The 47886-nt window shown below is 71.8% G+C and carries 44 protein-coding genes and 2 pseudogenes; 32 read left to right on the top strand and 14 right to left on the bottom strand.

Features of this window, described 5'->3' with window-relative positions; genetic code table 11:
* The first annotated feature begins 166 nt into the window (after positions 1 to 166).
* Positions 167 to 1201 carry an AraC-like ligand-binding domain-containing protein gene (locus ACYVM4_RS15110; RefSeq protein WP_460669058.1) on the top strand — a complete coding sequence of 345 codons (1035 nt, stop codon included), beginning with the start codon at positions 167 to 169 and terminating at the stop codon, positions 1199 to 1201.
* Positions 1202 to 1272: 71 nt separating this feature from the next.
* On the opposite strand, the pseudogene ACYVM4_RS15105 reads toward ACYVM4_RS15110, so the two are convergent.
* Positions 1273 to 1404, bottom strand: a pseudogene (locus ACYVM4_RS15105) (aldehyde dehydrogenase family protein); the annotation flags it as partial.
* A gap of 476 nt (positions 1405 to 1880) precedes the next feature.
* Here ACYVM4_RS15105 and ACYVM4_RS15100 point away from each other — a divergent pair.
* The 12 genes from ACYVM4_RS15100 to ACYVM4_RS15045 all read left to right on the top strand — a co-directional run bounded on the left by ACYVM4_RS15100 (position 1881) and on the right by ACYVM4_RS15045 (position 16445).
* A complete protein-coding gene (locus ACYVM4_RS15100) occupies positions 1881 to 3944 on the top strand; it encodes a primary-amine oxidase (protein ID WP_460669057.1) in 2064 nt (687 codons plus the stop codon).
* A 3-nt stretch (positions 3945 to 3947) separates the two neighbouring features.
* A complete protein-coding gene (locus ACYVM4_RS15095) occupies positions 3948 to 5516 on the top strand; it encodes an APC family permease (protein WP_460669056.1) in 1569 nt (522 codons plus the stop codon).
* Between the two features lie 52 nt (positions 5517 to 5568).
* Positions 5569 to 6009, top strand: a complete 441-nt coding sequence (locus tag ACYVM4_RS15090; RefSeq protein ID WP_460669055.1) for a hypothetical protein — start codon at positions 5569 to 5571, stop codon at positions 6007 to 6009.
* Positions 6010 to 6040: 31 nt separating this feature from the next.
* A complete protein-coding gene (locus tag ACYVM4_RS15085) occupies positions 6041 to 6202 on the top strand; it encodes a hypothetical protein (protein WP_460669054.1) in 162 nt (53 codons plus the stop codon).
* A 212-nt stretch (positions 6203 to 6414) separates the two neighbouring features.
* The gene (locus ACYVM4_RS15080) at positions 6415 to 7983 is read left to right on the top strand and encodes a fumarylacetoacetate hydrolase family protein (RefSeq protein ID WP_460669053.1); all 1569 of its coding nucleotides are present in this window, start codon (positions 6415 to 6417) and stop codon (positions 7981 to 7983) included.
* A complete protein-coding gene (locus tag ACYVM4_RS15075) occupies positions 7980 to 8669 on the top strand; it encodes a GntR family transcriptional regulator (RefSeq protein WP_368822135.1) in 690 nt (229 codons plus the stop codon). Before ACYVM4_RS15080 ends, ACYVM4_RS15075 begins: the two co-directional genes overlap by 4 nt.
* Positions 8666 to 10225, top strand: a complete 1560-nt coding sequence (gene hpaE / locus ACYVM4_RS15070; protein WP_460669052.1) for a 5-carboxymethyl-2-hydroxymuconate semialdehyde dehydrogenase — start codon at positions 8666 to 8668, stop codon at positions 10223 to 10225. The genes ACYVM4_RS15075 and hpaE overlap by 4 nt, the downstream gene beginning before the upstream one ends.
* Positions 10226 to 10290: 65 nt before the next feature.
* Complete coding sequence (gene hpaD, locus ACYVM4_RS15065; RefSeq protein ID WP_460669051.1) at positions 10291 to 11457, top strand: 3,4-dihydroxyphenylacetate 2,3-dioxygenase; 1167 nt, start codon at positions 10291 to 10293, stop codon at positions 11455 to 11457.
* 16 nt (positions 11458 to 11473) lie between these two features.
* Positions 11474 to 12259, top strand: coding sequence for a 2-keto-4-pentenoate hydratase (locus ACYVM4_RS15060; RefSeq protein WP_368822131.1), 786 nt, complete (start codon positions 11474 to 11476; stop codon positions 12257 to 12259).
* Positions 12244 to 13059 (top strand): HpcH/HpaI aldolase family protein, encoded by an 816-nt coding sequence (locus ACYVM4_RS15055; RefSeq protein WP_460669050.1) that lies wholly within the window; start codon positions 12244 to 12246, stop codon positions 13057 to 13059. Before ACYVM4_RS15060 ends, ACYVM4_RS15055 begins: the two co-directional genes overlap by 16 nt.
* A 43-nt stretch (positions 13060 to 13102) precedes the next feature.
* Positions 13103 to 14998, top strand: a complete 1896-nt coding sequence (locus tag ACYVM4_RS15050; protein WP_460669049.1) for an FAD-binding monooxygenase — start codon at positions 13103 to 13105, stop codon at positions 14996 to 14998.
* Positions 14999 to 15053: 55 nt separating this feature from the next.
* Entirely contained in the window at positions 15054 to 16445 is a 1392-nt protein-coding gene (locus ACYVM4_RS15045) for an MFS transporter (RefSeq protein WP_460669048.1), read from the top strand.
* Between the two features lie 271 nt (positions 16446 to 16716).
* Here ACYVM4_RS15045 and mdlC read toward each other — a convergent pair whose 3' ends face one another.
* On the bottom strand, positions 16717 to 18309 hold the full coding sequence (gene mdlC / locus ACYVM4_RS15040) for a benzoylformate decarboxylase (protein ID WP_368822126.1): 1593 nt from the start codon (positions 18307 to 18309) through the stop codon (positions 16717 to 16719).
* A gap of 335 nt (positions 18310 to 18644) precedes the next feature.
* Here mdlC and ACYVM4_RS15035 point away from each other — a divergent pair, with 335 nt between their 5' ends.
* Entirely contained in the window at positions 18645 to 19175 is a 531-nt protein-coding gene (locus ACYVM4_RS15035) for a flavodoxin domain-containing protein (RefSeq protein ID WP_460669047.1), read from the top strand.
* A gap of 413 nt (positions 19176 to 19588) precedes the next feature.
* On the opposite strand, the gene ACYVM4_RS15030 is transcribed toward ACYVM4_RS15035, so the two are convergent.
* The gene (locus ACYVM4_RS15030) at positions 19589 to 19789 is read right to left on the bottom strand and encodes a hypothetical protein (RefSeq protein WP_460669046.1); all 201 of its coding nucleotides are present in this window, start codon (positions 19787 to 19789) and stop codon (positions 19589 to 19591) included.
* Positions 19790 to 19968: 179 nt separating this feature from the next.
* Positions 19969 to 20718 (bottom strand): alpha/beta hydrolase, encoded by a 750-nt coding sequence (locus ACYVM4_RS15025; RefSeq protein WP_460669045.1) that lies wholly within the window; start codon positions 20716 to 20718, stop codon positions 19969 to 19971.
* Positions 20719 to 20970: 252 nt separating this feature from the next.
* Between ACYVM4_RS15025 and ACYVM4_RS15020 the strand changes: the two are divergent.
* From ACYVM4_RS15020 to ACYVM4_RS15010, 3 genes and pseudogenes are all read left to right on the top strand, one after another.
* Positions 20971 to 21150, top strand: a pseudogene (locus ACYVM4_RS15020) (sugar phosphate isomerase/epimerase); the annotation flags it as partial.
* Positions 21151 to 21212: 62 nt separating this feature from the next.
* Entirely contained in the window at positions 21213 to 21986 is a 774-nt protein-coding gene (locus ACYVM4_RS15015) for an SDR family NAD(P)-dependent oxidoreductase (RefSeq protein WP_460669044.1), read from the top strand.
* Between the two features lie 74 nt (positions 21987 to 22060).
* Entirely contained in the window at positions 22061 to 22330 is a 270-nt protein-coding gene (locus ACYVM4_RS15010; protein WP_460669043.1) for a hypothetical protein, read from the top strand.
* Between the two features lie 117 nt (positions 22331 to 22447).
* On the opposite strand, the gene ACYVM4_RS15005 is transcribed toward ACYVM4_RS15010, so the two are convergent.
* Together ACYVM4_RS15005 and ACYVM4_RS15000 are read right to left on the bottom strand one after the other, a co-directional pair.
* Positions 22448 to 23494, bottom strand: coding sequence for a transketolase family protein (locus ACYVM4_RS15005; protein ID WP_460669042.1), 1047 nt, complete (start codon positions 23492 to 23494; stop codon positions 22448 to 22450).
* The gene (locus tag ACYVM4_RS15000) at positions 23491 to 24354 is read right to left on the bottom strand and encodes a transketolase (protein WP_368822118.1); all 864 of its coding nucleotides are present in this window, start codon (positions 24352 to 24354) and stop codon (positions 23491 to 23493) included. The genes ACYVM4_RS15005 and ACYVM4_RS15000 overlap by 4 nt, the downstream gene beginning before the upstream one ends.
* Before the next feature lie 492 nt (positions 24355 to 24846).
* Here ACYVM4_RS15000 and ACYVM4_RS14995 point away from each other — a divergent pair, with 492 nt between their 5' ends.
* The 4 genes from ACYVM4_RS14995 (at position 24847) to ACYVM4_RS14980 (ending at position 29270) form a co-directional block, all read left to right on the top strand.
* The gene (locus ACYVM4_RS14995; RefSeq protein WP_368822117.1) at positions 24847 to 25506 is read left to right on the top strand and encodes a GntR family transcriptional regulator; all 660 of its coding nucleotides are present in this window, start codon (positions 24847 to 24849) and stop codon (positions 25504 to 25506) included.
* A gap of 606 nt (positions 25507 to 26112) precedes the next feature.
* Positions 26113 to 27540, top strand: a complete 1428-nt coding sequence (locus ACYVM4_RS14990) for a GntP family permease (protein WP_460669041.1) — start codon at positions 26113 to 26115, stop codon at positions 27538 to 27540.
* A 34-nt stretch (positions 27541 to 27574) separates the two neighbouring features.
* On the top strand, positions 27575 to 28450 hold the full coding sequence (locus ACYVM4_RS14985) for an NAD(P)-dependent oxidoreductase (RefSeq protein WP_460669040.1): 876 nt from the start codon (positions 27575 to 27577) through the stop codon (positions 28448 to 28450).
* Between the two features lie 259 nt (positions 28451 to 28709).
* Complete coding sequence (locus ACYVM4_RS14980) at positions 28710 to 29270, top strand: hypothetical protein (protein ID WP_368822113.1); 561 nt, start codon at positions 28710 to 28712, stop codon at positions 29268 to 29270.
* 57 nt (positions 29271 to 29327) lie between these two features.
* Here the strand turns inward: ACYVM4_RS14980 and ACYVM4_RS14975 are convergent, their stop codons facing one another.
* A complete protein-coding gene (locus ACYVM4_RS14975; RefSeq protein ID WP_460669039.1) occupies positions 29328 to 31742 on the bottom strand; it encodes a glycoside hydrolase family 31 protein in 2415 nt (804 codons plus the stop codon).
* A 126-nt stretch (positions 31743 to 31868) separates the two neighbouring features.
* On the opposite strand from ACYVM4_RS14975, the gene ACYVM4_RS14970 reads away from it, so the two are divergent.
* From ACYVM4_RS14970 to ACYVM4_RS14960, 3 genes are read left to right on the top strand one after another with little or no spacing between them, the layout of a single operon-like run.
* Positions 31869 to 33032: an LLM class flavin-dependent oxidoreductase gene (locus ACYVM4_RS14970; protein WP_460669038.1), complete on the top strand. Its 1164-nt coding sequence runs from the start codon at positions 31869 to 31871 to the stop codon at positions 33030 to 33032.
* Positions 33029 to 33736 (top strand): CE1759 family FMN reductase, encoded by a 708-nt coding sequence (locus ACYVM4_RS14965; protein WP_460669037.1) that lies wholly within the window; start codon positions 33029 to 33031, stop codon positions 33734 to 33736. The genes ACYVM4_RS14970 and ACYVM4_RS14965 overlap by 4 nt, the downstream gene beginning before the upstream one ends.
* Positions 33733 to 34194 (top strand): MarR family winged helix-turn-helix transcriptional regulator, encoded by a 462-nt coding sequence (locus ACYVM4_RS14960; protein ID WP_460669036.1) that lies wholly within the window; start codon positions 33733 to 33735, stop codon positions 34192 to 34194. The genes ACYVM4_RS14965 and ACYVM4_RS14960 overlap by 4 nt, the downstream gene beginning before the upstream one ends.
* 40 nt (positions 34195 to 34234) lie before the next feature.
* On the opposite strand, the gene ACYVM4_RS14955 is transcribed toward ACYVM4_RS14960, so the two are convergent.
* The 4 genes from ACYVM4_RS14955 to ACYVM4_RS14940 all read right to left on the bottom strand — a co-directional run bounded on the left by ACYVM4_RS14955 (position 34235) and on the right by ACYVM4_RS14940 (position 38637).
* A complete protein-coding gene (locus tag ACYVM4_RS14955) occupies positions 34235 to 34741 on the bottom strand; it encodes a hypothetical protein (RefSeq protein WP_460669035.1) in 507 nt (168 codons plus the stop codon).
* 160 nt (positions 34742 to 34901) lie between these two features.
* Positions 34902 to 36059 carry an acetate/propionate family kinase gene (locus tag ACYVM4_RS14950; RefSeq protein WP_460669034.1) on the bottom strand — a complete coding sequence of 386 codons (1158 nt, stop codon included), beginning with the start codon at positions 36057 to 36059 and terminating at the stop codon, positions 34902 to 34904.
* Between the two features lie 55 nt (positions 36060 to 36114).
* A complete protein-coding gene (pta, locus tag ACYVM4_RS14945; protein WP_460669033.1) occupies positions 36115 to 38208 on the bottom strand; it encodes a phosphate acetyltransferase in 2094 nt (697 codons plus the stop codon).
* Positions 38209 to 38379: 171 nt separating this feature from the next.
* A complete protein-coding gene (locus ACYVM4_RS14940) occupies positions 38380 to 38637 on the bottom strand; it encodes a metal-sensitive transcriptional regulator (RefSeq protein ID WP_460669032.1) in 258 nt (85 codons plus the stop codon).
* 124 nt (positions 38638 to 38761) lie between these two features.
* Between ACYVM4_RS14940 and ACYVM4_RS14935 the strand changes: the two genes are divergently transcribed.
* From ACYVM4_RS14935 to ACYVM4_RS14915, 5 genes are all read left to right on the top strand, one after another.
* Complete coding sequence (locus ACYVM4_RS14935) at positions 38762 to 39331, top strand: rhodanese-like domain-containing protein (protein ID WP_460669031.1); 570 nt, start codon at positions 38762 to 38764, stop codon at positions 39329 to 39331.
* 156 nt (positions 39332 to 39487) lie between these two features.
* Positions 39488 to 39805: a thiamine-binding protein gene (locus ACYVM4_RS14930; RefSeq protein ID WP_298584774.1), complete on the top strand. Its 318-nt coding sequence runs from the start codon at positions 39488 to 39490 to the stop codon at positions 39803 to 39805.
* Between the two features lie 65 nt (positions 39806 to 39870).
* Positions 39871 to 40344 (top strand): GNAT family N-acetyltransferase, encoded by a 474-nt coding sequence (locus ACYVM4_RS14925; RefSeq protein WP_460669030.1) that lies wholly within the window; start codon positions 39871 to 39873, stop codon positions 40342 to 40344.
* Positions 40341 to 41240, top strand: a complete 900-nt coding sequence (locus ACYVM4_RS14920) for a spermidine synthase (RefSeq protein WP_460669029.1) — start codon at positions 40341 to 40343, stop codon at positions 41238 to 41240. The genes ACYVM4_RS14925 and ACYVM4_RS14920 overlap by 4 nt, the downstream gene beginning before the upstream one ends.
* Positions 41230 to 42129: a macrolide 2'-phosphotransferase gene (locus ACYVM4_RS14915; RefSeq protein WP_460669028.1), complete on the top strand. Its 900-nt coding sequence runs from the start codon at positions 41230 to 41232 to the stop codon at positions 42127 to 42129. The genes ACYVM4_RS14920 and ACYVM4_RS14915 overlap by 11 nt, the downstream gene beginning before the upstream one ends.
* A gap of 183 nt (positions 42130 to 42312) precedes the next feature.
* Here the strand turns inward: ACYVM4_RS14915 and ACYVM4_RS14910 are convergent, their stop codons facing one another.
* Together ACYVM4_RS14910 and ACYVM4_RS14905 are read right to left on the bottom strand one after the other, a co-directional pair.
* Positions 42313 to 43272, bottom strand: a complete 960-nt coding sequence (locus tag ACYVM4_RS14910) for an alpha/beta fold hydrolase (RefSeq protein ID WP_460669027.1) — start codon at positions 43270 to 43272, stop codon at positions 42313 to 42315.
* Positions 43269 to 44912: a flavin-containing monooxygenase gene (locus ACYVM4_RS14905; RefSeq protein WP_460669026.1), complete on the bottom strand. Its 1644-nt coding sequence runs from the start codon at positions 44910 to 44912 to the stop codon at positions 43269 to 43271. The genes ACYVM4_RS14910 and ACYVM4_RS14905 overlap by 4 nt, the downstream gene beginning before the upstream one ends.
* 69 nt (positions 44913 to 44981) lie before the next feature.
* Here ACYVM4_RS14905 and ACYVM4_RS14900 point away from each other — a divergent pair, with 69 nt between their 5' ends.
* The 3 genes from ACYVM4_RS14900 to ACYVM4_RS14890 all read left to right on the top strand — a co-directional run bounded on the left by ACYVM4_RS14900 (position 44982) and on the right by ACYVM4_RS14890 (position 47365).
* The gene (locus tag ACYVM4_RS14900; protein WP_460669025.1) at positions 44982 to 46007 is read left to right on the top strand and encodes an AraC family transcriptional regulator; all 1026 of its coding nucleotides are present in this window, start codon (positions 44982 to 44984) and stop codon (positions 46005 to 46007) included.
* 119 nt (positions 46008 to 46126) lie between these two features.
* Complete coding sequence (locus tag ACYVM4_RS14895) at positions 46127 to 46990, top strand: SDR family NAD(P)-dependent oxidoreductase (RefSeq protein ID WP_460669024.1); 864 nt, start codon at positions 46127 to 46129, stop codon at positions 46988 to 46990.
* A gap of 9 nt (positions 46991 to 46999) precedes the next feature.
* On the top strand, positions 47000 to 47365 hold the full coding sequence (locus tag ACYVM4_RS14890) for a VOC family protein (RefSeq protein ID WP_368822095.1): 366 nt from the start codon (positions 47000 to 47002) through the stop codon (positions 47363 to 47365).
* Positions 47366 to 47429: 64 nt separating this feature from the next.
* On the opposite strand, the gene ACYVM4_RS14885 is transcribed toward ACYVM4_RS14890, so the two are convergent.
* Positions 47430 to 47819: a YchJ family protein gene (locus ACYVM4_RS14885; protein WP_460669023.1), complete on the bottom strand. Its 390-nt coding sequence runs from the start codon at positions 47817 to 47819 to the stop codon at positions 47430 to 47432.
* Positions 47820 to 47886: the final 67 nt, after the last annotated feature.

The raw sequence follows: 47886 nt of genomic DNA, 5'->3' as shown, positions 1-47886 counted from the left end.
GGTCAGGTGTCGGGGGGCCGTCAGTTCCCGAGCAGCGGGTCGGAAGACCGCCTGCGGCGGAACTCCGGCGAAGGCACTTCCACCGTCAACGTCATCCGGTCCTGCCGGGCCGTGAGGCGTCCTCCGTTGCAGGGGGAGCCACGTGTCTCCGGTGGAGTGAACTAGAATGCACTTCCAGTGTGACGGTCGACACGTCATGCGCATTGACGAAGGATGGGAAGGGTGTCACATGGTGTCGACATCGCGTACTCCCGCCAGTGCTCCCACGGCTCCGGCCCTGGTCACGTCGATCCACGACTGGACGCGGCTTTCCTCCCGATCCTTCGTGCCCCTGACCTGCACGACGACATCCCCCCGCACCTTCCGGGGTGACATGACGGCACGCGAGGCCGGGAAGGTGCACGTCACCCACTTGCGCTTCAGCCCTCACGTCGTCGAACGGACTCCCGCGGCGCCTGGTGACCTCGGAGCGGGCCGATTCAAGGTCGGGGTGCAGCTGGAGGGGCGTGGAATCGTGGAACAGGGGGACGGCACCGCGGTGCTGGGAGTCGGGGACATGGCCCTCTACGACACCTCTGCGCCCTACCGTCTGGAGTTCCCCGACGACGCGCGGGTGCTGGTGCTGATGTTCGACCACGCTTCTCTGGATCTGCCCCCCAACGCGGTGACCCATATACGGGCCTGCCGGCTCGGACCGGAGGATCCCGTCCACCGCATGGTGGGGTCTTTCCTCTCGTCCTTGGCCGACCACATGGGCGAACTGACGGGCATGACCGGCCAGCGCATGGGCAATTCTGCTCTGGACCTGCTCACCACGTCCTTCAACCGAGAGCTGGACGGCCAGGTCTCCGTCTCCTTGGACGAAGAGGATCGGCTGCGCGCCACCGTGCACGACTACATCGAGGCGCACCTGGCGGACCCTGAACTGGACCCGTCGATGATCGCCCGGGCCCACTACATCTCCGTGCGACGCCTGCACCAGGTGTTCCATGAAGAGGGCACCACCGTCTCGGCCTGGATCCGCACGCGTCGCCTGGAACGGTGCCGCCGGGCGCTGGAGGACCCCCTCAGCGCCGGTGTGCCGGTCGCTCGAGTCGCGGCCCGGTGGGGCTTCACCGACGGCGCACACTTCTCCCGGGTGTTCAGGGCCGCCTACGGCATGACGCCCTCGCAGGCCCGGACGCGCGCACTGGCGGCTTGACCCGTCCGCCCGCGGGCAGGGCGTCGCTCAGCCGTGGAGGACCTGGGGGTGCCGAGGTGCTTGAGGCCCTCGATGCCGATCATCATCGGCCAGTTCCACGGCCCGATCGTTCCGACCACGCCGAGGGGGCGGTGGTGCAGCTCGGCCAGGGCCTCCGCGCTGGCCTCGACCGCGTCGGCGGCGGTGTTGAGCAGGTCGCGGCGGGGGCCATGGTCGGGCGCCCGCCTTCGGCCGACTCGACCGCCGCCAGGAGGTCCGCCGCGCTCGAGCAGGTGGGCTGGGCAGGGGAGTCAGCGGTCACGGTGCGTCTCCTCGTTGTCAGGCCGGTGCGTGGGTGACTGCGGAGTCCGGGTGCTGTCGGAGTCGGACTTCTCCGCGTCCTTCCCTCACTGTGCTGGTCGTCGCACCCCTCCGGGCAGGACGCGAGTGCCGAGGCTCTTGACGTTGCGTGCACGACCGTGATCGACATCGGAGGGTGGCGGACACCGCGGCAGGGAGGGGCAGCCGCGGTGGCCACGGTGTCGGAGACCGCCGTTCTTGACTCTCCGTGCACGCCGACCGCCATCCCGGGAACGAACCCCTCCGGCCCAAGGACAAGCGATGTAATGCACGTCACCATGGGTGGAAATACCGTTTCCGCCGGAACCCCGGTCCGCTCCGTCACACCTGGAGAACTGCCATGAGCGACACCACCCACACCCTCCGCCCGTCAGCACTGGGCGTCACGCACCCCTTGGACCTGCTGACACCTGCCGAGATCTCGGCCGCCCGCGCCGTGCTGGAGAAGGCCGGCCTGCTGCTCCCGAGCACCCGGTTCCCCCGGGTGCTGCCGGTGGAGCCGTCGAAGTCCGTGGTCCTGCGCCACGTCGAGGGCGACGACGCGTTCGACCGCTCGCTCGACATCACTCTGCTGGACACCGACACCGGCCGCACGCGCCGGGCCGTGGTGTCCGTGACCGCGGGAGAGGTCCGCTCGCTCGAGACCCTGCCCACCGGGGAGCACCCCTACGGCCAGGCCCAGTACTTGTTCGAGGAGTACGACCGGGCCGCGGCGATCGTCAAGGCGGACCCGCGCTGGCAGGCGGCCATGGCCCGGCGCGGCATCGAGGACACCACCCACACGTTCGTCTCGCCGCTGGCCCCGGGATTCTTCCCGCGAGAGGACGAGACCGGCAAGCGGGTGATCCGCTCCCTGACCTTCCACCGCCGCTTCGAGGGTGACAACCCGTGGGGCCACCCGGTCGAGGGGCTCATCGCCCACGTCGACCTCACAGCCGGCGAGGTCCTCCGCCTGGAGGACGAGGGCGACGTGCCGGTGCCCATGGCCGACGCCAACTACACCCCCGAGCACGTCGGCCCCGCGCGCACGACGCTGAAGCCCTTGGACATCGTCCAGCCGGAGGGCCCGTCCTTCCAGGTGGAGGGCACCCATGTCACCTGGGAGAACTGGAAGCTGCGCATCGGGTTCAACGCCCAGGAGGGCCTGGTGCTCAACCAGGTCACCTTCCGCGACGACACCGGGGAGCAGGCCGAGGACCGCTCCGTGCTCTACCGCGGCTCCGTGCCGGAGATGGTGGTGCCCTACGGGGACACCACGAGCACCCGCTTCTGGATCAGCTACTTCGACGCCGGGGAGTACCTGCTCGGCAAGAACGCCAACTCCCTGAAGCTCGGCTGTGACTGCCTGGGTGTGATCCAGTACTTCGACGCGTTCGTGGCCGACGACGAGGGCCACCCCATGGAGATCCCGCACGCGGTGTGCATGCACGAGGAGGACTACGGGATCCTCTGGAAGCACACCGAGCCCGGGGAGGCCCCGCAGGTGCGCCGCTCCCGCCGGCTGGTGATCAGCTACTTCGCCACGATCGGCAACTACGAGTACGGCTTCTTCTGGTACTTCTACCTCGACGGCTCCATCCAGGTGGAGGCCAAGGCCACCGGCATCGTGTTCGCCGGCGCCTGCCTGCCCGGGCAGCCCAACCGCCACTCGGCCGAGATCGCCCCCGGCATCCAGGCCCCGGTGCACCAGCACATCTTCTGCGCCCGGCTCGACGTCGCCGTCGACGGCACGGAGAACTCGGTGCAGGAGGAGAACCTCGTGCCCCTGCCCATGGGCGACGACAACCCGTACGGCAACGCCTTCACGTGGTCGCGCACCGACGTGACCCGCGAGTCCGAGGGCGTCCGGGACGCGAACACGGAGACCGGGCGGAAGTGGTTCGTCACCAATCCCCACCGGCGCAACCACGTCGGCGAGCCCACCGCCTACCACCTGATCCCCATGCCGGGCCCGCGGCTGCTGGCCGCGGAAGGCTCCTCGGCCCGGAAGCGGGCCGAGTTCGCCACCCACCACCTGTGGGTCACCGCCTTCGACGCCGAGGAGCGGTTCCCGGCCGGGGACTTCCCCAACCAGCACGCCGGCGGGGGCCTCGGGGACTGGGTGAAGCAGGACCGGGACCTGGTCGACACGGACGTGGTGCTGTGGCACACCTTCGGGCCCACCCACATCCCGCGCACCGAGGACTGGCCGATCATGCCGGTGGACTACTACGGCTTCTGGTTCAAGCCCTACGGCTTCCTGGACCGCAACCCGGCGCTGGACCTGCCGGACTGGTCCACCGCCGGCGGACGCTGCTGCGGCACCGAGGTCGGCCACGCCGACGCGGTCCCGGCGGTCGAGAGCGCCCACGCGATCACCGGCACCGGCGACCACCCCACCCACGACTGCCGCTGCGAGGGCTGAACCATGAGCACCAGCACCACACCGTCCGACAACCGGCCCACCCCCGGTGGTCCCCCGTCCCACGGCCACCTCGATGCCGGCGGGGGACTGGACCGCCGGACGCTGACCGTTCCCTCCCTGGTCTTCCTCATCATCGCGGCCTCAGCACCCCTGACCGTCCTGGCCGGCGGGGTGACCTCCACCTACGCCGTCGCCGGGCTGCTGGGGGTGCCCCTGGGCTACGTCCTGCTCGGGGTGCTGCTGGCACTGTTCGCCGTGGGCTACGGGGCGATGTCCGCCCGGATCACCAACGCCGGCGCCTTCTACGCCTACATCGCCGACGGACTGGGCCGGCGCCAGGGCATCGGCGCCTCCTGGCTGGCGCTGATCAGCTACAACGCCATGCAGATCGGCATCTACGGGCTCTTCGGGTTCGCCCTGTCCTCCTTCCTCGAAGCGCGCCTGGGCATCGGGGTGCCGTGGTGGACCTCCGCCCTGGCAGGACTCGTGGTGGTGGGCCTGCTCGGCATCAGCCGAGTGGACCTCTCGGCCAAGGTGATCGCCGTGCTGGTCGCCCTGGAATTCCTGGTGGTGATCGTGGTCGACGTGCTCTGCCTGGCCGTGGCCCCGGAGGGCATCAGCGCCCAGCCGCTGATGCCCACCGAACTGTTCACCTACGGCATCGGCGCGGTCCTGGCCTTCGGGGTCGCCGCATTCATGGGCTTCGAGTCCGGCGCCATCTACAGCGAGGAGGTGAAGGACCCCGCACGCTCCGTGCCGAGGGCCACCTTCACTGCCGTGGCGATCATCTCCGTGTTCTACGCCGTTTCCGCCTGGGCCCTGGCTGTCGGCGTGGGCCCCGGCCAGATCGTCGCGGCCTCCCAGGAGCACGGGCCCGACCTCGTGTTCGTCCTCCTCGCCCAGCACGGGGGGGTGCTGCTGACCGACATCGCCCAGGTCCTGTTCATCACCAGCCTGCTGGCCGCGCTCATCGCCTTCCACAACGCCGTGGCCCGCTACTTCTTCTCCCTGGGCCGTGAGAGCGTGCTGCCGTCCTGGCTGGGCGCGGTGGGCGCTCGCAACCACGCTCCGGTGGCCGGCTCCCTGACCCAGAGCGCCTTCGCGGTGGTCCTGGTGGTCGTCTTCGCGATCGCCGGCCAGGGCTTGGAACTGGGCCCGTTGTTCCCGGTGCTCACGCTCTTCACCTGGCTCACCAATGCCGGGGCCTTCGGGCTGATCTTCCTCCTTGCCGTCACCTCCGCGGCCGTCATCGGCCACTTCCGCCGTGATCCCGGTGGGCACTCGGCCTGGGTGCGCTGGATCGCCCCGGTGCTCTCGGCCACCGGCCTCGGCACGGTCTTCGTTCTCGTCCTGGTGAACTTCGACGTCCTCATCGGCGCCGAAGGCCCCAGTCCGCTGGCGGTGGTGATGCCTGGAATCATCCTGGCCACCGGGGCGGCCGGCCTCGTGTGGGGTGAGTACCTCCGGCGCCGCCGGCCCGAGGTCTTCACCGGAGTCGGTTCCGGCCGGACCGTCGACGAGGCCGCCGCAGCGGTCCCGGCTCACCGGGCAGCCGGCGATGTCCGCCACTGAGGCGCGGCGACCTGCTCCTGCGGGTTCGCCAGGACGGGGCGCAACGCCACCTGTGCCCGTCGCGGTCGGGCTGCTGCACGGCTGTCTCGTGCTGTCCGTCGCCGGCTCGGCAGCGGCGCACGGATGGATGGCGGTGGGCGGGGGACACGGTGCCGGCTGGTCGCTGGTCATGGCCGCCATGGCCGTGCTGTGTGCGTTCTGCGTGGTGGGCCTGATGCGCCGGCCGCTGGCGGTGGCTCCTGTGCGCATGGCCATGGTCATGGCCGTCGCCATGGCACTGCTCCACGTCCTGATGATCCCGCTCATGGCAGGTGCCGCAGGTGGAGCTCATCAGCATGCGCATCGTGGAGGGGGAGGTCCCGGGGCGGATCCTGTGGCCGCGTCCGCGGGCGGAGCTGATCACAGCACCATGATGCTGGTCATCGTGCTCGAGCTGGTCGCGGGGGGCCTGGCGGCCACCCGACTGCGCCGTCGTCGCCCCAAGGGGTCCTGAACGGCACGGTCGGTCGGGTGCCGCCGGGGATGTGCACGCTGCTCGCCCACCGGCCGGCCGCACGGCTCGACACCCCCGGCTGGGCGTGATCGGGGTGGCCTCGGGGCTGATCGGCGCCACGCAGTACCTGCTGGGCGTGGCCACGACCGCCCTGCTCGCTGTCCCCGCCACGGCCGGTCCGGGGCCGTGGTGATGCGCGCTGCCGCCGTGACCTCCACCCCAGGCTGCATCGGCACTTCGCCTCCCACGTCCGCAGCGTCACACGCGCATGGACGCCACATGAGTCGTGGAAGGGGGTGGCGCAATTCACTTCGTATCATATACGATGTTCATCAAGAGACCTGGGCCACACCGTTGAGGGTGCTGGACCCGGGCCACCTCCGAAGACCACGAAGGCAGGACGGCATGGCAGAGACGACACCGGCTCCTCCCGGGAGCACCGGGCCCGTTGACTTCACCGATCGGGCGAACCGACCCGGGAAGGTCATCGCCCTGCACCTGAACTACCCCTCCCGCATCGCTCAGCGGGGCCGCTCCCCGCAGTTCCCCGGCTACTTCCTCAAGGCCGGAACCTCCCTCGCCCGGACCGGCGCCACGATCGAGCGCCCGGCCGGCACCGAGCTGCTGGCCTACGAGGGTGAGATCGCCCTGGTCATCGGTCAGACGTGCCGCCGGGTGCGCCCGGAGGAGGGCTGGTCCAAGGTCTCCGGCGTCACCGCCGCCAACGACTGGGGCCTGTACGACCTGCGCCACGCCGACAAGGGCTCCAACGTCAAGAACAAGTCCGGGGACGGCTACACCCCGCTGGGCCCCGAGGTCATCCCGGCCGCCGGGCTCGATCCGGCCGCGCTGCGCATCCGGACCTGGGTCAACGGGGACCTCGTCCAGGACGACACCACCGAGGCGCTGGTCTTCCCCTTCGGCCAGCTCGTGGCGGACCTGTCCCAGCTCATGACGCTGGAGGAGGGCGACGTCATCCTGACGGGCACCCCGGCCGGATCCTCTGTGGCCCAGCCGGGCGACGTCGTCGAGGTCGAGGTGGACGCGCCCGAGGCGCCCGGTGCTCCCTCCAGCGGACGGCTGGTCACCCGCGTGGTGGCCGGCGAGGCGCCGATGGCGCCCTACGGGCACGGCCCGCAGGTGGACGACACCCAGCGGGAGGAGGCCTGGGGTTCGCGCGAGGCCGCCGGACTGCCGCCGACCGCAGCGGAGGCCGACCCGTACCACTACGTGCCCGCCTCCCCGGCCCCCGACCGCAGCCTGCTCACCGACGAGCTCAGGGCGAAGATCAACGGGACGGCCGTGGCCACCATCACCGCGCAGCTGCGCAAGCGAGGGATCGACAACGCCACGATCGACGGCGTGCGGCCCACCCATCCCGGCCGACGCATCCTCGGCTACGCCGCGACCCTGCGCTACGTGCCCAACCGGGAGGACCTGTTCAAGGCCTTCGGCGGCGGGTTCAACGCCCAGAAGCGCGCCATGGACACGGTGCAGCCGGACGACGTGGTGGTCATGGAGGCCCGCGGTGAGAAGGGGACCGGCACCCTCGGCGACGTCCTCGCCCTGCGCGCCAAGGTGCGTGGTGCCAACGCGGTGATCACCGACGGCGGCGTGCGGGACAGTGCCGCTGTCGCGGAGGTCGGCATCCAGGTCTACTCCAACGGCGCCCACCCGGCCGTGCTCGGCCGCCGCCACATCCCCTGGGAGGTCGGCGGAACGGTGGCGTGCGGCGGGACCACCGTCCAGCCGGGCGACATCGTCATCGGCGACGACGACGGCGTCGTGGTCGTCCCCCCGCAGCTGTTGGCCGAGGTGATCGCCGACGCGTGGGAGCAGGAACAACAGGACGCCTGGGTGTACGACCGGGTGGCCGAAGGACACCCGGTGGACGGACTGTTCCCGCCCAACGCCGAATGGAAGCGCAAGTACCAGGAGTACCAGCAACTGCGCGCCGGCCAGGACGCTCCGTGAGCACCGAGGTCCTCCAGTCCAAGTCGGAGGAGGCCTACCAGGCCATCCTCGGGGGTGTCCAGCAGGGCCGCTTCGCCCCGGGCAGCCGCCTGGTGCTGGCTCAGTTGGCCGCCGAGCTCGGGATGTCCGTGGTGCCGGTGCGCGAGGCCGTGCGGAGGCTTCAACAGGACGGCCTCGTGGCCTATCAGCGCAATGTCGGTGCCACCGTGGTGGGCATCGACCCCGTGGAGTACCAGAACACCATGGAGACCCTGGCGCTGGTCGAGGGATTCTCCACCGCCCAGTGCGCGCCGCTGATCACCGAAGCCGAGCTGCAACGGGCCCGCGAGATCAACGACCAGATGCGCCGAGTGCTGGACGAGTTCGATCCGGTGCAGTTCACCTCGCTGAACAAACAGTTCCACTCCACGCTCTACGAGCACCACCAGAACGCACACATCCTCGACCTGGTGCACCGCGGCTGGAACCGGCTGGCCGCCCTGCGCTCGTCCACCTTCGCCTACGTCCCCGGCCGGGCCCGTGCCTCCGTGGACGAACACGACCACCTGCTGGACCTCATCGCAGCGGGCGCCCCCTTCGACGTCGTCGAGACCGCCGCGAGGCAGCACCGCCTCAACACGCTCGACGCCTACCTGGCCTCACGGACCACACCTCAAGACGCTGCACGCCGAAAGGACACACCATGAGCACCGAGACCACCCCCGACAACGCACGGCGCTGGGTTCCGGCCAACCTGCCGGAGAAGATCCAGCACTACATCAACGGCCGGCACGTCGACTCGATCGACGGCGACACCTTCGACGTGCTGGACCCGGTCACCAACCAGTCCTACATCAAGGCCGCCTCCGGCAAGGTCGCCGACATCGACGCCGCCGTCGCCGCCGCCAAGGACGCCTTCGAGAACGGACCGTGGCCCAGCATGCTCCCGCGCGAACGCTCCCGGGTGCTGCACAAGATCGCCGACATCGTGGAGACCCGCGGCCAGGACCTGGCCGAGATGGAGTGCTTCGACACCGGCCTGCCGATCAAGCAGGCGCTCGGCCAGGCTCAGCGCGCCGCCGAGAACTTCCGCTTCTTCGCCGACCTGATCGTCGCCCAGCACGACGACGCGTTCAAGGTCCCGGGCCGCCAGGCCAACTACGTGAACCGCAAGCCGATCGGCGTGGCGGGGCTCATCACCCCGTGGAACACCCCGTTCATGCTGGAGTCCTGGAAGCTGGGACCGGCGCTGGCCACCGGCAACACCGTGGTGCTCAAGCCGGCGGAGTTCACCCCGCTGTCCGCCTCCCTGTGGCCGGGCATCTTCGAGGAGGCCGGCCTGCCGGCCGGTGTGTTCAACATCGTCCACGGCTACGGCGAGGAGGGCTTCGCCGGCGACTCCCTGGTCAAGCACCCGGACGTCCCGCTGATCTCCTTCACCGGCGAGTCCCGCACCGGCCAGATCATCTTCGGCAACGCCGCGCCGTTCCTCAAGGGCCTGTCCATGGAGCTGGGCGGCAAGTCCCCCGCCGTCGTCTTCGACGACGCCGACCTGGACACCGCGATCGATGCGACGATCTTCGGGGTCTTCTCCCTCAACGGCGAACGCTGCACCGCGGGCTCGCGCATCCTGGTCCAGCGCGGCATCTACGACGAGTTCGTGGAGCGCTACTCCGCCCAGGCCGAGCGCGTGAAGGTCGGTCTGCCGCACGAGGAGGCCACCGAGGTCGGCGCCCTGGTGCACCCCGAGCACTTCGAGAAGGTCATGTCCTACGTGGAGATCGGCAAGCAGGAGGCCCGCCTCACCGCCGGCGGCGGCCGTCCGGAGGAGTTCCCCGAGGGCAACTTCATCCGGCCGACCGTCTTCGCCGACGTCGCCCCGGACGCCCGGATCTTCCAGGAGGAGATCTTCGGTCCCGTCGTGGCGATCACCCCCTTCGACACGGACGAGGAGGCCCTGGCGCTGGCCAACAACACCAAGTACGGCCTCGCCGCCTACATCTGGACGAACGACCTGAAGCGGTCCCACAACTTCGCCCAGAACGTCGAGGCCGGCATGGTGTGGCTGAACTCCAACAACGTCCGCGACCTGCGCACTCCGTTCGGCGGCGTGAAGGCCTCGGGGCTGGGTCACGAGGGCGGCTACCGGTCGATCGACTTCTACACCGACCAGCAGGCCGTGCACATCAACCTCGGCGAGGTGCACAACCCCGTCTTCGGCAAGGACGAGGTCGCCGCATCCGCCCGGACCGGCGACGCCTGAGCCACGGCGTCGCCCGCCCGACATCCCGACCGTCACCCCTCACCCTGACCAGAGCAAGGACAGCCATGACCCACCTCGACGACCGGACGATGACGTCCTCCGGCTTCTACGTCTCGCAGGAAGCCCCGATCCACTCCGACAACCCGGTCCCGACCCCGCAGGCCCCCGCGCCGGACATCCTGCGCTGCGCCTACATGGAGCTCGTCGTCACCGATCTGAAGCGTTCGCGGGAGTTCTACGTGGGCGTGCTGGGGCTGACCGTGACCGAGGAGGACGAGAACGCCGTCTACCTGCGGTCCCTGGAGGAGTTCATCCACCACAACCTCGTGCTCCGGAAGGGCCCGGTGGCCGCCGTCGCCGCCTTCTCCTACCGCGTGCGCAGCCCCGAGGACCTGGACAAGGCCGTGGCCTTCTACGAGGAACTCGGCTGCCGCGTGGAGCGCCGCACGGAGGGCTTCACCAAGGGCATCGGCGACTCGGTGCGCGTCGAGGACCCGCTGGGCTTCCCATACGAGTTCTTCCACGACGTCGAGCACGTCGAGCGGCTGGCCTGGCGCTACGACCTGTACACCCCGGGCGCGCTGGTCCGCCTGGACCACTTCAACCAGGTCACCCCGGACGTGCCGCGCGCCGTGGCGTACATGCAGGACCTGGGCTTCCGCGTCACCGAAGACATCCAGGACGACGAGGGCACCACCTACGCCGCCTGGATGCGCCGCAAGCCGACCGTGCACGACACCGCCATGACCGGTGGCGACGGCCCGCGCATGCACCACGTGGCCTTCGCCACCCACGAGAAGCACAACATCCTGGCGATCTGCGACAAGATGGGCGCCCTGCGCATCTCCGACCGCATCGAGCGCGGACCCGGCCGCCACGGCGTCTCGAACGCGTTCTACCTGTACATCCTCGACCCGGACGGCCACCGGATCGAGATCTACACCCAGGACTACTACACCGGCGACCCGGACAACCCGGTCGTCACCTGGGACGTGCACGACAACCAGCGCCGTGACTTCTGGGGCAACCCGGTGGTCCCGTCCTGGTACACCGAGGCCTCCCTGGTCCTGGACCTGGACGGCAACCCGCAGGAGGTCGTGAAGCGCACCGAGAGCTCCGAGATGGAGGTGACCATCGGCGCCGACGGGTTCTCCTACACCCGCGAGGGCGACGAGCACGGCACCTACAAGGGCGAGGCCGCCAAGGGCTTCAAGCTCGGAAACCAGCTCTGAGCGGGGGACCGGGACGATGCTGGACCACGAGACCCATGTGAAGATCGCCGATGAGCTGCACCGGGCGGGACTGGACCGCACGCCGGTGCCGCGGCTGACGCAGAGGTACCCGCAGATGGAGATCGAGGACTCCTACGCGGTGCAGAGGATCTGGGCGCAGCGGCAGGAGGAGGCCGGCCGCACCAAGGCCGGGCACAAGATCGGGCTGACCTCCAAGGCCATGCAGGACGCCACCGGCATCGACGAGCCGGACTACGGGGTGATCTTCGACGACCAGGTGGTCGAGTCCGGCCACGTCTACGAGTGGGCGAGGTACACCCACCCACGCATCGAGATGGAGCTGGCCTTCGTCCTGAAGGAGGACCTCGCCGGCCCCGGCGTGAACCTCTTCGACGTGCTGCGCGCCACCGAGTACGTGGTGCCGGCCCTGGAGGTGCTGGACTCGCGCATCGAGATGGAGGGCCGGACCATCACGGACACCATCTCGGACAACGCCGCGCTCGGCTCCATGGTGATCGGGGGCCGCCCGGTCGCCCCGGACGCCGTCGACCTGCGCTGGGTCGCCGGGGCGCTGTGGCGCAACCAGGAGATCATCGAGACCGGGGTGGCCTCCGGGGTGCTCAACCACCCGGCCAACGGGGTGCACTGGCTGGCGAACCGGATCGCCGGCCACGGGGACCGGCTGGAGGCCGGGGAGATCATCCTCGCCGGGTCCTTCACCCGCCCCATGTGGGTCTACGCCGGGGACACCGTGTACGCCGACTACGGAGAGTTAGGGACCATCACATGCCGATTCGCCTAGAGCCGCAGCCCAGCCTCAAGGACCTGTTCACGACGTCGGCGCGCGCCGGCCGGAACGGCCGTCCCGCCGCCGGGATGTTCATCAGCTCCGGTGACCCGTCCAGCACCGAGATCTGTGCGTCCGCAGGTCTGGACTACCTCCTGCTCGACGGCGAACACGCGCCGCTGGGGCTGGAGACCGTCCAGTCCCAGCTGCGGGCCATGGCCGGCTACCCGGTCGTCCCCGTGGTGCGCGTGCCCGCCCTCGACGCCGTGCTGGTCAAGCAGTACCTCGACCTGGGCGCCCAGTCCCTCGTCATCCCGATGGTGGACAGCGCCGCGGACGCCGAGGCGGCGGTGCGTGCCATGCACTACCCGCCGCACGGGGTCCGGGGCGTCGGCTCCGCACTGGCCCGCTCGGCGAGATGGAACCGGATCCCGGACTATCTGAACCGAGCCGCCGACCTGGTCACGCTGGTCGTCCAGGTCGAGTCGGCGGCCGCCGTCGAGAACGCCCGGCAGATCGCCGCGGTGGACGGCATCGACGGCATCTTCATCGGTCCCTCCGACCTGGCCGCCTCCATGGGCCTGCTCGGCCGCCAGGACCACCCGGACGTGGTCGCGGCCGTGAAGACCGTGATCGACCAGGTCAAGGCGGCCGGGAAGTTCGTCGGTGTCAACGCCTTCGCCGCCGACCGGGCCCGCGACTACGTGGCGGCCGGGGCCGACTTCGTGAACGTCGGGGCCGACGTCGCGCTCCTGGCACGGGCCACCGAGACCCTCGCCGACACCTGGTGCGGCACCGCCGCGCCGACCGAGTAGACCGATCAGACCGCAGAACCACCTCCCCGCATTAGGAGACCCCATGTTGTTCCACCACCACGGGTACGTATCCACGGACCCCCGTGTCCAGCCCGCCGCCGGTGTGGGCATCGACCGTTCCCCGGAGCTGCCCGAGACCATGGACGTGCTCGTGGTCGGCGCGGGCCCCGCCGGCATGACCGCCACCGCCCAGCTGGCGAGCTTCCCGGAGGTCATGACCTGCCTCGTCGACCGCCGCCCCTACCGGCTGGAGATCGGTCAGGCCGACGGCATCCAGGCCCGCAGCGTCGAGACGTTCCAGGCCTTCGGCTTCGCCCAGGAGATCACCGCCGAGGCTTTCCACCTGAGCGAGATGAACTTCTGGAAGCCGGACCCCGCGAACCCGGAGCACATCGTCCGGACCGCACGGGCCGTGGACGACCCCACGGGTGTCAGCGAGTTCCCGCACCTGATCGTCAACCAGGCGCGCGTGCTGGACTACTTCGCCCGCTTCGCGAAGAACGCCCCGTCCCGGACCGAACCGTACTTCGGCTGGGAGTTCGTCAAGCTCGAGGTCGGCGAGGGGGAGTACCCGGTCGCCGTCACCCTGAAGCGCACCGGCGACCAGCCTGAGGGCGGCGTGAGCCAGGGCGAGGAGCGCGTCGTGCGCACCAAGTACGTCCTGGGGGGCGACGGCGCGCACTCGAAGGTCCGCCGGGACATCGGTGCCCAGCACGTGGGTGCCGTGTCCTACCACGCGTGGGGTGTCATGGACGTCCTGGCCGAGACCGACTTCCCGGACATCCGCACCAAGTGCGCCATCCAGTCCAAGCACGGCTCGATCCTGCACATCCCGCGCGAGGGCGGCTTCCTGTTCCGCATGTACGTGGACCTGGGCGAGGTCGACCCGGACGACGCCGGCGCCGTCCGCAGGACCCCGATCGAGTCGATCGTCGCCCAGGCCAACCAGATCGTCACGCCCTACACCGTGGACGTGAAGGACGTGGCGTGGTGGAGCGTCTACGAGGTCGGCCACCGGGTGACGGACCGCTTCGACGACGTCCCCACCGAGGAGGAGGGACAGCGCAGCCCGCGGGTCTTCATCGCCGGCGATGCCTGCCACACCCACTCGGCCAAGGCCGGCCAGGGCATGAACGTCTCCATCCAGGACGCGTTCAACCTGGGCTGGAAGCTGGGCCACGTCCTGACCGGATTGAGCCCGGAGTCGCTGCTGTCCACCTACTCGGCCGAGCGCCAGCCGGTGGCCCAGAACCTCATCGACTTCGACCGGGAATGGTCCTCCATGATGGCCGCCAAGCCGGAGGAGCTGGAGAGCGCGTCCGCGCTGGAGGACTTCTACCAGAAGACCGCCGAATTCCCGGCGGGCTTCATGACGGAGTACCCGGCCGGGCTCCTCGTGGGCGAGGCGACCCACCAGGACCTCGCCACAGGTTTCCCCCTGGGCAAGCGCTTCAAGGCCCACCCGGTCAAGCGCGTCTCGGACACCAACCCGAAGTTCCTGGGCCACCAGCACACCGCCGACGGTCGGTGGCGGATCTACGCCTTCGCCGACGCCGCCGTGTCGTCCGCGGAGGACTCGAAGCTGCGGGCCTGGGCCGAGTGGATGGACTCCGCGGAGTCACCGGTGCGCCGGTTCACTCCGGGAGGCCAGGACCTCGACGCCCTGTTCGACCTCAACGTGGTCTACCAGCAGCCGCACGAGGGGGTGGAGCTGATGAAGGTTCCGTCCGTGTTCCGCCCGAAGGTCGGCAAGTTCCAGATCTCCAACCTGAACAAGGTGTGGGGCACGGACCCGGAGGACGACATCTACGAGGCCCGCGGCCTGAGCAGGGATGGCGTGGTCGTCGTGGTCCGCCCGGACCAGTACGTCGCCCACGTGCTGCCGCTGACCGCGACCTCCAAGCTGTCGGAGTTCCTGACGCCGATCTTCAGCCGCTGACCGGTCCCGGCCACCCGCAACCACGCTCCCCACCATCAACGCCTCCGAGGTAACCATGACCGAATCCCGACACTCGGCTCGGGCCAACCAGCGCCGCGTCGCCGCTGCCACGCTCATCGGCACCACCGTCGAGTGGTACGACTTCTTCATCTACGCCACCATGGCCGGCCTGGTGTTCTCCCAGCTGTTCTTCGAACCCGCCGGGGAATCCGCCGGACTGCTGCTGTCCTTCGCCTCGGTCGGCATCTCCTTCCTGTTCCGCCCGCTGGGTGCCTTCCTGGCAGGGCACTACGGCGACAAGCTGGGTCGCCGAGTCATCCTCATGACCACTCTGATCATGATGGGCGGGGCCACCACCCTGATCGGCCTGCTGCCCACCTATCAGTCCGCCGGGGTGATCGCCCCGGTGCTGCTGTTTCTCCTGCGCATCATCCAGGGCATCTCCGCCGGCGGCGAATGGGGCGGGGCGGCCCTGATGGCCGTGGAGCACGCGCCGGCCGAGCGCCGTGGTCTGGCCGGTTCCATGCCCCAGTTGGGCGTGCCCCTGGGCCTGTTGCTGGCCACCGCCGTCACCGCGTTGATGACCGGGGTGATCTCCCCGGGGGACCAGTTCCTCGAGTGGGGCTGGCGTGTCCCGTTCATCGCCTCTGTCGTCCTCATCGCGATCGGCTACTTCGTCCGCATCGCCGTGGACGAGTCCCCCGTCTTCCAGGAGATCGCCGAGAAGAAGGAGCAGGCGAGCGTCCCGATCGTGGAGCTGTTCCGCAAGTACTGGCACCTCGTGGCCCTCGCGGCCCTGATCTTCGTGGGCAACAACGCCGTGGGCTACATGTCCACCGGCGGGTTCATCCCCGCCTACGCCACGTCCGACGCCGTCGGGCTCTCCCGGACCGACGTGCTGGTGGCCATGACCTTCGCCGCCACCGTATGGCTGATCTCCACGCTGGCGGCCGGGATCATCTCCGACTACATCGGGCGCAAGCTCACCTACCAGATCGGCTACGCCTGGTTGATCCTCACCATCTGGCCGCTGTTCCTGCTCATCGACTCGGGCTCCCTCGTCAAGCTGTACGTCGGACTGGGCCTCATCTGCATCGGTACGGGCCTGACCTACGGCCCCCAGGCCTCCCTGTACTCCGAGCTGTTCCCGGCATCCATCCGGTTCTCCGGCGTGTCGATCTCCTACGCGATCGGCGCCATCCTCGGTGGCGCCTTCGCGCCGATGATCGCCCAGGCCCTGCTCGACGCCACCGGTGGCACGCCCGCCATCGCCGTCTACCTGATCGGGATGTGCGCGGTGGCACTGATCGCCGTCAGTCTGGTCCGGGACCGCTCCAGGATCGACCTGTCCATCAACAACCAGGCCGAGCAGGAGATCGGGAGCACGGTGTTCGACAAGCGCCCGGCGCCGACCCGGCCCCGTCAGATGAGTGGTTCCAGGAGGTAGGGACCCCGGCCTCGGGGCGGGCTTCGCGCCCGCCAGGGGCGAGGACCCACCAGCGCGCCCTGGGGGTGGAGCTCCTCGCCGGCAGACCGGGCCCGGGCTGACCCGAGTGGACCCGAGTGGACCGGACGGGTGCTGAACAGGGAGGAAGCCCCCTGCGTCAGGACCACAGAACCGACGCGGTGCCCGCAGCTCGGCGCCCGGACCCGTCCGGTGCGCCCGCCTGCGCCGCCCTGCTCCCTTCACTCGTGGTCTCGCCCCGAGCCGTCAGGTCTCACACCACCCGGGCGTCGATGAGTGCAGGGCCGTCCGCCTGCAGAGCGTCCTGGTAGGCGCGCTCGAACTCCTCCCGCGTGGTGGTGCGGGTGGCGCGCACCCCGTACCCCTGGGCGAGAGAGACGAAATCGATCTCTCCCAGGACCAGGCCCGGCACGTCAGGCACGCCCATGCGTTGGGCGAACCCGGCCAGTGCGCCGTATCCGGAGTTGTTGACGATCACGAACACGGTGCGGGTGCCCTGCTGCGCCGCCGTGTACAGCGCGGTGATGCCGTAGTTGGCGGACCCGTCGCCGACAGTGGCCACGACAGTCGCCTCCGGCACGGCAAGGGAGATCCCGACGGCGGCCGGCAGACCGAAGCCGAGACCGCCGGATGCCGGGAAGTGATACCCGCCCGGTCGGTCGATCGCGACCCGCTCGAGATATTCCAGGTCGAGGGTGGTGGTTTCATTGACGTAGACCACGCGGTCGTCGACGTGCTGGTTCAGAACCTCCAGGATCTCTGTTCCCGTCATCCCTTCCGGGGAGGTCCTCGCCGCGGGCAGCCGGCGCTCCGGACGCCGAGCACCGCGATCCCGCACGCCCTGGGCCAGCACGGTGATGGCGTCGGCAACGTCGGCGATGACCGCCCGGCCGAAGGGTGCGCGGGTGGCCTCGGCCGGGTCCTGTGTCACCTGCCACACCTGCGTGCCCGGTTCGAGGTAGTCTCCGGGCTCCCACCGGTGGTACCGGAACACCGGTGCGCCGAGCACGAGCACCGCGTCGTGCCCGGACAGCCGACGGCGCACCGACTCGATCCCCGGGACCATGACGCCGCCGAAGTTGGGGTGGGTGGTGGGAAACGGGGCACGCGACGGTGACGGGGCCACGTACACCGCCGCATCGGCGTGCTCGGCCAGCTGGACCACGGCATGGAAAACCGCGGGATCCGCGACGGCGGCTGCGTCGACCTGGGGTCCCAGCACCAGTGCGGGGCTCTGTGCGTCGTCGACGGCGGCGATCAGTTCACGGGCGATCTGGTCGGGCAGCGTCCCCGCTGTGGTCACCGAGCGTTCGACGAGCAGGGCGTCATCGGGAAGGGCCGGTTCGTTCCAGTCGTCCAGTGGGACCGAGACGTAGACAGGGCCTTGTGGATGGGTGGTGGCCTCGAGCACGGCCTGGGACAGCGTGCGTGGCACATCAGCGGCGGACAGGGGTTCGTGCGCGTACTTGGTCAGCGGGTAGGTCAGCATTCCCGCCTCCATGTTGGCGAGCATGGCTTCCTGCCCGACCGTGCGTCGGACCTGCTGCCCCGCCAGCAGCACCAGCGGCACGTGAGCATACCGGGCGTTGGTCAATGCGCCCATGGCGTTGCCGGTTCCGGACGCGGCGTGCAGGTTCACGAGGACCGGCTTGCCGGTGGCGCGAGAATAGCCCTCGGCCATGCCCACCACCACCTGCTCGTGCAGTCCCAGCACGAAGTCGAAGTCCTCGCCCAGCCCGGCCAGGAAGGGCAGCTCGTTGGATCCCGGGTTGCCAAAGATCGTGGTCATTCCGTGAGCACGGAACACATCCGTGGAGGCCTCCAGAACTGTCCTGTCGTCTCCCATTGTTCGACTCCCATCAATTGAGTGGTGCAACATGGCCGGGACTGCCCCGAGTGCGGCTGACTCTCGGGGGCGATCGTTCTCAGGCCGCTACGAGGCCGTGCTTGATGGTCTCAAACTCCACGGGTGCAGGACGACCGGAACCGACAGACCGTCTGGCGCGAGTCCCGTTGTCCGCAGAGTTCAGGGCCGATCTAGGGTGTGCGCCTCCACCGTCGTAGCCCCGCCACCCGCTGGCCTTGCCGGGGGTCAGGTTGTCACCTGGGCGCGGGGACCGTCACGTACTCCCTGCTGGGCTGCTCTCTTCCTGGGCTGAGACCGATCAGAGGAGATGTCGAATGCGAATTCTGGTCGGTCATGCGAGCTGGCAGGGATCCACCGCCGGGATCGCCCGCCGGGTCGCTGCCGTGCTGGAGCGGGCGGAGGCCACCGTGGAGGTGATCGCGGTGGGGGAGGTGGGCGACGTCGCCGGCTTCGACGCGGTGGTGCTGGGCAGCGCGGTCCACCATCAGTCCTGGAAGCCGGAGGCCGTTGACCTCGTCCGCCGCCACGCCGCGGCCTTGTCACAGCGGCCGGTGCGGTTGTTCAGCGTGGGGATGTCCGATGGGCTGCCCCGGCCGCTGCGCCGGATGGCGCGCACCGCCCAGGACCGGCGCATCGCGGCGGCCCTGCGCGAGGATGTGCAGCCGCGTGGTCATCGGGTGTTCTCGGGCGTGTGCCGGCCCGAGCAGCTGCCCCGCGGGGTGGGTGTCGCGTTCCGAGCCTTCGGCGGTCACTTCGGTGACTATCGTGACTGGTCGGCGATCGAGGCCTGGGCCCGGCAGATCGCCCAGGAGCTGGACGCGCAAGCGGTTGCCGACGGCATGTGACCCGATGCGCGCTGGGGGCGATCGCCTACAACGAGCTGATCCTGCTCTACGTGGTGCTCTTCTCTGCGGCTCTGTACGCCTTCGTGCTGGTCTTCGCGGCGTTCTTCCGACAGGACGCGGCCCGGTTGTTCCCGATCGGCACGCGCCGGCGGGGACCGGCGGCGCCGATGTTCGCCAGCACTGTGGTGCTGGTGGAGGTCTGGGGCCCCGCTGGTGGCGGTCGCGCTCTCCGGGGTGACCCCGGAGGGGCGGGGCCCGTACTCCACCGAGTTCACCGAGGCCCTGGATCTGGCGGTGATCACCCCGGCCACCGTCCGGGCCGGGGTGCTGATCCTGCGCCGTGACCCGCAGGCGCACCTGATCGCGGTGTCCCTGCTGGTTCCGGAGATCCTGCTGGCGCCGCTGATCATCGCTCAGACGGTCCTGCAGCTGCGGGCCGGGGCGACCTTCACGGGCCTGAGATCCTCGGACCGATCCTCGGTTTCGTGGCCCTCGCCCTCGCCCTGGCCCTGGCCGTGGCCGTGGCCGCGGTGCTGGGGTGATCCTCCGATCGGTTCCCGCAGCGGCGCCCCGGGTCGATCGGGCACCGCGGGCACGAGCAGGAGAAGCACCATGACGCTCCGGCCTCCCGTGGCGCGGAAGCACAGGGACGGCCTCCGGTCCCGCCGCTGCTCGTGCTGCCCGGACTCTGTCGATCAATGCCCCTGCGGCGATCAGGAGTCAGTGTTCCGCGGGCATCAACCAGCTGGGCCCCCTCGGGCTCTGGGACCGGAGCGGTCCGCCGGACAGGCGCTCAGGCGTCCATGGTGCGGCGCTTTCCCGGCTCTGTCAGCCAGCCCAGTGCGGACAGCCAGGAGGCGCACAGCGCCGTCCAGGCCTCCGGCTCGCCGGTGCCCTCGGCCAGCCCGAGGCCGTGCGCTCCTTCCGGGAAGACGTGCAGGGCGTGGGATACGCCCGCGCGTGCCAGCGCCTGGGCCAGGAGATACGAGTGCTGCACCGGCACCGATGGGTCGTCGGCGGTGTGCCAGACGAAGAACGGCGGGGCCGCCGCGGTCACCAGACGGTCCAGGGATGTGGTGGCCCGTGCCTCGGCGCTGGGGTCGGTGCCCAGGAGTTCCCGTTGGCTGCCCCTGTCGGTGTCGAGTTCCATGGACACCACCGGGTAGCAGAGGATCACCGCGTCGACCCGCTCGGGACCCGACGGCGAGGCGGTCAGGGCGGCCTGACCGGCCAGGTGTCCACCGGCAGAGGACCCCAGCAGGGCGATCCGCTCAGCGCCGCTCTTTCTGAGCCGGCTAATCTCGGCCCGCACCGCTTCCAGCGGAGCTGGGTGCCTGGTGTGCACCGGGTAGCGGAACACGCTCGCTGGGAGGCCGAGCTGCCCGAGCCACTCGGCGACCGGTTCTGCCTCGTTGTCGGCATGAGCGGCGTACCCGCCTCCGGGGAGGACGACGACGTGCATGACGGTGTCCGGGTCTGCTGAGCGCGTGACGCCGCAGCTCGACGAGAGGGCCGGGACCGCGGAGGGCTGTGGTGGGGTCATGGGTTCAGGATCCTAGGAGCTGCGGTCCCTGCAGGCGTGGGCCTCGCAGCGGGACGGGTTGGGCATTCGGCGCGGATGTGGTGGTCGCTGTCCGTGCTGTGCTCTCGGCTGCCTGGGCAGGTCCAGCATGCGCCTCCGGTTCGGGGTGCCGAAACACACCATGAAGTCTATGTGTTGACTGTCAACAATTAGTTGCAGTAACGTGATCTGCAGCACAACCGTCTGACGGCCTGCAGCAAGGATCCGCACTGCATGTTCTCCTCCCGACTGAGCTGCTCCTCCCTCAGCTTCCGGCACCAGCCGCTGCCCGAGGCTCTGCGCACCATCCGTGAGATCGGCTTCCAGGAGATCGATCTGAGTGCTCTGCCCGGGGCCTGTCATCACGTCCCCTACGTGCTGGACGGCACCGCGGTGGAGCAGGTGGCCGCCGAGTACATCTGATCCCTGCTGCAAGAACTGTCCACCCACCACCACCATGCGACCCAAGGAGCACCATGACCACCACCCAGCGCACCGCCCTCATCACCGGAGCCACCTCCGAGAAGGGCATCGGAGTCACCACCGCCCGCCGTTTCGCCCGTGAAGGATGGGGGGTGGTGATCCTGGACCTCGACGCCGAGAAGTCGGCCCGGGTCGCCCAGGACATCGGCCAGGAGCACGGGGTGCCCGCCTTCGGGCACGCGGTCGACGTCGCGGACGAAACCTCCGTGACCGCCGCCCGCGACGCCGTGGCCGCCGAGGTCGCCGCCGGCACCCTGCCGCCGGTCGGCGCCGTCGTCAACATCGCCGGCATCACCTCCCCGGTCCCGTTCCTGGAGACCACGCTCGAGCTGTGGCACAAGGTCATGGACGTCAACGCCACCGGAACCTACCTGGTGACCAAGGCGTTCCTGCCCGAGATGATCGAGCAGGGCTGGGGCCGGATCGTGAACATGTCCTCCGTGTCCGCCCAGCGTGGCGGCGGCGTCTTCGGCAAGGTGCCCTACTCCGCGGCCAAGGCCGCCATCCTCGGCTTCACCAAGGCGCTGGCCCGCGAGCTGGGCCCGACCGGTGTCACGGTCAACGCGGTGACTCCCGGTGCGGTCGACACCAACATCCGGGTGGGCAGCACCGACGAGCAGGAGGCCGCCATCGCGGCGGGCATCCCGGTCGGGCGCACCGCCACCACCGAGGAGATCGCCGCCTCGATCACTTTCCTCGCCTCCGAGGACTCCTCCTACCTGACCGGGGTGACCCTCGACATCAACGGCGGAAGCCACATGCACTGAGCAGTCGATCCGTTCGCAGCCGCCGCCTCCCCGCACCCGTGGGGAGGCGGCGGCATCCTCTTCCAGGAGATCCCATGCACAGTTCGGCTCGTTCTCTCCCCGCTGGGCGGCCCCGCATCCCGGGGCCGACGGGGGCACAGGTCCACGACCTGACCGACCTCCGCGCCGGCGACGTCGTGGAGATCCGGCGCTGGGACACGGTGCACTTCCACGGAGTGGTCGACGTGGTCTGCCCCCGGCTGGGCGTGCTGTGGGTCCTGGACGGTCCCTTGCGCGAGCGGACGCTGGTCCCTGTCTGCGAGTACAGCCTCTGGAGGACGGGGCGTCCTGTGCGCGCCCGATGAGTCGCCCAGGATCGGCCGGGCCGAACCGCGACGACGGTGTGGTGACGACAGCGGGGAGGGCCTGACGGAGAAGTTCTCCGTCAGGCCCTCCCCGCTGTCGTGCGCTCTCTGCCGCGCTCAGTCCACGCGTTCGGTGTGGCGGGGGTGGAGCAGGGTCCTGACCTTCTCGGCGATCTTGGCCGTGGAGACCCCGTAGCGGTCGTTGAGGGTGGGCAGGGCGCCGGCGTCGAGGAACTCGTCGGGCAGCCCGATCGGGGTGATCTGCCGGAGCACCCCGTCGCGGACCGCCGTGTGGGCCACGGCGTCGAAGAGCCCGCCGATGACGGTGTGGTTCTCGCAGGTGAGCACCAGCCGGTCCTTGCCGAGCTCGGCCAGGATGGTGGCCTCGTCGAGGGGCTTGAGGGTGGGCACGTGCAGCACCGCCACGTCGACCTTGTCGGCCTCCAGGGCCCGGGCGGCCTCCAGGGCCCGCTCGGTCATCAGTCCGGTGGAGATCAGCAGGACCTCGGCCCCGTCGCGGATCAGCTTGGCCTTGCCGAGCTCGAAGGTGTAGTCGTACTCGTCGAGCACCCGCGGGACCTTCCCGCGCAGGATGCGCATGTAGGTGGGCCCGTCGTGGGCCGCCAGCTGTGCGACGGCCTGCTCGATGTCCACCGCGTCGCAGGGATCCACGATCGTGAGGTTCGGCATTCCGCGCAGGATCGCGACGTCCTCGGTGGCCTGGTGGGAGGGTCCGTAGCCGGTGGTGAGCCCGGGCAGGGCGCAGACCATGTTCACGTTGAGGTTCGCCTCGGCGATGTCCAGGCACAGGAAGTCGTAGGCCCGGCGGGTGGCGAAGACCGAGTAGGTGGAGGCGAACGGGACGAAGCCCTCCATGGCCAGACCGGCGGCGGCCCCGAGCAGGGCCTGTTCGGCCATGCCGACCTGGTAGAACCGCTCGGGCATCGCGTCGCGCAGGATGTGCAGGTCGGTGTACTTGGCCAGATCCGCCGACAGGCCCACGATCCGCTCGTCGCGCTCGGCCAGCTCCACCAGGGCGTGGCCCAGGGGAGCGGCGGTGGTCCGCTGTCCCTCCCGGGCCAGGGAGGCGCTCATCGCGTCCGAGGTGAGCCGCTTCTTCGGCGTGGTGCTCGTGGGAGCAGGGGTGTTCGGGGTGGTGTTCATGCCTGGGACGACTCCTTCAGTCGGTCGTGGGCCTTCTGCCACTCGTCGGCGGCGACGGTCATGAAGTGCAGCTTCTCGCGGTTCTCCAGGAAGTCCACGCCCTTGCCGAGCTTGGTGTTCGCGATCAGGCACCGCGGCTGGTTCGCCTCGATGCTCCGCAGCTCCTCCAGGGCGGTGAGCACGGCGGCGACGTCGTTACCGTCGACCCTGCGGGTGATCCAGCCGAAGGCCTCGAACTTCCCCTCGATCGGCTCCATGCCCAGCATGTCCTGGCTCTTGCCGTCGGCCTGCTGGTCGTTGAAGTCCACGATCGCGATCAGGTTGTCCAGTTCGTGGTGGGCGGCCACGGCGGCGGCCTCCCAGGTGGAGCCCTCGTTGAGCTCCCCGTCGGAGAGGATGTTGTAGACGAACGCCGGGTTGTTCTTGCGCTTGAGCCCCAGGGCCACGCCGTTGGCGACGACCAGGCCGTGGCCCAGGGACCCGCCGGAGATCTCGACCCCGGGGGTGTAGGAGGCCATCGCCGACATCGGCAGCCGGGAGTCGTCGGTCGCGTAGGTCTCCAGCTCCTCTAGCGGCAGGAACTTCGCCTCGGCCAGGGCGGCGTAGAGGGCGATGGCGTAGTGGCCGATCGAGAGCAGGCAGCGGTCGCGTCCCTCCCACTGCGGTTCCTCGGGACGCAGGTGGAGCTGGTCGGCGTAGAGCACCGCCAGCACGTCGGCGATGTCCAGGGCCTGACCGATGTAGCCCTGCCCCTGGACCTCGCCCTGGATCAGCGCGTTGGTCCGGATGCGGAAAGCCGCCTCCTTGATCCGCTGCAGACGCTCGGTCTCGGCCGGGGCCGGTTCGGTGGTTGTTGCCATGAGCTTCACCTCGGGTGATGTGGGGTGTGTGGGCGAGTGATGAGTCGTGGGGAGATGGCAGGGACCTGCCTCCGCTACGCCGTTCGGCACTGACGGGGCCCTTCTGCCCGGATCGGGGCTATCCAACCGGCGGGATCGCGGTGAGTTCGAGACCGGACCTCTGCGGTTGACTGTTAACAGTGAAGCACGTCACGTTGTCCGCCGCAAGACGCCCCGGGGCTGGCTGCGGAGGGAGAAGCTCACGGGCCGCCTCCGGTCACCACCCCGAGGGCAGCACGCCGTCAACGGTTAACCGCCACGTATGATCGAGGCACAGCCGGACCAGCCCAGACCAGTCTGGTGTTGTCCCTGCCAGTGGCCCTGGTGCTGGCTCGGTGGGCGAGGAGGCCCCGAGTCTTCTGTCGCCATCCCCGGAGGATGGCGAACACGCCCTCGCGCCCGAGGCGCGGTGCCGCAGCCATTACCTCCCCCAGCTCACGAAGGACGGCCTCGATGACTACTCGGACAGCGGCCCTGGCCGGACTGGCCAAGGTGAACCTGCGCCAGCAGGCGCTGACGGCACTGCGCCGTGCCATCACCACCGGAGAGCTGCCCCCGGGAACCCACTTGGTGGAGACGGAACTGTCCGAACAGTTGCAGATCAGCCGTGGCACCCTGCGCGAGGCCATGCGCCAGCTCCAGCAGGAAGGCCTCATTGCCGCCGGCGCCCGCGGCCGGCTGTCCGTGCGCAGCCTGAACGCCAAGGAGATCCTCGACATCTTCGCAGTCCGGGCGGCCCTCGAGTCCCTGGCGGTGCGGGCGCTGAGCCAGGCGGAGAACCGCGATGCGGCGGTGGCCACCCTGCGCGAGGCGGTGCGGGCCATGGACGAAGCCGTCGACCGCACGCTGGAGGAGCGCATCGAGGCCGACCTGAACTTCCACCGGACCCTGTGCCAGCTCACGGGGAACGCGATGCTGCTGCACTCCTGGAAGGCGCTGGAAGGCTCGATCCGGATGTCGTTCATGTGGGCCGGCATGGAGCGGGCGGTGGGCAACATGCGCGTGGATCGGCACACCGCCATCGTCGACGTCGTCGCCACCGGAGACGCTGCGGCAGCTGCCGACTACATGCTCGACCACATGGACGAGGCCGCCGCCAACCTCGTCGCCTGAGCGCCTGAGCTCCTGAGCGCTTGACCGCCTGACCGTCCACCGAGGGCCCGCGATGCCCCCGGTTCAGGGCGGTGGCCCAGGCTGCCGGGCCGGCGGTGTCCGCCCCTGAGTCCCTGGTGGACTGCCCGTCGGTGCGGGCGAGACCCCGCGCGGTGCCCTGGGCTCCGGCCGGGCACAGGGCCCTGGTCGTGGACCTGCCGCGCCTGCCCGCCCGCAAGGACGGCCCTCCTGGGGCCGGCATCACCGCCGCCTCGTCGCAGCGATCCACTTTCCCGGCCCACCATTGCGCCCTGCATGTGTCGTGTGACACACTGCCCGATACGACCAGTTGACTGTTAACAGTCAACTGCGAGTGCGGCGCGTACAGCATCCGGCCGGACCCCGGAGGGGGGCTCATCCCCGTCCACGGGACCGGGCCGGTGCCCCGTGGTATTCCGCCCCGCACCGTCCGGAACACAGCGCGGGCACCCGGGCGCACGACGTTCGATCACCGGGTCGGTACCGCCCGTTGAGGTCCGGTCGCCCCAGATGGGCGACCACCCGCCCGACTCCTGCCACAACCTTCCGTCTGCCGGCACACCCGGCGCTACCCGTATTGGAGAAGACATGGACACGATCGTTCTGGTCCATCTCGCCATCGCGGTCATCGGCATCGTCCTGATGATCGTCTGGGCCAAGATCAATCCTGTCGTCGCACTCGTCGTCGGCGCGCTGTACCTGGGCGTCGCTGCCGGGCTCGGCTTCGAAGCCTCCGTGACAGCCGTCAACACCGGTTTCGGCGCCCTGATGGCCGAGGTGGGCCTGATCATCGGCTTCGGCGTGATGATCGGCACCACGTTGACGGCGACCGGCACGATGCAACGCGTCGTCGACGGCCTGCTGAAACTCGTCGGGCCCAAGCGGTCCCCGTACGTGCTGGGTCTCACCTCGGGCATCATCTTCCCGTCGATCTACTTCGACGTCGCCCTCGTGATCCTGGCCCCGATCGCCGGCGCCATCGCCAAGCGGACCGGCAAGAGCATCGCGACCCTGGCCGGCTCCCTGGCGATCGGCCTCGAGGTCGGCCTGTTGATCGTGGTCCCCGGCGTCGCGGCGATCGCCGTGGCCGGCCCTCTCGGGGTCGAGATCGGCACCATGCTGATCTGGGGCATCCCCCTGGGCATCTTCTTCATCTTCTCCAGCATCTTCGTGCACGACCTGCTGATGCAGAAGATCTTCAACCCGGCCACGGACCAGGACCACAGCTTCGACGACTCCATCTTCGGGGAGTCGATCGAGGAGGAGCGTGCCCGCCTCGAGGCCCAGCGCGAGACGGGCGCCACCACCGTCGGCACCACCGAGGTCGCCGGCAGCTCGGCGGGCAGCCTGGTCGTGACCACCCCGACCCGTCAGATGCCGCTGCCCGTCGCCATGCTCCCCGTGATCATGCCGATCCTCCTCATCATCCTGGACACCGTCACCGGCATCTTGGGCCAGGAGATCGCCGTCCTCGGCTTCCTCGGCAGTCCCGTCGTCGCCCTGCTCATCGGCCTGCTCATCGGCATCGTCCTGGCGATCCCCGCCGTCAGCCGCGACGGCATCGACGACCTGCTCACCCGTGGTGCCCAGACCTCCGGCTCGATCCTCCTGTTCACCGGTGTGGCCGGCTCCCTGGGCCAGGTGATCACGGAGGTCGGCATCGGTGACATGATGGCAGCCCTGTTCCAGGCGAACGCCGCGATCCCGGTGCTGCTCACCTGGACCGTGGCCGCGGTCCTGCGCATCGCCCAGGGCTCGGCGTCGGTGGCCGCGATCACCGCCGCCACCCTGCTCGCCCCGATCATGGGCTCCATCGACGCCCCGCCGATCCTGATCCTGCTGGCCGCCGGGACCGGCGCCGCCTTCGGCGCCCACGTCACCGACAACACCTTCTGGATCTTCAAGCAGATGCTCGGATTCACGACCAAGGGGACGTTCAAGATCTACACACTCGCGCAGTCGACCTTCGCCGTCATCGGTCTCGCCGTGTGCCTGCTGCTCGACCTCATCATCTGAGCACCGCCCGCCCCTCACATCCTCAGGAGACCCCATGTCACCCGTTCCACCGCGCCGGATCACTTTCATCGGCATCGGGGCCATCGGCCTGCCGATGGCCGAGCAGCTCCTGGCCGCGGGGTTCGACGTCACCGGTGTGGACCCGTTCGCCGACCAGCGCACGAAGGCGGCGGCACGAGGACTGCGCGCCGAAGAGACACCGGGATCCGCGGCCGCGGCCGACATCGTCGTGTGCATGGTGGCCACACCGGAGCAGCTGCGGGCGGCCGCCCTGGGCGGGACCGGCGTGCTCCAGAAGATGCCGTCCGGCAGCGTCCTGGTAGTGATGAGCACTGTCGGACCGCGCGCGGTGCGCGTGGTCGCGGACGCGGCCCCACCTGGTGTGCGCGTGCTCGACGTCCCCGTCACCGGAGGGGTCGCCCGTGCGCTCACCGGGGAACTCAGTCTGTTCGCCGCGGGTGACCCCACGACGATCGACGACGTCCGGCCGGCCCTCGAAGCACTGGGGACGATCATCGACTGCGGCACGGAGATCGGCCAGGGCCAGGCCTACAAGGCGGTCAACCAGCTGCTGTGCTCCGTCCACATCGTCGCCGCGGCCGAGGCGCTCGCCTTCGCGGAAGGGCTCGGCCTGGACCCTGCGAACGTGCTCCCTGCGGTCGCCGGCGGCGCCGGGGGCTCCTGGATGCTCTCCGATCGTGGCCCGCGCATGCTGCAGGGTCTGGAGGCCGAGGTGACCAGCACCATCGGCATCTTCGTGAAGGACTCGACCCTGGTGAAGGACATCGCCGACGAGATCGGGTTCGACGCCCCGGTGCTCACCGCGGCCCAGGCGAAGTACCAGGCCGCGGCCGAGGCGGGCTGGGAGCGGAAGGACGACTCCCAGGTGATCCGGACCTACCGGCGCTGACCCCGCCGGACGCCTACGGTGTCCACCGAAGCACACCCTCGATCGGCGACCCCGGAATACCCTTACTGTGCAGAACCAGCGGCAGACCGAGGTCCCGGCCCCACGCCGGAACAGGGGCACTACCCGCGGTGCTGCGGCTCGCGGTCGGTGGAACGTATCCCGGGGGTCGGCTCGCCGGGGGAGCGTCCGTGGCGGAATACGCCCTGTGGGCGTCACCGTTGACGTGGGAACGTCAGTGTCCAGCGCTCAGGAGGCCGGTTTGTCCCCATCACGACCGGAGCGCGACGGCAACGATCCCCCGGAGCCCGAGCAGAGCCGCTGGGACGCCGAGATCGAGTCGCTGATCAGCGACTACCAGGAGCTGCACAAGGACGACGCGCGCCTGCGTCGCATCGAGCGCATCATCCACACCGGGCACCGGGTCCACGACGAGGAGTCCGAGGGCCGTGCCGGCGAGATCCGTGAGGAGCAGATCGCCCCCGAGCTGAGGACCCAGGACGTCCGGCGGGTCGCCGCCGGGCTGCTGCGCACCGAGGCGGACATGAGGGCCTACGCGGCCCGCTTTGCCCGGCGCAGCACCGAGGAGGACCCGGCGGGACGAGACCTGGATCGCCAGGCGCACGCGCTGGACGCCGCCGGCAGGCACTGGCTGCTGATGATCGGCCAGAACCGTGACCACGGGCTGGTCGCGTGCCGCTTCGTCCGGGAGAAGGGCATCCCGCACGCCCGGGTGGTGTCCTTCACCGCCCAACGGCTGAGGCTGCCGATCCTGGTCGTGGAGCTCGGCCTGGACGAGGACGGGCCCGCGGCGGGGTGCTGATCCCCGCTGCGTGCGGCACGGCTCCGGTGCGGAGGAACCGGAACGGGTGCCGCGGGGTCAGGTCCGCGTCGCCAGCACCAGCTCCGTGAGCGCGCTGAGCAGCGGTCCCTCGACGCCCAGGGCGGGTGCCTGCGCGAGCGCCCCCACGGGGTCGCGCCGCACGGCCTCGTGCACCCGCCCCTTGACCTCGTAGCTGATCTGGGCGTCGTTGAGCAGGTCGAAGACGCGGTCCGCGGGATCCTGGGCGGCCACGGTGCCCAGTCCCGCCGACCGCACCACGACCCGCGCCCCGAGCTCGACCCCCTCGACGGTGACCGAGGTGCGGTGCCCGCGCACGCCGTCCCCGCGCCGGACCGGACGGACCGGGACGGTCTGCCCGTCCACGGCCACGGTCAGCTCCGCCACCTCCCCGAAGCCGACGAAGGTGAGGGTCCAGGTGCGCGCCGCCGGCAGGCAGCCGAGGTTGCCCCGGGCCGGGCCGAGCGTGAACTCCCCGGCGGCGGCGTCGAGGGCGAGCGGAGTGCGCGCCCAGCGGCCCGCGTCGCGGCCGTCGCCGCTGTCGTCGTCCTCGTCCAGGACAGTGCGGTGCGAGGCGCCGGCAACCACCAGGACCTCCAGGTCGGCGGGATTGCCGAAGCCCGGCGCGGCGTCGTCGTCGGACCCGGCGAGGGGCACGATCGCGCCGGCCCGGGCCAGGACGGGCACGTCGTCGAGGCCGCGGTGCAGCACGAGCTCCCGCCCGCCGTCGTAGACGGTGCCCGTGAACAGGTCCGTCCAGGACCCCTCCGGCAGCCACACCGGCACCGCCGCGCGGGTGACCATTGGGTCCGCGGGGGAGGTGACGGGCGCGACCATCAGCTCGGCCCCGAACAGGTACTGGTGGCCGTACCGGTAGGCCTGCTCCGCCTCCGGGTGCTCGTGGTACAGCGGCCGGACCAGGGGGACGCCCTCCACGGCGGCGGCCCGGTTCGCGGTGTGCAGATAGGGGACCAGCCGGTGCCGCAGGCGGAGGCCGCGCTCCATGACCTCCGCGCAGGGGGAGCGGTAGCGCCACGGCTCCTTGGCGATGAAGTCGTTGTCGCCCGAGTGCAGGCGCAGGATCGGCGAGAACACTCCGAACTGCAGCCAGCGGGTGGCCAGCTCGTCGTCGCGGGCGCCGAAGACGTGCCCGCCGATGTCGTGGCTCCACCAGCCGAAGCCGATGTTCGCCGCCGTGGCCGTGAAGTACGGCTGGAACGCCAGGGAGGCCCAGGAGATGACGGTGTCGCCGGAGAAACCGACCGGGTAGCGGTGGCTGCCCGGCCCGGCGTAGCGGGAGAGCGTCAGCGGGCGGGACCCGTCCGCCCCCGAGTCCAGGAAGTGGTAGTGGTTGAGCACCCACAGGGGGTCCACGCCCGGCAGCCGGGAGTGCGGCCCGGACTGCCAGTCGACCCACCAGAAGTCCACGCCGTCGGCCTCCAGGCCGCGGTGCAGGACCTCGAAGTACGCGGCCACGAAGTCCCGGTCGGTGACGTCGAAGGCCACGGGCTCCTCCGAGCCCGGTTCGCGCCCCAGGGCCTCGAGCATCGCGGGGTGGGCGTCCTCGAAGGAGCGCACCCCGTCGGCCGGGTGCAGGTTGAGCGTGACCCGGTAGCCGCGCTCGTGCGCCCAGGCGAGGAAGCCCCGGGGATCCGGGAACAGCTCGCGGTTCCAGGTGTAGCCCGTCCAGCCCGAGCCATGCCGGCGCTCCACGTGCTCGTCCGTGAGGTGCCAGTCCATGTCCACCACCAGCACGGAGAACGGCAGCCGGCGCCGGTCGAACTCGTCGACCAGCTGCCGGTACTCGGCCTCGTCGTAGGCGTGGTAGCGGCTCCACCAGTTGCCGAGCGCCCAGCGGGGCAGGACGGGCTGCGGCCCGGACAGGGCGTAGAAGTCGCGCAGCGCCTGCTGGTGGTCGTGGCCCCAGCCGAAGAAGTAGAGGTCCACGGCGCCCTCCTCGCCGGTGCGCGGCGCGTACCAGCCGTCGTCCGTGAGCAGCACCGAGGCGGAGTCGTCGATCACCCCGAAGCCCTCGCGGGACGTGATGCCCGGCTCGAGCGGGATCGGGCCGTCGGCCTCGTCCAGGGTGCGGGCGGTGCCGCCCAGGGTGGGCACGGGGGTGCCGTAGCGCCACACGCTGTGATAGCTGGTCACGCCGCCGCGGATCTGCGCGGACAGCCCCGTCGGGCTGAAGGCCCGCTCGTCGTAGCTGAGGTGGATCCGCTCGGTCAGGAGCTCGATCCCGGACGCCGTGCGCCGCACCTGGAAGTCCGGCACGGGGAACCGGCGGTCGACGGCGAACGCGGACGGGCGGTCCTCGAAGCGGCCGGTGGGGCTGTGCTCCAGGCGCAGCAGCCCGGGGCTCAGCACGCTGATCCGGTACTGCTCGCCGGCGACGACGGCGCCCGGGTCCACGGTGCCGTCACCGGCGGGGAGGAAGTGGGGGAGGGGCATGCGTCCACCCTAGGCGGGGCGGGACGGGAATAATCCGGGACGGGCGCCGCTTGACGGTAGTAGTTCAAATTTGAAGGAACAGGGCGGGTCGTCCGGACGGACGCCGCAGCGGAGCAGGAGGACCACATGCAGTTCGGCATCTTCACCATCGGGGACGTCACCGAGGACCCCACCACGGGGCGCACCCCCACCGAGCACGAGCGGATCAAGGCGACCGTCACGATCGCGAAGAAGGCGGAGGAGGTGGGCCTGGACGTCTTCGCCACGGGCCAGCACCACAACCCGCCGTTCGTGGCCCCGGGCAACCCGCCCGTCCTGCTGGCGAGCATCGCGGCGCAGACCGAGCGGCTCCAGCTGTCCACGGCCACCACCCTGATCACCACCACCGACCCGGTGCGCATCGCGGAGGACTACGCCTACCTGCAGCACCTGACCGACGGCCGCGTGGACCTCACCATGGGCCGCGGCAACACCGGCCCGGTCTATCCCTGGTTCGGCCAGGACATCCGCCAGGGCATCCCCCTGGCGATCGAGCACTACAGCCTGCTCCACCGGCTGTGGCGGGAGGACGTGGTGAACTGGCAGGGCCGGTTCCGCAGCTCCCTGCAGGGCTTCACCTCGACCCCGCGCCCGCTCGACGGCGTGGCCCCCTTCGTGTGGCACGGGTCCATCCGCTCCCCCGAGATCCCCGAGCAGGCCGCCTACTACGGCGACGGGTTCTTCCACAACAACATCTTCTGGCCCGCCGAGCACACCCGGCGGATGGTGGAGTTCTACCGGACCCGCTACGAGCACTACGGCCACGGCTCCGCCGACCAGGCGATCGTGGGCCTGGGCGGTCAGGTGTTCATGCGCCGGAACTCCCAGGACGCCGTGCGGGAGTTCCGCCCCTACTTCGACAGGGCCCCGGTCTACGGCCACGGGCCCTCGCTGGAGGACTTCACGGAGCAGACGCCGCTGACCGTGGGCTCCCCGCAGCAGGTCATCGAGAAGACGCTGGCGTTCCGCGACTACGCGGGCGACTACCAGCGCCAGCTGTTCCTGATGGACCACGCCGGCCTGCCGCTGAAGACCGTCCTGGAGCAGCTCGACCTGCTCGGCGAGGAGGTCGTGCCGGTGCTGCGCCGGGAGTTCGCCGCGCTCAAGCCCGCCCACGTGCCGGAGGCCCCGACCCACGCCTCGCTGGTGGCCCGCCACCGCGCCGGCCAGGACCCGGTGCCCGGCGGCGCCGAGGACTCGCCCGCCGGCCGGGCCCGTGCCGCGCAGACCGCGGAGAAGGCCCACCGATGAGCCCCCGGAACGTCACCACGACGACGACGCCGGGCCCCGGCGCGGCGCGCCCGCTCACCCTGGCCGTGGTGTCGGCGGGGATGTCCGACGCGTCCTCCACGTCCCTGCTGGCCGACCGGCTCGCCGAGGCCGCCCGCGACGCCCTGGACGGGGCGCCGGTGCGGGTCGAGCGCGTGGAGCTGCGCCCGCTGGCCCACGCCATCGCCGACCACCTGCTCACCGGGTTCCCCGGCCCGGATCTGCGGACCGCGCTGGAGACGGTCACCGGTGCGGACGCCCTCATCGCGGCCACCCCGACCTACCAGGCCTCCTGCTCGGGGCTGTTCAAGTCCTTCTTCGACCTCGTCGACGAGACCGCGCTGGAGGACCTGCCCGTCCTGGTCGCCGCGACCGGGGGCACCGCGCGCCACTCCCTGATGCTCGACACCGCCATGCGCCCGCTGTTCACCCACCTCAAGGCACTGGTGCTGCCCCTGGGGGTCTACGCGGCCACCGAGGACTGGGCCGGCGTCTCCCTCGAGTCGCGCGTCCGGCGGGCCGGTGCGCAGCTGGCGCACCAGCTCGCGCACCGGCACGCGCCGGCCGGGGAGCCGTCCGCGCGGGCGGACGGCGAGGTCCCGGCCGGCGTGGTCGGCCGCGAGCGGGGCGGCGGGTTCGAGGCAGTCCCCGACTTCGCGGACCTGCTCGCCCGGGCCGGCCAGTGACCGACCGGCCGGCGACCGAGCCGGAGGCCGCCGCCCGTCCCTGGGACGTGTGGCAGCTGTTCTTCGAGACCACCGCCCGGCTGACCACCGAGATCGAGGCCCGGCTCAAGGAGCACGGCTGCTCGCTCATGGACTACCAGGTGCTCCTGCTGCTGCGCAACGCGGAGGACCACCGGCTGCGGATGGGGGAGCTGGCCCAGCGGATGGTCTTCTCCCCGAGCCGGCTCAGCTACCAGGTCGGCGTGCTCGAGAAGCGCGGCTGGGTGCGGCGCCGGCGCTGCGCCCAGGACGCGCGCGGCCTCGAGGCCGAGCTCACCGGCGAGGGGCTGCGCGCCTTCCGCCGCCTGCGGCCCGCCCACGCCCGCGACGTCGAGGAGCTGTTCCTCCGTGCGCTCGAGGGCGACGACGCCGACCGGCTGGCCGCCATCATGGGCCGGCTGGCCCGCACCCTGCCCTGAGGGCGGGGCGGTCACGGCGCCGACGTCCCGGCGCGGGCGGTCAGCGCAGCACGGCCCGCACGCCGGGGCGGGCGGCCACCACCAGCCAGGCCACGTCCACGACGGCCTTGAGCGCGCCCGTCACGAGGCCCAGCGACGCGTCGAAGGGGCCCGCGAGCACCAGCACGGCGTTGACCAGGGTGGTCAGGAGCGCCATGGACGCGAGGACGATGCCGAGGATCCACGCCCACTGCCGCTGCTCGCGCAGCGGGAAGTACACCAGGGCGTAGAGCCCGGCGGTGAACCCGAGGCCGAACAGGAGCGAGATGACGAGGACGATCGTCCCGAACGCCGCGCTCGCGGGCAGGCCGGAATACTGTGCGGGCGCCGCCAGGTACCCCACCGCGCCGCCGAGGACCGCGACCCCGAAGGACGCCACGGTGAGCCGGAGCAGCAGCCGCAGGTCGGCGCCCGCCGGTGGCCGGGGCGGGCGGGCCTTCGCATAGGGGGCGGCGCCGGGCGGCGGCGGGCCGCCGTGGCCCCGGGGCTCGTAGGGCTGCTGGGACATCGTCGGCGCCTCCTGGCACAGCGGACGGACACGGGGCAGGGACCCTGACGGGACCCCGCACCGAACCTATCCGCCGCGATCGCTTTCGCGAACACCCGGCGGGTCGACCCGCTCTGTGCGGCGGACCGTGACGCCCGGACGGCGTACCGCCCGGGCCCGGTCAGGCGGCGGGGGACCCGTCCGCGACGAGGGCCGCCGTCGCCGCCGCGATGGCCTGCTCCTCGTCGGTGGGCACCACGAGCACCTCGAGCGCGGAGCCCGGGGCGGAGATCCGGCGGACCTCCCGCGAGCGGGCGGCGTTGGCGTCGTCGTCGAGCACGACCCCGAGGGCGCCCAGCCGGCCGCACACGCGGGTGCGGAAGGCCGAGGCGTTCTCCCCGATTCCGGCCGTGAAGACCAGCGCCTGCGCGCCGTCCACGGCCACGTGGTAGCCGCCCACGTACTTCGCCAGGCGGTGGGCGGCCATCTCCAGGGCCAGCTCGGCGCGCTCGTCGCCGCGGTCGGCGGCCTCCTGGACGGCGCGCATGTCGTGGTCGCCGGCGATCGCCCGCAGACCGGACTCCTTGTTGAGCACGGCGTCGAGCCGCTCGGGGGTCATCCCCGGGTCGCGGCGCAGGACGGCCGTGACCACGGAGGGGTCCAGGTCCCCGGTGCGGGTGCCCATCACGAGACCCGCCAGCGGGGTGTAGCCCATCGACGTGTCGTAGGAGGCGCCGTCCTTGACCGCCGTCACCGACGCGCCGTTGCCCAGGTGAGCCACCACGCAGCTGAACCGCTCCCGCGGGACGCCCAGGAACTGCGCCGCCTGTCCCGTCACCCAGTCGTGGGACGTGCCGTGGAACCCGTAGCGGCGGATGCCCCAGCGCTCGTAGAACTCCTCCGGCACGGCGTAGCGCCACACGTGCTCGGGCATCGTGCGGTGGAACGCGGTGTCGAACACGCAGATCTGCGGCAGGCGCGGCCACGTCTTCTGCACGGCCCGCAGGCCCAGGACGGCGGCGGGGTTGTGCAGCGGCGCCAGCGGGACCAGCCGCTCGATGTCCCGGATGATCTCGTTGGTCGCGAGCACCGGCGCGGAGAAGCGCTCGCCGCCGTGGACAACGCGGTGGCCCGCCGCGTCGATCGTGCGCCCCTCCAGCTCGGCCTCCAGGCGCTCCGCGAGCAGCTCGAGCGCCTGCGTGTGGTCCTCGATCTGCGAGCTGCCGATGTTCTCGATCAGCCCGGAGGCCAGCACCGTCCCGCCGTCCTCGCCGGCCTCGAGCTCCCGGACCTGGTACTTGAGCGAGGACGAGCCGCAGTTGACGACGAGCACGAGCATGGAGGACTCCCGGGGGCTGTGGGGACGGGGACGGTGGTGGCGGTGGGCCGGTGGGTCACATGCCCTGCGCCTGGATCGCGGTGATCGCGACCGTGTTGACGATGTCGTCCACGGTGCACCCGCGCGAGAGGTCGTTGACGGGCTTGCGCAGCCCCTGCAGCACCGGGCCCACGGCCACGGCGCCGGCCGACTGCTGGACGGCCTTGTAGGTGTTGTTGCCGGTGTTGAGGTCCGGGAAGACGAACACGGTCGCCCGGCCGGCCACGGCGGAGCCGGGCAGCTTGGAGGCCGCGATCGAGGCGTCCACCGCGGCGTCGTACTGGATGGGACCCTCCACCTCGAGCTCCGGGTCCGCGCCGCGCACGATCTCGGTGGCCGCCCGGACCTTGTCCACGTCCTCGCCGGAGCCGGACCCGCCGGTCGAGTAGGACAGCATCGCCACCTTGGGCTCCACCCCGAACTGGCGGGCGGTGCGGGCGGAGGCGAGCGCGATGTCCGCGAGCTGCTGCGCGTCCGGGTTGGGGTTCACGGCGCAGTCGCCGTAGACCAGCACCCGGTCCTCGAGGAGCATGAAGAACACGGAGGAGACGATCCTCGCGCCCTCCGAGGTCTTCACGAACTCCAGGGCGGGGCGGATGGTGTTGGCGGTGGTGTGCGCGGCGCCGGAGACCATGCCGTCCACGTCCCCCAACTGCACCATCATGGTGCCGAAGTAGGAGCCGTCGAGCATCCGCTCCAGCGCGGTCTCCTTCTGCACGCCCTTGTGGGCGCGCAGCCGCACGTACTCCCCGGCGTACTTCTCGCGCAGCGCCTCGTCGTGCTCGAAGTCCACGAGGGTCAGCCCGTCCTCGGCGAAGTCGAGGTTGATGCCCTCCGTCTGGCACAGCTGCGTGATCCGCCCGGGGTCGCCCAGGACCGTGAGGTCGCAGAAGTTGCGGCGGTGGATCATCTCCGCGGCCCGCAGGACGCGGGGGTCCTCGCCCTCGGGCAGCACGATGTTCTTCCGGTCCGCCCGGGCGGTCTCGACCAGCTCGTGGAGGAAGCGCAGGGGCGTGCGCTTGGCCGGGCGCGGCAGGTCGAGCCGGCTCACGAGCTCCTCGCCGTCCACCCGCCGGGCCCACTCGCCGAGCGCGGCCGCGACCTTGCGCGGGTGCGCCCCGGAGAGGGTGCCCCGGGTCCGGGACACCTCCCGGGCGGCCCGGTAGGTGTCCAGCCCGGTGGTCAGCACGGGGAACGGCGCCGCGGCGGTGAGCTCCCGGATCCGCCCCTCGGTGTCGAAGCCGCCCGTCAGCAGCATCCCGGAGGGGACGGGCAGGGCGGGGGAGAGGGCGGAGGCCAGGGACGCGACGACGATGTCGGAGCGGTCTCCCGGCGTGATGACGAAGTCGCCGTCGGCGAGCTGCTCCAGGTAGTGGCCCACGGTCATCGCGGCGATCTTGACGCCCTTGACGTCGCGGTCCAGGGAGACCGCGGACGCGCCGTCCCCGAAGCCGTGCCGGTCCCGCAGCTCGGCGACGGTGGGTGCGGCGACCGCCTCGTTCTCGGCGATGACGTACACGGGCAGGCCCCGCACGCCGCGGGCGGCGTTGTGCTCGATCTGCTCCACCCAGTCGGGGCGGGCGCGGTTGACGATGACCGCGAAGATGTCGCACCGCACCTGGTTCAGCTCGGCGCGGGTGACCTCGACCGCGTTGAGCACGTCCTCGGGGCTCTCGGACTCGTCGGCGCCGATGACGGCCAGGACGGAGGCGCCCAGGTTGTTGGCCATCCGGGCGTTCATGTCGAACTCGGCGGTGGCCGCGTTGTGCGCCAGGAGGTCGGTGCCGTCCACCACGATCACGTCGCAGTGCCGGGCCATCTCGCCGTAGACGGTCACGGCCATCGCGTCCAGCTCGTCGTGGTCCCCGGCCGCGAGCAGCTCCCGGGTGCGGGCCAGGGGGATGCCGCCGCGGCAGCGCTCGTCCGGGAGGTCGAAGTTGCGCTTCATCAGCTGCACCATCGGGTCCTCCGCCGGGGTCCCCCCGAGGTGCACCGGCCGGAAGTAGCCCAGGCGGTCCGTCTTGCGGAACAGCGAGTCGGCCAGGCCGAGGGCCACGAGGGACTTGCCGGACTGCGGCGTCATGGCGCTGACGTAGATGCCTTGGGTCATGGTGGCGGGGTCCTCCGACGGTCGGGCTGGGTCCGTGCCCAGTCTAGGGCCCGCCCGCCGGAGGGCCGGGTGCGGTGCGCCGGGGCGCGAGGATCCGCCGGGCCCGGACTGCGGTCCGGACGGGACCGCTCCGCCCGGATCGTGCGGGCCAGACTGCTCGGGCCGGGCCGCTCAGGCCAGGGAGAGGAACATCTTCTCCAGCTCGGCCTTGTCCAGGCTCGGGTCCTCCGAGCGCAGGCACTGCTCCAGGCCCGTGGCGATGATGGAGAAGCCCGCCTTGTCGAGGGCGCGGGAGACGGCGGAGAGCTGCATCACCACGTCCTTGCACTCGCGGCTCTCCTCGAGCATGCGGATGACGGCGCCGAGCTGGCCCTGGGCCCGCTTGAGCCGGTTGATGGTGGGGGTGAGGTCCTGGGGGTCGAGTTGCACGGGGCGCTCCTGGGTGGGGTGGTCTGCTCCCGCGATTCTATACCCCCTGGGGGATCTTGCATACCCAGGGGGGTATGGTGCAGAATGATGGCGCACCCGCCGACACCCCGGAAGGAACTGCCGCATGACCTCGAAAGTCGCCCCCGCCGAGCTGAAGTCCTGGATCGAGTTCGGAGAGGAGGTCGCCGTCCTCGACGTGCGCTCCGCCGCCGAGTTCGCCGCCGAGCACATCGACGGCGCCTACAACGTCCCCGTCGACCTCGTCGCCGACCACGCGCAGGACATCGCCGAGGCCCTCGGCGGCAAGGTCGCCCTGATTTGCCGCTCCGGCGCCCGGGCATCCCGCGCCCAGGGCATCCTCTCCTCGGCCGGCACCGAGAACACCTACCTCGTCGACGGCACCGTCGACGACTTCGAGAAGGCCGGCGGCGCGGTCGTCCGCGGCGCCTCGACCTGGGCCATGGACCGCCAGGTCCGCATGGTCGCCGGCTCGCTCGTGCTGGCGAGCGTGGTGGGCGGGCAGCTGGTCTCCCCGAAGCTGCGCGCCGTCGCCGCGGGCGTCGGCGGTGGGCTCGCGTACTCCGCGCTGTCCAACACCTGCGCCATGGCCAACCTGCTCTCGAAGATGCCCTGGAACCAGGGCGCCAAGGATCCCTCGAAGGACGCCGTGCTGGAGCAGCTCGCCGCCCAGTGATCCGCCGAGCCGATCCGATGGGCTGAGCAGCGGATCGGCTGAGCAGCGGATCGGTTGTGCTCGGGTCCGGCCCCGCCGCCACGTCACCTGCGTGGCGGCGGGGCCGTCGTCGTCCCCGGGGTTCACCCGGGCGCCGCCGGGTGGGAGGATGGGGGCATGCTGGTTGCCTTCTCCGTCTCCCCGTCCGGTGGCGAGAACCCGAGCGGTTCCGTCCACGACGCCGTCGCCGCCGCCGTCCGCGTGGTCCGCGAGTCCGGCCTGCCGCACGAGACCGACGCCATGTTCACCACGATCGAGGGCGAGTGGGACGAGGTCATGGACGTCGTCAAGCGCGCCACCGAGGCCGTGGGCGACTACGGGCCCCGGGTCTCCCTCGTGCTCAAGGCCGACATCCGTCCCGGCCACACCGGTGAGCTGCAGGGCAAGGTCGAACGCCTCGAGGCCGCGATCCAGCGGCAGGCGATCGAGTCCTGAGCACTGCCCCCGAGGCGGCCCACCTGCGGACCGCCGGACCGTCCGACGCCGAGGCCTGGTCCGCCGTGCACCTGCGCTGCCTCGACGAGACCTACCGGCCGCTCTTCGGCGATGCCTTCGCCGACCGGCAGCAGGCCGCCGCCGATCGCGCCGCCGGCTACGACCGCGCCCTCCTCGCCGACCCGGACGTGCGCACCCTCCTCGCGGTCGACGACGACGGGACCCCTCTCGGGCTGGTCTCCGCCGGCCCGGCCCCCGCCGCGTGGGAGGAGCGGGCCGGGGTGCCCGCCCCGCTCGTCCCGCTGCAGCTGTTCCAGCTCTACGTGCTGCGGACCGCCCACGGCACGGGCGTGGGCGCCGCCCTGCAGGAGGCCGCCATCGGCTCCGCGGACGCGTACCTGTGGATCATGGACGGCAACGCCCGCGCCGAGCGCTTCTACGCCAGGCACGGCTTCCGGGCCCTGGCCGAGTCCTTCCCCGCCGGCGGGCCCTGGGCCGGGCAGCACATGCACCGCATGCTGCGGAGGGGAGCCGCGTGAGCCGGGCGTCCCGCCGCTCGCGCACCGCGCCGGCCCCCGCCGGGCCCACCGGCCCCACGGCCGGGAGCTACGAGATCTCGACCGGCACCGCCGAGCTCGTGCCCGACGCCTACGCCCCCGGCTCCTGGGTGCTGCACGTCAACGGGGTCCCCTCCTCCCACGTGGACCCGGAGCACCCCGAGCGGCTGGACTTCGAGTACATGCGCTGGATCGCCGCGGTCGTGGACGCCCACGTCGGTGCGCACCTGGACCCGGAGCGGCTGCGGGTGCTGCACCTCGGCGGCGGCGCCTGCTCGCTCGCCCGGTTCTTCGCCCACGCGCACCCGGCGGCGCGGCAGGTCGTCGTCGAGCTCGACGGGCGGCTCGCCGAGCTGGTCCGGGAGTGGTTCGACCTCCCGCGCGCCCCGCTGCTGCGGATCCGGGTGGGCGAGGCCCGCGCCGTGACGGAGTCGCTGAGCCCTGCCACCCGGGACGTCGTGGTCCGCGACGTCTTCGCCGGCGCCGTGACCCCCGAGCCGCTCACCACGGTGGAGTTCGCCCGGCACGTGGAGCGCGTCCTGGCCCCGGGCGGGCTGTACGTGCTCAACTGCGGCGACACCCGGGACCTGGCCGGGGCCCGCGCCGAGCTCGCCGCGCTGTCCGAGGTGTTCGAGCACGTCGCCGCCGCGGCGGACCCGGCGATGCTCAAGGGCCGCCGCTACGGCAACATCGTGCTGGCCGCCTCCTCCGCGCCGCTGCCGCTGGAGGGCTCGCCCGGGGCGGCCGCGCTGGGCCGGGAGCTCCTCGGCGGCGCCGTGCCCGCGCAGTACAAGGACGAGGCGTGGGTGCGCTCGTTCGTGGGCGGCACCCCGCCGCGCCACGACCCCGCGCCCAAGGGGGACGGCCGTGGAGCCTGAGCCCGCGACCGAGCAGGACGTCCGCGCGCTCGCCGCGCGGCACGGTCTGGACCTGGAGCCGGGCACCGTCCGGTTCGAGGAGGCGGGACTGGACTACCGGGTGGCGTTCGCCGCCGCCTCGGGGACCGGCGAGCAGTGGGTGCTGCGGATCCCGCGCCGCCCCGACGTCGCGGCCAAGGTGGCCGACGAACGGCGGATCCTCGACTTCGTGCGCCCGCGGCTCGCCGCGGCCGTCCCCGACTGGCGGATCGCGGGGCCGGAGCTCGTCGCCTATCCGCGGCTGCCCGGCCGGCCCGGGCTCACCCTCGACGCCGCAGGACAGCCGGTCTGGCACTACGACACGGCCTCCCCGGAGTACGCCCGGTCCCTGGCGGAGCTCGTCGCGTCCCTCCACCGGCTGGACGCCCCCGCCGCATCCGCGGCAGGGGTCCCCGCCGCGAGCCCCGACCAGGTGCGCCGGCGGTGGGCGGCCGACCTCGAGCGGGTGCTCGGGGAGTTCGACGTCTCCGCGGAGCTCGTGGCCCGGTGGAGGGCCTGGCTCGACGACGACGGACTGTGGCCGCGCAGCACCGTCCTCACCCACGGCGAGCTGTATCCCGCCCACCTGCTCCTCGACGACGGTGACCGGATCCTGTCCGTCCTGGACTGGACGACGGCCGGGGTCGGCGACCCGGCCCTCGACTTCATGTACCAGCACCTGATCGCCCCGCCCGAGTCCTTCGCCGCGACCGTCCGCGCCTACGAAAAGCTCACGGGCCGCCACGAGCCCCGCCTCGCCGCCCGCTGCGAGGCGCTGGTGGCCGCCGGCCCCCTCAACTACGCCCTCTTCGCCCTGGCCTCGGGGGAGCCCGAGCACCGGGCGGCCGCCGCCGCCCAGCTGCGTCTCTGAGGCGGCCCGGCGCCGCCGCCGACATTCCCACAGACCCTCCTGCGGCTCACCCCCTGTGCCCTGACCGCGCCGGGCGGGGCCGGCGCGGCGACGCTCGGCGAACCCGTCCGGAAGGCCGTGGGCTGACACGCCTGCCGCACCCTGCCGGGACGCGGCGCGTGCACCGTGACGGCGACGGAACGCTCAGCGACCCTCGACCGACGCCACGAACTCCCGGGCCAGCTCCACGAGCTCCTGGGTGCGCTCGATCTGCGGCATGTGCCCGGTGTCCGGGAAGACGTGCAGCCGCGCCCCCGGCAGGGCGGCGGCCGCGGCCTCGGCGTGGTGGGCCGGCAGCACGGCGTCGGCGTCGCCCCACACCACGAGCACGGGCAGGCCCGATGCCCGCACCTTCTCCAGCAGGGCCCTCCGCCAGCCGGGCAGCACGCCGATCACCGGCAGCCCGATGCTCCGGTAGGTGCCCAGGAACGTGGCCCGGAAGTCCGGCTGGGAGCCCACCCGTGCCGCGTGCCGCAGCAGCTCCGGGGTGGCCAGGGACGGGTCGAAGAAGCAGTTCTGGTTGGACCGCACCGCGGCGGCCCGCGCCAGCGGCCGGAACCGGTGGCCCACCACGGGCAGCCGGGAGAGCCCGGCCCAGACCATGGGCAGGGAGGAGACGTTGGCCTCCCGGCCGAACCCGGCGCTGTTGGCGAGCAGCAGCCCCGCGACCCGCCCAGGGTGCTCGGCGGCCACGGTCATGGCCACGGCGCCGCCCAGGGAGTTGCCCATGAGGTGCACCGGCCGGTCCTCGCCGAGCGCGTCGAGCACGCCGACCACGGCGCGGGCGAACGCCCCGAGCCCCGGCCGGTCCGGGCCGGCCGGGGTGAGCCCGAAACCGGGGAGGTCCATGCTGAGCACCCGGTGGTCCCGGGCCAGCAGGTCGTGGGCGGCCGACCAGTCCTCCAGGCTCCGGCCGATGCCGTGCAGCAGCACGACCGGCGGCGCCTCCGCGGGCCCGGAGCGGCGGATGCGCACGGGCCGGCCGGCGACCTCCACCGTCGTCGTCGGGGCCTCGGGGGCCTCCAGTGCCTCCAGGGCCTCCAGGGCGTCCGTGGTGCCGGCGGGGGCGTCCGCGGCGGGGTGCGGGACGTGCTGGTCGGTCATGCGTGGGCCTCCTGCGGGCGGGCACCGCGGCGGGCCGCGGTGCGGGGGACGAGGTCGAGGGTGCGGGACAGCGGGGTGCGCAGGGTGGTCGCGGAGTCCAGCAGGTAGTTCTGCCGCACCCGCCACGGGTGCCGGTCGCCCTGGCGCGGAAAGGCGCCGATGGCGCGCTGGACGTAGCCGGACCTGAGGTCCAGCAGCGGCTGCTCGGCCATGCCCGGGCGGGCGCGCGGCACCACGGCCCCGGCGTCGTGGCGCTCCAGGTGCCGGAGCACCTTGCACACCAGCCGGTGGGTGAGGTCCGCGCGCAGGGTCCAGGACGCGTTGGTGTAGCCGATGCACAGCGCGAAGTTCGGCACGCCGGTGAGCATCGCGCCGTTCCACACGAACTGCTCGGACAGCTCCACCGGCGTCCCGTCCACGGTCAGGACGATCCCGCCGAAGGGGAGCAGCCGCAGGCCCGTGGCGGTGACCACGAGGTCGGCCTCGAGGACCCGGCCGTCGCTCAACCGGACGCCCTCGGCCACGAACGTGTCGATCGTGGCCGTGACGACCTCCGCCCGCCCCTTCCTCAGCGCCTTGAACAGGTCCGCGTCCGGCACCGCGCACAGCCGCTGGTCCCACGGGTCGTAGGACGGGGTGAAATGCTCGGCCACGAGCTCCTCGGAGCCGAGGATGCGCGCGGCCCGGGACGTGAAGAACTCCCGGGCCGCGGCCGGGCGGCGGCGGCAGAACTGGTAGACGGCCGTGCTGAACAGGATGTTCTTGGTCCGGATGACCCGGTGGGCGAGTCCCGCGGGCAGGGCCCGGCGCAGCGCGTCGGCCCGCTTGTCCCGGCCGGGCACGGCGCTGATCCACGTGGGGGAGCGCTGCAGCATCGTCACGCCCGCGGCTCCGGCGGCCATGGCCGGCACCAGGGTCACGGCGGTGGCGCCGCTGCCGACCACCAGCACGCGCCGGCCGGTCCAGTCCAGGTCCTCGGGCCAGAACTGCGGGTGCACCACCCGGCCCCGGAAGTCCGCCAGGCCGGGCAGCACGGCGTCGTGGCCACGGTCGTAGTCGTAGTAGCCAGCGCAGGAGTACAGGAACGCGCACGTCATGGTGCGCTCGTGGACGGTGCCGTCCTCGTCGCGGACCTCGAGGCCGAGGCTCCAGCGCTGCTCGGCGCCGGACCAGTCGGCCGAGACCACCCGGGTGCGGAGGCGGACGTGCCGGTCGATGCCGAACTCCTCCGCCGTCTCGTGGATGTAGGCGAGGATCGACGGGCCGTCCGCGAGGGCCTGCGGGTCCCGCCACGGCTTGAAGGAGTAGCCGAGCGTGAACATGTCGGAGTCGGAGCGCACGCCCGGGTAGCGGAACAGGTCCCAGGTCCCGCCCAGGTCGTCCCGGGCCTCCAGCACGGCGTAGGACAGCTCGGGGCGCTCGGTCTGCAGGCGGTAGGCCGCGCCGATGCCGGACAGGCCGGCTCCGACGACGACGACGTCCCGGTGGTCGCCCCCGCCGGAGGACTCACCGAGGGGCTCGCGGGGGGACTCTCCGGGGGGGACGCCGGGGCGCTGCCCGGGGCGCTGCCCGGGGGACTCGCGGGGAGACCCGGCGGGGACCTCGCGGGGCGACTCGCTGGCGGTGGACGGTGCTGGCATGCTTCCAGCATCGCCCGGCACGCTCGCGAAGACTTGACGCTGTGCGACGATTGCTTGACTCTGGGCGACATGACGGTCATCCGGTCCGCGGGCCTGCGCGGCTTCCGCGCCGCGGTCGCGGAGCTCGGCGGGGACGCCGAGGCCCTCGCCGACGCCGCCGGCCTGCCCCGGGCGGCCCTGGACACCGACGACCTCCTGGTCCCGGAGCGGGCCGTCGGGCGGGTGCTCGAGACCGCCGCGCGGGAGCTGGGCTGCCCCGACCTGGGGCTGCGGGTCGCCGCGCGGCAGGACCCGGGCGTGCTCGGTCCGCTCGCGCTCGCCGCCCGCCACTCCGAGACGGTGCGCGACGCCCTCGAGTGCACCTCCCGCTACCTGTTCGTGCACGCCCCGTCCCTCGAGCTGGCGCTGGTGCAGGACCCCTACGGCGCCCGCGGAGTGACGGCGGTGCGCTACGGCGGCTCCTCCGCGACCGCCCGGGACCCCGGGCGGGGCAGCCCGCAGGGCACCGACCTGGGCCTGGGCCTGCTGCACCGGGCCCTGACCTCCCTGGTGGGCGGCCGCTACGGGCTGCGCACGGTCGAGCTGGACCACCGGCCGGCGGCGCCGCTGCGGGCCTACGAGGAGTTCTTCGGGGCGCCCGTGCGCGCCGGCCGCCCCGAGGTCCTCCTGCGGATCCCCACGAGCACGCTCGCCCGTCCGCTGCACGGGGACGCCGGCGTCCGGCAGGTGGCGCTCGCCTTCCTCGACGCCCAGCTCCCCGGGCCCGGCTCCGCGTGGGCGCCCCGGGTCCGGGGCGTGCTGGTGCAGCTGCTCGGCACCGCGGCACCGGAGATCGAGGCCGTGGCCCGGGTGCTGGACCTGCACCCCCGCACCCTGCAGCGCCGGCTCGCCGAGGAGGGCACCACCTTCGGTGCCGTCCTGGACGAGGCCCGGCGCAGCGCCGCCCTGCGCTGGCTCACGACCACCGACGTCCCCCTCGGCCAGATCGCCGGGCTGGTGGGGCTCTCGGAGTCCTCGGCCCTCACCCGGTGCGCCCGCCGCTGGTGGGGCGCGCCGCCGCGGGACGTCCGCCGCCGGGGCGTCCCGGCCGGCTGACGGTGTCGCCGCGCGTCAACTTCCTGTCGTGGAGGGTCAAGCCGCGGGCGGGGCGTGCCCGCACACTGGACAGCAGGCCCCGACCCCCGTACCCCGGTCCACGACCCCAGGAGCAGCCCGTGTCCCCGTCCGCACCCTTCCGTTTCGCCGGCGCCACCGCGGTGCTCACCGGCGCCGCCTCCGGCATCGGCGAGCAGCTGGCCCACGGCCTCGCCGCCCGCGGCACCCACCTGGTGCTGCTCGACCGGGACGCGGCGGGACTCGAGACCGTCGCCGGGGCGATCCGCTCCGGGCACCCGGACCTGCCGGTGCGCACGGTCGTCGCCGACCTGGCCGAGCTGTCCGCGCTGCCGGGCGTGGCCGAGCGGATCCGGGCCGAGCACCCGCGGATCGACCTGCTGGTCAACAACGCGGGGGTGGGCCTGGGCGGGTCCTTCGAGCAGGTCTCCGCGGAGGAGTTCGACTGGCTCATGGACATCAACTTCCGGGCGCCCGTGGTGCTCACCCGCGAGCTGCTGCCCGCCCTGCTCGCCGCCCCCGGCAGCCACCTCGTCAACCTCTCCAGCCTGTTCGGGCTCATCGCCCCGCCCGGACAGGTGGCCTACTCCTCCAGCAAGTACGCCCTGCGCGGGTTCACCGAGGGCCTGCGCCACGAGCTGGCGGGCCGGGTGGGGGTCACCGTGGTCCACCCGGGCGGGGTCCGGACCCGGATCGCCGACTCCGCGCGCACCCCGGCCGCGGTGCCCGAGGAGCGGGCGCGGAGGGACCGGGAGGACTTCGCGGCGCTGCTGAGCTATCCGGCGGAGCGGGCGGCCGTCGACATCCTGGGGGCCGTGAAGCGGCGCCGGAACCGGCTGCTCGTGGCGCCCAGCGCCGTGCTGCCGGACCTCGTGGCGCGGCTCCTCCCCGGCTCCTACTGGCCGGTCCTGCGGCATGCGCCGCGGGTCCTGCAACGCCTTTCCGGGCGGCGGCGCCGGGCCTAGGCTGGACGCATGACCAGCACGCTGTCCGCCATCACCATCGACTGCCGCGACCCCGAGACCCTCGCCCGCTTCTGGTGCGCCGCCCTGGGCCACGTCGTCCACGGGGAGGCCGAGGGCTTCGTGGGCATCGTGCCCGCGGAGGGCAGCGGCCCGCACCTCGACTTCGTGCTCGTCCCCGAACCCCGGACGGTCAAGAACCGGTTGCACCTCGACCTGCGCGCCGCGGACACCGACCAGGACTCCGAGGTCGCCCGCCTCGAGTCCCTCGGGGCCCGCCGCGTGGACGTGGGCCAGGGGCCCGAGGTGACCTGGGTGGTGCTGGCCGACCCGGAGGGCAACGAGTTCTGCGTGCTCTCCGACCTCGAGGACGACTGAGCCGGCTGGACCAACTGGGCCGACCGGACCGGCTGGGCCGACCGAGCCGGCTGGAGCGGCGGGCTCAGGCGGGCACGCCGTCCACGTAGTACCACCGGCCGTCCTCGCGCCGGAACCGGGAGTTCTCCCGCTGGGTCCCCCGGGCCCCGTCCGGAGCGCGCCAGGAGGCGGTGAAGTCCACCCACCCCTCGTCGTCGAAGGGGCCGCCGCCCGTGGCGCCGTGGACGTCGAGCCGGGTCCAGCGCAGCGCCGGGTCCAGGTCCACGGACTCAGGGCGCGTGCCCGGGTGCCACGTGGCCAGCAGGTAGGCCTCGTCCCCGGCGGCGAAGGCGCTGAACCGCGAGCGCATGAGCAGCTCGGCCGTGGGCGCCGCGCGGCCGCCGTGGAAGCGGCCGCAGCACGCGCCGTAGGTCTCCCCGGTGCCGCAGGGGCAGCGGGCGTCGTCGTCGATCATGCCCCGATCCTCTCACCACCCCCACTCCCACCCGCCCCTCGGGGGACCGTTCCCGGGCCGCCGAGGG

The organism is Kocuria himachalensis, assembly GCF_054784195.1.
Note: the sequence above shows the minus strand (reverse complement) of the source record. Positions and strands in the feature narration are given on the sequence as shown.

Excerpts from the sequence above, each read along its gene's own strand:
- ACYVM4_RS15100 (WP_460669057.1), top strand. The coding sequence starts at position 1,881 with ATGAGCGACACCACCCACACCCTCCGCCCGTCAGCACTGGGCGTCACG.
- hpaE (WP_460669052.1), top strand. The coding sequence starts at position 8,666 with ATGAGCACCGAGACCACCCCCGACAACGCACGGCGCTGGGTTCCGGCC.
- ACYVM4_RS14985 (WP_460669040.1), top strand. The coding sequence starts at position 27,575 with ATGTCACCCGTTCCACCGCGCCGGATCACTTTCATCGGCATCGGGGCC.
- ACYVM4_RS14950 (WP_460669034.1), bottom strand. The coding sequence starts at position 36,059 with ATGCTCGTGCTCGTCGTCAACTGCGGCTCGTCCTCGCTCAAGTACCAG.
- ACYVM4_RS14995 (WP_368822117.1), top strand. The coding sequence starts at position 24,847 with ATGACTACTCGGACAGCGGCCCTGGCCGGACTGGCCAAGGTGAACCTG.
- ACYVM4_RS14905 (WP_460669026.1), bottom strand. The coding sequence starts at position 44,912 with ATGCCAGCACCGTCCACCGCCAGCGAGTCGCCCCGCGAGGTCCCCGCC.
- ACYVM4_RS15080 (WP_460669053.1), top strand. The coding sequence starts at position 6,415 with ATGGCAGAGACGACACCGGCTCCTCCCGGGAGCACCGGGCCCGTTGAC.
- mdlC (WP_368822126.1), bottom strand. The coding sequence starts at position 18,309 with ATGGGAGACGACAGGACAGTTCTGGAGGCCTCCACGGATGTGTTCCGT.
- ACYVM4_RS15025 (WP_460669045.1), bottom strand. The coding sequence starts at position 20,718 with ATGACCCCACCACAGCCCTCCGCGGTCCCGGCCCTCTCGTCGAGCTGC.
- ACYVM4_RS14935 (WP_460669031.1), top strand. The coding sequence starts at position 38,762 with ATGACCTCGAAAGTCGCCCCCGCCGAGCTGAAGTCCTGGATCGAGTTC.
- ACYVM4_RS15045 (WP_460669048.1), top strand. The coding sequence starts at position 15,054 with ATGACCGAATCCCGACACTCGGCTCGGGCCAACCAGCGCCGCGTCGCC.
- ACYVM4_RS15055 (WP_460669050.1), top strand. The coding sequence starts at position 12,244 with ATGCCGATTCGCCTAGAGCCGCAGCCCAGCCTCAAGGACCTGTTCACG.
- ACYVM4_RS15035 (WP_460669047.1), top strand. The coding sequence starts at position 18,645 with ATGCGAATTCTGGTCGGTCATGCGAGCTGGCAGGGATCCACCGCCGGG.
- ACYVM4_RS14885 (WP_460669023.1), bottom strand. The coding sequence starts at position 47,819 with ATGATCGACGACGACGCCCGCTGCCCCTGCGGCACCGGGGAGACCTAC.
- ACYVM4_RS14910 (WP_460669027.1), bottom strand. The coding sequence starts at position 43,272 with ATGACCGACCAGCACGTCCCGCACCCCGCCGCGGACGCCCCCGCCGGC.
- ACYVM4_RS14900 (WP_460669025.1), top strand. The coding sequence starts at position 44,982 with ATGACGGTCATCCGGTCCGCGGGCCTGCGCGGCTTCCGCGCCGCGGTC.
- pta (WP_460669033.1), bottom strand. The coding sequence starts at position 38,208 with ATGACCCAAGGCATCTACGTCAGCGCCATGACGCCGCAGTCCGGCAAG.
- ACYVM4_RS14930 (WP_298584774.1), top strand. The coding sequence starts at position 39,488 with ATGCTGGTTGCCTTCTCCGTCTCCCCGTCCGGTGGCGAGAACCCGAGC.
- ACYVM4_RS14955 (WP_460669035.1), bottom strand. The coding sequence starts at position 34,741 with ATGTCCCAGCAGCCCTACGAGCCCCGGGGCCACGGCGGCCCGCCGCCG.
- ACYVM4_RS15060 (WP_368822131.1), top strand. The coding sequence starts at position 11,474 with ATGCTGGACCACGAGACCCATGTGAAGATCGCCGATGAGCTGCACCGG.
- ACYVM4_RS14975 (WP_460669039.1), bottom strand. The coding sequence starts at position 31,742 with ATGCCCCTCCCCCACTTCCTCCCCGCCGGTGACGGCACCGTGGACCCG.
- ACYVM4_RS15010 (WP_460669043.1), top strand. The coding sequence starts at position 22,061 with ATGCACAGTTCGGCTCGTTCTCTCCCCGCTGGGCGGCCCCGCATCCCG.
- ACYVM4_RS15005 (WP_460669042.1), bottom strand. The coding sequence starts at position 23,494 with ATGAACACCACCCCGAACACCCCTGCTCCCACGAGCACCACGCCGAAG.
- hpaD (WP_460669051.1), top strand. The coding sequence starts at position 10,291 with ATGACCCACCTCGACGACCGGACGATGACGTCCTCCGGCTTCTACGTC.
- ACYVM4_RS15015 (WP_460669044.1), top strand. The coding sequence starts at position 21,213 with ATGACCACCACCCAGCGCACCGCCCTCATCACCGGAGCCACCTCCGAG.
- ACYVM4_RS15110 (WP_460669058.1), top strand. The coding sequence starts at position 167 with ATGCACTTCCAGTGTGACGGTCGACACGTCATGCGCATTGACGAAGGA.
- ACYVM4_RS15030 (WP_460669046.1), bottom strand. The coding sequence starts at position 19,789 with ATGGTGCTTCTCCTGCTCGTGCCCGCGGTGCCCGATCGACCCGGGGCG.
- ACYVM4_RS15095 (WP_460669056.1), top strand. The coding sequence starts at position 3,948 with ATGAGCACCAGCACCACACCGTCCGACAACCGGCCCACCCCCGGTGGT.
- ACYVM4_RS14890 (WP_368822095.1), top strand. The coding sequence starts at position 47,000 with ATGACCAGCACGCTGTCCGCCATCACCATCGACTGCCGCGACCCCGAG.
- ACYVM4_RS14965 (WP_460669037.1), top strand. The coding sequence starts at position 33,029 with ATGAGCCCCCGGAACGTCACCACGACGACGACGCCGGGCCCCGGCGCG.
- ACYVM4_RS14990 (WP_460669041.1), top strand. The coding sequence starts at position 26,113 with ATGGACACGATCGTTCTGGTCCATCTCGCCATCGCGGTCATCGGCATC.
- ACYVM4_RS14970 (WP_460669038.1), top strand. The coding sequence starts at position 31,869 with ATGCAGTTCGGCATCTTCACCATCGGGGACGTCACCGAGGACCCCACC.
- ACYVM4_RS15000 (WP_368822118.1), bottom strand. The coding sequence starts at position 24,354 with ATGGCAACAACCACCGAACCGGCCCCGGCCGAGACCGAGCGTCTGCAG.
- ACYVM4_RS15050 (WP_460669049.1), top strand. The coding sequence starts at position 13,103 with ATGTTGTTCCACCACCACGGGTACGTATCCACGGACCCCCGTGTCCAG.